We start from the raw sequence: 54,665 nt of genomic DNA, 5'->3' as shown, positions 1-54,665 counted from the left end.
ACATATTTCAAGCCTGATACAGGCATTCATGTTCAGCCACCACAAAGGGAGCGGCGGGTGAGTCTCACAGGTCTTGCGCAGCGTATGAGTAAAACAAGCTTTCAGCGACTGGTGCTTGGCCTTGTCTTGAGTTCCTTATTGGCGGCTTGTTCGAGCACGCCTTCCGGGGGCGCGAGGGTGGTTGATCGCACGAATGCCGCGCCGCAGAAGCCGACCGTGACCACGGGGCAGTATGTGGTGCGCAAGGGCGATACGCTGTTTTCGATTGCCTTCCGCTATGGCTGGGACTACAAGGCGCTCGCCGCGCGCAACAATATTCCGGTGCCCTACACGATACATCCGGGTCAGACGATTCGCTTCGATGGACGCACCGGTTCAACACCGACGTCAGTGGTGACAAACACCACATCTTCGCCCTCGTCCTCGAGCAGAACCACGATCATCACGCGGCCTGCAGGCAGCGCCGCGCCTGCGGTTGCGAGCAAACCGGCAGCCGCGCCGCTGCCGCCTGCGGGGCCTGCGCCGACCGGCTGGGGATGGCCGTCGAACGGCGTATTGATTGGAAAATTCTCTTCAAACGGTAGTTTGAATAAAGGCATTGATATCGCCGGGGATTTGGGACAGCCTGTTTTAGCTGCATCTGATGGGACAGTGGTGTACGCCGGGAGTGGTTTGCGGGGCTACGGCGAGCTGGTCATCATCAAACACAGCGATACCTACGTCAGTGCTTACGGCCACAACCGTAGGCTGTTGGTTCGGGAGGGGCAGCAGGTCAAAGTCGGACAGACAATTGCCGAAATGGGGTCAACTGGTACAGACCGGGTGAAACTGCACTTTGAGATTCGCCGCCAAGGGAAACCTGTAGATCCTCTGCAATTCCTACCCCGTCGTTGATGTGTTGCCAGCCTGTTCCCTCACGTAGAAGGAACAGGCTCCAGCGTTGCCAAGGATAAAGGCGTCGCTTGAGCTTGAGGTCGAACTCACCAAAGGACTATAACAATGGCTCTCAGTAAAGAAGCGCCGGAGTTTGACATCGACGATGAGGTTCTCCTTACGGAGACCGGCATCGCTATGGAATCGATGTCGAATGAGGGAATGGCTGTACCTTCAGTTCGCACCAAATCCAAGAACTCCACTGCGTTAAAGCAACATAAGTACATTGACTACACGCGGGCGCTCGATGCGACCCAGCTGTACCTCAATGAAATCGGCTTTTCCCCTCTGCTGACTCCCGAAGAAGAAGTCCATTTTGCGCGCTTGTCGCAAAAGGGCGATCCGGCTGGGCGCAAGCGCATGATTGAAAGCAACCTGCGCCTGGTGGTGAAAATCGCCCGACGCTACGTCAATCGTGGGCTGTCCCTGTTGGACCTGATCGAGGAGGGCAACCTGGGCTTGATCCGGGCGGTGGAGAAGTTCGACCCCGAACGCGGCTTCCGCTTCTCGACCTATGCCACCTGGTGGATTCGTCAGACCATCGAACGGGCGATCATGAATCAAACCCGCACGATCCGGTTGCCGATCCATGTGGTCAAGGAGCTCAACGTCTACCTGCGGGCGGCGCGTGAGCTGACACAAAAACTCGATCATGAACCCTCTCCCGAAGAAATCGCCAACCTGCTGGAAAAACCGGTGGGCGAGGTCAAGCGCATGCTCGGTCTTAACGAGCGCGTGTCTTCGGTCGACGTCTCGCTGGGCCCGGATTCGGACAAAACCCTGCTGGACACCCTGACGGATGATCGCCCGACAGACCCTTGCGAGCTGTTGCAGGACGATGATCTTTCCCAAAGCATTGACCAGTGGTTGTCGGAGCTTACGGACAAGCAGCGCGAGGTGGTGATTCGCCGCTTCGGCCTGCGCGGTCATGAGAGCAGCACCCTGGAGGATGTAGGCCTGGAGATCGGCTTGACCCGTGAGCGGGTGCGGCAGATCCAGGTAGAAGGGCTCAAGCGCTTGCGTGAGATCCTGGAGAAGAACGGCTTGTCGAGCGAGTCGTTGTTTCAGTAACGACGCAGTCTGAATGTGGGAGGGGGCTTGCTCCCGATGGCAGTGGATCAGTCACTGGATGTATTGACTGACCCACCGCCATCGGGAGTAAGCCCCCTCCCATATTTTTTGCGCTCATGCATGCCCAAATCCAGGCATAAAAAAACCCCGCTTTTAAGGGCGGGGTTCTTTCGACTGAGTCAGTACAAGTTAGATAACTTGAACTTCTTCAGCTTGCATGCCTTTCTGACCGCGGGTAGCGATGAAAGAAACCTGTTGGCCTTCTTTCAGGCTTTTGAAGCCGTCGGATTGGATAGCTTTGAAGTGAACGAACAGGTCGTCACCGGATTGTGGAGTGATGAAGCCGAAGCCTTTTTCATCGTTGAACCACTTAACGGTACCAGTTTGGCGATTAGACATGGTGTATCTCCTTGGACAAAGTTAACTGCGACTCAGGAAAAGCCCTGGCCGAGACTGAGTGCAAAGAGCAGGAAAAATTCTTGGAGATGGTTGGATCGAAATTCAACATATCGTGTAGAGATTCTCAGTGACACAAGCAGCACAGTGGCGCCACCTTAACCCTTTTTCCGGAACGTGCCAATGGTATTTCCGAAGGTTTCTCTAATTTCGTGACTGGCGGTGGTATTTACGTCCGTCGTGCACGCCGATTCGGGTCCCGGCCCCAATGGGCGCGGCTTGTACAAGGCGGGCATTGATCAACACATTCGTCAACAAAAGCCCCACGCCCTTTGAACCCCAACGCCTGCCCCGGTAAGATGCCCAACAGAATTTTTCCACCTCGCTATCAGGACACCCGCCATGAGCATCAAATCGGACAAGTGGATTCGCCGCATGGCGCAAGAGCACGGCATGATCGAACCGTTCGTTGAGCGCCAGATCCGTGGTGACGACGCCGATCGCGTGATTTCGTATGGTGTTTCCAGCTACGGCTACGACGTGCGTTGTGCCGATGAGTTCAAGGTGTTCACCAATATCAACTCGGCGATCGTCGATCCGAAGAACTTCGACGAAAAGAGCTTCGTCGACGTCAAGAGCGACGTGTGCATCATCCCGCCCAACTCCTTCGCCCTGGCGCGCACCGTGGAGTTCTTCCGTATTCCCCGCGACGTGCTGACCATCTGCCTGGGTAAAAGCACTTACGCGCGCTGCGGCATCATCGTCAACGTGACGCCGCTTGAGCCTGAGTGGGAAGGTCACGTCACCCTGGAATTCTCCAACACCACCACCCTGCCAGCGAAGATCTATGCCAACGAAGGCGTGGCGCAGATGCTGTTCCTGCAGTCCGATGAGGCCTGTGAAGTGTCCTATAAGGACCGTGCTGGCAAGTACCAGGGCCAGCGCGGCGTCACCTTGCCACGCGCTTGATCGAAAGCTCCTACGCGTAAAGGGAATTAGTCTGCGGAAAGTGACTCTATTGGGTGTACTGCTTCGGTGCGTGCAATGCGCGCCGAGCCACGCTTGAGGAGTACCTTATGAAGCTCGACCCGCGAATCAGCGCCGAACTCGCCCGGCTTGAACCCAACCAGATTGGCGTGATGGCGTGGTCCCTGATGGCCGACCCTGCCTATGCGGGTGGTCTCCCCGGTCAACCTGACCCGGATTCCCCTGAGCCTACCGAACCTGGCGAACCGACCCTTCCGGACGAGCCGCCACCCGCGCCGATGGCCTGATGCCTGCAGATTGGAATATGGTCAGTCCTTCCGCGGGCTGGCCATTTCTCCTGGCGGCCGATCACAAATATCTGCCGTGTTGCACTCAGTATCCCCAGCAAAGCCCCAAAACGCGGGCAGCGGGCTGCCTGCGCGCTTATCGTGGATTGCCGCGCTCAAGCGCATGGGCCGGCTGGGCGGGCTCTCAGAGCGCTTAGGCGGCGCCGGGGGCGCGTGGGAAGATCGGCGAAGGCTTACTTCAGATTGCCACTCAGGAACTGTTGCAGGCGCTCACTTTTCGGGTTGCCCAGCACATCCTCCGGCGTGCCTTGCTCTTCCACCAGGCCCTTGTGCAGGAACAGCACCTGGCTCGACACCTTGCGCGCAAAGCTCATCTCGTGGGTCACCATGATCATGGTGCGGCCTTCCTCGGCCAGGCCCTGGATCACCTTCAGCACTTCGCCCACCAGCTCCGGGTCGAGGGCCGAGGTGGGTTCGTCGAACAGCATCACTTCCGGTTCCATCGCCAGGGCGCGGGCGATGGCCACGCGTTGCTGCTGGCCGCCGGAGAGAAATGCCGGATATTGATCGGCCACGCGGGCCGGCAGTCCGACTTTGTCCAGGTAGCGACGGGCACGGTCTTCGGCGTCTTTCTTACTGCAGCCCAGCACCCGGCGCGGGGCCATGGTGATGTTTTCCAGCACGCTCATGTGGCTCCACAGGTTGAAGTGCTGGAACACCATCGCCAGGCGTGTGCGCAGGCGCTGCAGCTCGGCATCGTCGGCCACGCGCATGCCGTGGCGGTCGCTGACCATGCGGATCGGCTTGTCATCCAGGGTCATCGCGCCGTCGTTGGGGGTTTCCAGAAAGTTGATGCAGCGCAGGAAGGTGCTCTTGCCCGAGCCGCTGGCGCCGATCAGGCTGATCACGTCACCGGTCTTGGCCTTGAGCGAGACGCCTTTGAGCACTTCATTGTCGCCATAGCTTTTATGCAGGCCTTCAACGGTCAGTTTGTACATGGGGCGTGCATCCTCAAGGCGAAAGTAGGTAGCCGCTGCGGTAGGCCTCTGAACCTGCGACATGGCCGATGACCATCCCCGCAGTGGCCATGCGCCGTAGCGAACGGGCGTAAAGCAGGCCGGCGTTTTGACAATGCACAGGCGTTACGCGGTCAGTAATGGGGTCGATGATTTCGGCGATCAGTTGCCCGGCTTCGAGGTATTCGCCGGGCAAGGCGCTGAACACCAGCAGGCCGCCGACCGGCGTCGCCACCGGTTCGACTCCCGCCAGCGGGGTGGCCGGGTAGGGCAGGGCGGGCAGCGGTGCCACGTCGCCGGCAATCGCGCCGAAGTGAATCAGGTAGTCGATGATCGCCTGGCAGTCGAGGCCGGCCAGGCCGTGGTTGACGTCACCCTGGCCGCGCAGCTCGACGGTCACCGAAAAGCTGCCCACGGGGATCGGGAAGCGCTCGCCGAAGCGTTGCTGCAATTGCCACCACACCAGGCTGAAGCACTCATCGAAAGATTGCCCGCCGGAATCGGTGGCCAGCAAGTTGGCCTCCGAGCCGATATAGCGCGCCAACGGCTCCACCTGCGGCCAGGCCTCGGGCGTGGTGTACAGGTGCGCCACGGCTTCGAAATCGCAATGCAGGTCGAGCACCATGTCGGCATCGCAGGCCAGGCGTTGCAGCACCAGGCGCTGGGACTGCAACTGTGTCGCGGCGGTTTGTGCGGCCAGCGCGGTGGAGAGTGCCGTGCGGATCAATTCGACGTTGCGCTGGGGATCATCCCCGAGCGAATCCTCGACCCGATCGCCCACCTCTTCACTGAGGTCGACAAACAGGCGATTGAAGTTCTGCCCGCTTTCCAGCTCATAGCGGCCCAGCGGGATGTCCATCAACACTTGTTCGAGGCCCGCCGGGTTGGCGATCGGCACCAGCACGATCTCGCTGCGCAAGCGCCCGGCGGCGGCCAGTTGCGCCAGGCGCGCCTTGAGGTGCCAGGCCACCAGCATGCCCGGCAATTCATCGGCATGCAGTGACGACTGGATGTAGACCTTGCGTTCGGCCAGCTCCGGGCCGAAGTGGAAACTGTGAATCTGCCGTGCCGTGCCAGGCACGGGCGCGATCAGTTCATGAACCTGATGACGCATGAAGGCTCCTTAGTGGCTCGGCCCGAGGAAGGCCAGCCAGCGGCGCTCCGCCAGACGAAACAGACCGACCAGGGCAAAGGTCACGGTCAGGTAGATCAGCGCAGCGATGCCGAACGATTGAAAGGTGAGGAACGTGGCCGAGTTGGCGTCCCGGGCCACTTTGAGAATGTCCGGGATCGTCGCGGTAAACGCCACTGTCGTCGAGTGCAGCATCAAAATCACTTCGTTGCTGTAGTACGGCAATGAACGGCGCAGGGCCGACGGCATGATGACATAGGCGTACAGCTTCCAGCCGCTGAGGCCGTAGGCTTTGGCCGCTTCGACTTCGCCGTGGGCCATGCTGCGGATCGCCCCGGCGAAAATCTCCGTGGTGTAGGCGCAGGTGTTGAGGGCAAAGGCCAGGACCGTGCAGTTCATCGCATCGCGAAAGAACGCATCCAGCACCGGTTGGGCGCGCACGGCGGCGATGCTGTAGATGCCGGTGTAACAGATCAGCAATTGGATATAGAGCGGCGTGCCGCGAAACAGGTAGGTGTAGAACTGCACCGGCCAGCGCACCAAGGGATTGCGCGACACCCGGGCGATGGACAGCGGAATCGACACCAGGAAGCCGATCACCAGCGAGGCGCTGAGCAACCACATGGTCATGGCCAGGCCGGTGATGTGCTGGCCATCGCTGTAAAGGAATGGGCGCCAGTATTCCTGCAAGAGTTCGATCATCGCACGGCCTCCCGCGAGCCTGCCGAATAGCGACGTTCAAGACGGCGCAGGACAAAGTTGGACGCACTGGTGATCAGCAGGTAGATCAGTGCGGCGATCACCAGGAAGTAAAACAGCTGATAGGTGCTCTTGCCGGCATCCTGCGCGGCCTTGACCAGATCCGCGAGGCCGATGATCGACACCAGTGCGGTGGCCTTGAGCATTACCATCCAGTTGTTGCCGATGCCCGGCAGGGCAAAGCGCATCATTTGCGGGAAGGTCACGTAGCGAAACCGCTGCCCGCGCTTGAGGCCGTAAGCCGTGGCGGCTTCCAGTTGACCACGGGGCACCGCGAGGATCGCGCCGCGAAAGGTTTCGGTGAAGTACGCACCGTAAATAAAGCCCAGGGTGATCACCCCGGCGCTGAATGGGTCGATTTCGATGTAGTCCCATTCCATGAAGTCGGTAAGACCGGTCAGCCAGGTTTGCAGGCTGTAGAAAATCAGCAGCATCAGCACCAGGTCGGGCACGCCACGAATCAACGTGGTGTAGAGCTGGGCGGGAATGCGCAGGAACGGCAGGCTGGACAGTTTGGCGCTGGCGCCGAGCAGGCCCAGCAACACGCTGACGGCCAGGGACAGCACCGACAACTTGATGGTCATCCAGGTGCCTTGCAGCAACAGCGGGCCGAAACCCTTCAAACTGAACGCGCTCAGCCCGAGGGTTTGCAACAGTTCTTCGAACATAAATCAGGACCTATGGCGATAAAACAGCGCCCCTCCCGGGAAGGGGCGCCCCAGGCATTATTTGCCGCTGTACAGGTTCAGATCGCCAAAGTGCTTCTTCTGGATGCTGGCGTAGGTGCCATCATCGTGTAACGCTTTGATACCTTTATCCAAAAGGGCCTTCAGCTCAGTGTTACCTTTTTTGATACCGACCGCGGTTTTCGACGGCAGCAATGGGTCGTCAATGGCCGCGCTGACTTCGTAACCGGCACCGGCCGGCGACTTCAGGAAGCCCAGTTCGGCTTGCAGCATGTCCTGCACGGAGGCGTCGAGACGGCCGGAGGTCAGGTCAGCGTAGACCTGGTCCTGGTTGGCATAAGCCTTGGTCGTCACGCCGGCCTTGTCCAGCACGGCCTTGGCGTAGGCTTCCTGGATGGTGCCTTGCTCGTAGCCCACGGTTTTGCCCTTGAGCGACTCAGGCGTGGAGTAGCCGGCGCCCTTCTTGAATACCAGCGAAGTCGGGCCGGAGAACAGTTCGTTGGAGAAGTCGATGGCCTTCATGCGGGCTTCGGTGACGGTCATGGACGAAATCACACCGTCGAATTTGTTGGCTTTGAGGCCTGGAATCATGCCGTCGAAGTCGCTTTCGACCCACTTGCACTTGACCTTCAGTTCGGCGCAGATCGCATTGCCCAGGTCGATGTCGAAGCCCACCAGGCTGCCGTCAGCGGCTTTGGACTCGAACGGCGCGTAGGAAGGATCGACACCAAAACGCAATTCCTTGTATTCCTTGGCCAAGGCGGAACCAGCGGCCATGCACAGAGCCAGTGCAGAAAGGGTCAGCAATGCTTTTTTCATTATGTAATCCCTGGAAACCAAGATAAGCGCTTGTGGCGCGTTTAGGACTGTTACTGAACGGTGTCAGACGGATCACAAGTAGCAATTTCTGCACCATAGTTCCGAATGCAGCTCCGAATGATCGTTTTAAAAGGTGGGAAGAGGGAGCTATGAGTATAGGAGGTGCCCGAAAATGGGCATGAAAAATAGGCTGCACTATTTTGGATCGAGCGCAGATTAAAAAATGTGGGAGCAGTCTTGCCTGCTCCCACCTGTTGGTACGGTTATTTGCCGGGCGTGAGGGTCAGCCTGGCTTTCCCATACACCTTGTCAAAGTTCTGCGGCTGCATCGGGAAGCTCAGGTATTGCGCCTTGAGCGACGGATCGATGCCATTGGCATAGTTCGGGCTGACCGGGTTGCCGGACTGGCCGATACCGCCCTGGCCCGTCATCGGTTCTGCCTGGCCGAAGTCGACAATCATGCGCAGTGCCGGCACTTGGGTGGTGTCGAAACTCTGTCCCCAGTTGTACGGCGCCGGGTTCAGGGTGTTGTGGTCGCCGCCGCTGGCCAGCGGGCCGCGGATCACCTGGCCATTGCGGTTCTTCCAGGTGGTGCTGTGCAGTTTGCCCCACTGCCAGGCCTTGTGATCGGTACCCAGTTGGCTGTCGCCGGCAGTGATCGCAGCGGCCAGGCTGCGGGCGAGGATCGTCGGCTTGTCTTCTTTCTGCGCGGTGCGGACATCGTCCCAGAACGGGCTGTCTTCACGGCCCAGCAGGTGGTCGGCCTGGGCGGCGTAGGACAGGCTCGCGTTGCTGACAAAGGCTTTCCAGCTGGCGCTGTTTTGCGGGCCGAGTTCGTCGAGGAAGATCTGTTTGCTGCTTTCCTGCAGGAACAGCTCATACATCGCTGCGTCGGCGGACGTCGGCGCCAGGCGGCTGTCAAACGCCATCAGACGATTCAACGCTTCACGGGCCTTGGCCTGTTCGGCCGCGGGCAGCGCAGCGATCGCCTGTTTCAGCGGCTGCGCCATGCCCGGCGCCTGGAACATGTTCTTGAGCTTGGCGGCGAACGTGGTGGTCTGGTCGTATTGCATGGCGATCATGCTGCGGCTGTCGTGCTTGCCGGCATTGGCCAATTGCGCCAGGCGCTCGCTGCGCTCCGGAGCGTCCCAGGAGTTGGACAGTTGCATGCCATAACCGCGCGGCGCGGTACGCTGGTTGGCGGTGCCGATCCAGCCTTGGGCCGGGTCCTGGTCATAAGGGTGCAGCATCGCGTCGGCGTAACCGTCCCAGTCGAAGCGCGCATCCCAGCCCGGCGAGGGCAGCAGGCCTTCGCCTTCGCGGCGGTTGGGGAAGCGCCCGGTAACCTGCCAGCCGATGTTGCTGGCGTCGGCGAACACCATGTTCAAGGCAATGGCGCGGATTTCCCGGGTCGCATCCGAGGCCTTGGCGGCGTTTTGCGCGCGGGACAGGTCGAAGAACGCATCAAGGCTCTTGTCGTCCTTGAAGTCCGCCGTTTGCAGGGCCAGGCCCAGCCCGCTGGTCAGCGCCTGGCTGCTGTTGAGCAGGGCGCCGTGGCGGGTTTCGTACACCACCTCACGAATCGAGCGTTGGCCTTTGATGAAAAAGGTCTCGTTGCGCACAGCGGCCGGTAGCCATTTACCGTTGTTCTCGTAGTACAGCGCGCTGCCCTGGCGTTTGACCTTTTCCAGGAACAGGTCCTGGGTGTCGCCCTTGACCGTGCTCATGCTCCACGCCACTTTGCCGTTGAAGCCGGACAACAGGGTCGGCAGGCCGGCGATCGAGGCGCCGACGGCCTGGTATTTCGGTGCGCGGATCTGCACGTAGTTCCATGGCGACGGGGCTTGCGGCTGGGCCGCGAGGTCATTGGCCAGCAGGCTCTTGCCGCTGCGGCTGCGTTGCGGGCCGATGGCCCAGTTGCTCGAAGTGGTCACCGCCAGTGAGTTGAGGCTGCTCAGTTGCTGGCTGACCGTGTCCAGCCCGGCCAGGCCGGTGATCTGGCTCAGGTTCACGCCCTTGAGCTTGTCGGCTTCGGCCAGGGGGATCGGCTCATCCGGCGCGCTTGGGGTGAGCCAGGCGAGTTTGTCGACACCGACCTTTTGCGCCAGCACCAGCGACGACAATTCTTCCTGCAGGTTGGCCGACTCGCTGAAATTCAACAGGCAGAACAACAGCGCCGAATCTTCCGGCTTCCAGTACTCGGGTTTGTAGCCGGTCTGGGCCAGGTCCGGCGGCAGCTTGTCGCGGTAGCGGAACAGGTAAGCGTTGACGCCGCGGGCATACACTTCAAAGAAGCGCTTGAGGCGCGGCGACGAGGCGTTGTAGAGCTCGCCGGCGCTTTTTTTCAGGTTGACCGCGCGCATGAAACGGTCGACATCCAGCACCTCGGGGCCGGACATTTCCGCCAGACGGCCCTGGGCCAGCAGGCGCAACGTGACCATCTGCGTGATGCGGTCGCTGGCATGCACATAGCCGAGGCTGAACAGTGCGTCGTGGAAGGTATTGCTTTCAATCAGCGGCATGCCCTGGGCATTGCGGCGTATCGAAACATTCTGCGCGAGGCCCTTGATCGGCTGGACGCCGGTAACGGGTGGCAGGGTGTCCTGGGTGCTCTGGAGCTGGCAACCGGCCAGGCTTAATGCACTGGCCACTGCCGCGGCAACGCCGAACCGGGGAAGAAAATGTGAAAGGGCTGGCGAGGCCATGGCAAAGCTCCTGCGGGGGGTAGCGTCAGTAAAGGCGCTACGTTAGTGAGCGCGGTGAAACGACGCAAGCAGGAGCTAAAGCTTATTTTCAGTAGCCAGGTTTCAAGCGCCGTGGCACTTCTTGAATTTCTTCTCGCTGCCGCACGGGCATGGATCGTTGCGGCCAACGTCTTTCAGGGCGTTGCGCACCGGCTCCTGGTGAGCGTGGCCGCAGTTCGGGCCGTGGACATGGCCGTGGTCGTGGTCGTGATCATGGTGATCGTGATCGTGGTTGCAGTCAGGACCATGGACATGGGGTTGCTGAGTCATCGATGTCGCTCCGGAATAAAATCGCCGGGGATTATCTCGCCATTGTGGTCCACGCGCACGTCATTACCGATGAATAATCCGGTTTTCAGCTCGCCTTCCAACCGATAAGGCACGGGCCGGTCGGGGTTTTTCAGCATCTGCACGACGTCACGGATCTGCGGCCAGAGGTTGGTGCGTACCGAGATCTTGAAAAAGGCGTGGCCACGCGGCGGCACGGTGAGCCATTCGTTGGATTCGCCTTCGGTCAGCAGCAAGCGACCCAGGGTGACCTTGTAGATCAGGCCGCGCACCGTGAGGTCGGCGTCGTCGCGGTTATCCACGCGGAAATACAGCTTGAACTTCTGTTCGAGCAACTTGGCCCGCACCACTTCGACCTTCACCAGGGCGACGTGGGGCGGTGGGGCGTCGTCCTCGAACCATGAGGCGCAGCCACTCAAGCCAAGGGTCAACGCCAGCAACAAGCTGTAAGTGCGGAGCATGGCGCGATCCCTGTGAGGTGGTTAGAGGTAGCTGGAGCAACACTTCTTGAACTTCTGCCCACTCCCGCAGACGCATGCATCATTGCGTCCGGCCTTCACTTCCACGGTGGGGTCGATGAAGTACCAGTGTCCCTCATTCTGTACGAAAGAGGACTGTTCGCGGTGGCTGTGTTCGCCGGTGCTGTCATGCCAGCGCGCGGTAAACGTCACGAACGCATGTTCCGGCTGGCCGCCGAACACCTCGGAGCTTTCCACTTCCAGGCCGAGCCAGGTGCTCTGGGCGCTCCAGGTGGCGATGGCATCACGGTCCAGGCCGGCCTGCTGCGCAGGCAACGTGGTAGCCACCAGGTAGTCCACCAGGCCCAGTACGTAGGCGCTGTAGCGCGAGCGCATCAGCGCGGTGGCGCACGGCGCCGGGTGCCCTGCGTGATAATGGCCGCAGCACGCGTCCAGCAGGTTGCCGCTGCCGCAGGGGCAAATGGATGTACTCATCGGGTTACCACCAATACTTTCCGAAGTTTTCCGGGTTGGCCCAGAAGCGGGCGTTGAGCCAGTCCGGCACCTGTTTATAGTCAAGCAGATCATAGGTAAACAGCGTCAGTACCTGCTCATCGCGCTGGAAGCGCTCGCCGGCCTGCAGGGCCAGGGAGAAGAAGTCAGTGTCTTTCCAGTCGCAGGCGCCCAGGTCGACCAGCACCGCAATGCGGCTGGCATTGAGGTTACGGATGCCGCCCAGCAGGGTCAGGCCTTGTGGTTTTGACAGGTGCTCCAGGCAATCGACCACCAGCGCCAGGTCAAAACGCTGCGCCGCGAGGTCCGCCGGCAGCGCGCCAGGCGTCGCGACGGACACCTGGGTCTCAGGGTGCGCCTTTTGAAAGGCCTCCAGCGCCGGGAACTGGCTGGCACCCAACAGCAACAGGCGTTTGGGCTGGTGCAAATCGAGCAAGGCAGCCAGGGCTTGCTGGGGTGTACGGGAAGAAATACCAGCGGTCATCAGAGATCCTCACATCAGGACCCTAGAGACTAGCGCGGCTGAGCGTGCGGGCCTAGAGCGGGTGGTTGCGAAAAGTCCTTCAAGTACGCCCATCCTCAATGAATCCGGGGGTGTGACGTACTGGCGCAGTTGAAAGGAGCGGTCTTTACTCCACCCATCGGCCCCTGCCGATCCCCTCAGGAGAAATCAAATGAGCATCATGCGGACAGCTCTACCCTTGGTTCTGCTCACCGGAGTATTGACAGGTTGTGCAGGTTTGCAAAAAACCGATTGGCCCACCTGCGCCGCCGTGGGCGGCGTGACCGGTGCGGCGATCGGTGCGACGGAAAGCTCAGCCTATGCCGGCTACGGCGCGTTGTTGATCGGCGGCATGGCCGGCGCCTATTGCTGGGTACACGGCGATGGTGACGAAGACGGCGACGGCGTGCCGGACAGCCGCGACAAGTGCCCCGGCACGCCGAAAGGCGTACAGGTCGATGCCAATGGTTGCCCTCCTGCGCCACCCGCGGCGGTGGTTGAAGAGGTGGTTGTGGTCAAGGAAGAAACCATCGTGATTCGCGATGTCCACTTCCAGTTCGACTCGGCGAAGCTGACGGCGGCGGACAAAACCGCGCTCGACACCATCGCCACCCGCCTGAAACGCGAAGCCCCGAGCGCCCAGTTGCGGGTCAGCGGGCATACCGACAGCGTCGGCAAGGACGCCTACAACCAGACACTCTCGGAAAAACGCGCACATTCGGTGACGGACTACCTGATCGGCGCCGGTGTGCCTCGCAGTAACTTCGTGTCGGTGACCGGTGCGGGCGAAAGTCATCCGGTGGCTGACAACAAAACCGCTGAAGGCCGTGCCCTGAACCGCCGCGTAGAAATCCAGATCAACCGCTGACAGGCCTTGCCCCTGTGGGATTCCACAGGGGCATCGTTGGCGATCCTCGCTGAAACTGCCGCCTTCTCAAGTTTTTTGATCCTTCACTGGCAAATCGCCTGTAGAAGTCGTTACTGTGCGCCCAAAGAAAAATTTGAAATAACAAATTCCCCATCACTCAGGAGCCCCATGATGCGTAAGGTTTTTCTGTTGGCCCTGTTGGTCAGCCCCGTTGCCCTGGCCCAGAGCGTGAGTGTTGAAACCAACTCGTTGATGCGCTTGCCCAGCAGTACCAGCGTATTGCAGCTGGAACGCCTGGACGTCGCGGACTACGGCACGTTGCTCATCCCGGCCACGATCAGCCAGGTCTCGGTGGATGAGTTGCACCTGGGCCGCGAAGCACGCATCGCCATCGCTCCGGGGAGCACCGGGCTGCAATTGCAGGCGCGGCATGCGCAACTGGAACATGGCAGCCAGATCACCTCGCGTGGCGCTCCCGGTACCCACGAAAAACCAGCCAGGGCCGGACGTGACCTGACCTTGCGCATCAATGCCCTGACGGCGCAGGAACTGTCGGTGGATGCCCGTGGTGGCGCTGGCGCCCAAGGTTATGCCGGGCTGGACGGCGCCAACGGCGAAGACCCGGGTTGCACTTGGGGCTCCGCTGGGCGCGGCGCCAACGGTGATAACGGTGGCGACGGGTTGCCTGGCGCGGCGGGTGCGCAGGTGCGGGTCGAACTGCCGCAGGACTTCCCAAGCGACAAGATCAAGGTCTGGGTCGATGGCGGCGCGGGCGGTTTGGCGGGGACGGCGGGCAAGCCTGGGCGTGGCGGGCAATCCAAGGGTTGCCTGGTGTACCGCGCCGATGGTGGCGAGAAAGGCCGGCCAGGGGTGGAAGGGCAGCCGGGGCCGGCCGGGCCTGCGGGAACTGTGACCATTCAGCGACTTTGAGTCGTTCGATCTGACGCCATCGGGAGCACGCCCCCTCCCACATTTGGAATGCATTTCAAGTGTGTGGGAGGGGGCGTGCTCCCGATGGCGGTTTAAGGCACGTCTCAGAACATCGGCCGCGCCGAAGCAATCGCGACCAGCACCAACCCAACGAGCAGGTTAATGCCCACCAGCTTGCGGATCTGCCCCAGCACCGCCGCCCCGGCCGGCCAGTTTTCAGCCGCCACCGCTGCGCGCAATTCGGGGAACTTCAACGCCTGGATGCGGATGAACAGCGCCGTCATCACCACATACAAGCCCATCATCACCTGCACGTAACGCGGTGCGGTTTCAAACCCGCTGAAGCGCAGTTGCAACAGGCCGACACCGCTGATCGGCAAAACCAGCACCGCCACCCAAACCCACACGAAAAAACGTTGAAACACATTCGCCCACAGCTTGAGCCGGGCAGGGCCCTCGAGGGCCGCCACAGCGGCGGGGCGCAGGATCATCCAGGCGAAAAACATGCCGCCGACCCAGATCAGGGCGGCCAATACATGCAGGGTGTAAACGAGGCTGAACACGGTCATTGCGGTACTCCGTTCTGCGCGGGATTAATTAGCGGGGTATGATAGCGGCCGATCCGAACCACTGAAAATTTATCCAGCGTTTTTTGCGCCCGACTATCCATGATCAGCACTGAACTCAAAACCACGATCCAGGGCGCCTATTCGCGTTTTCTCGAAGCCAAGAGCTTGAAACCGCGCTACGGCCAACGCCTGATGATCGCCGAAGTGGCCAAGGTCCTCGGGGATATCGACACCGACGACGAAGGCCGGCGCAGCGGTGACCCCGCGGTCGTGGCCGTCGAGGCCGGCACCGGTACCGGCAAGACCGTGGCCTACAGCCTGGCGGCGATTCCCACCGCCAAGGCCGCCGGCAAGCGCCTGGTGATCGCCACCGCCACCGTCGCCCTGCAGGAGCAGATCGTCTACAAAGACCTGCCCGACCTGATGCGCAACAGCGGCCTGAACTTCACCTTCGCCCTGGCCAAGGGCCGTGGCCGCTATATGTGCCTGTCCAAGCTCGACGTGCTGCTGCAGGAAGGCCACGCGCAAACCGCCACGGCCTCCTTGTTCGAAGAAGAAGGCTTCAAGATCGAAGTCGATGAAGTCAGCCAGAAGCTGTTTACCAGCATGATCGAAAAACTGGCCGGGAATAAATGGGACGGCGACCGCGACAGCTGGCCCACCGCCCTGGAAGACGCCGATTGGGCGCGCCTGACCACCGACCACAGCCAATGCACCAACCGGCATTGCCCCAACTTCGGCCAGTGCGCCTTCTATAAAGCGCGCGAAGGCATGGGCAAGGTCGACGTGATCGTCACCAACCACGACATGGTCCTCGCCGACCTGGCCCTGGGCGGCGGCGCCGTGCTGCCGGACCCGCGCGACACGCTCTACGTATTCGACGAAGGCCACCACCTGCCCGACAAGGCCATCGGCCACTTCGCCCATTACACGCGCCTGCGCTCCACCGCCGACTGGCTCGAGGCCACCGCCAAGAACCTCACCAAACTGCTGGCCCAGCACCCGCTGCCCGGCGACCTGGGCAAGCTGATCGAACAGGTGCCGGAACTGGCGCGGGAGATCAAGACCCAGCAGCAGTTCATGTTCAGCGCCTGCGAGCAGGTTGCCGACTTCAAGCCCGGCGAAGACGTCGAGGGCCGCGAGCGCCCGCGCCATCGCTTTGTCGGCGGGCTGATCCCCGAGCACATGCGTGAAATGGGCGTCGAACTGAAGAAGGGTTTTTCGCGCCTGACCGACCTGTTCACCCGCCTGACCGACCTGCTCAAGGAAGGCATGGACGGCGAGGTCAACATCGGCATCGCCAGCAACCAGGCCGAGGAATGGTACCCACTGTTCGGCAGCCTGTTGTCCCGCGCCCAGGGCAACTGGGAGTTGTGGACGGCCTTCACCGTCGAAGACCCGGAAGACAACCCGCCCATGGCCCGTTGGCTGACCCTGTCGGAAAGCGGTGCGCTGTTCGATATCGAGGTCAACGCCAGCCCGATCCTTGCGGCGGAAATGCTGCGGCGCAACCTGTGGAACGTGGCGTATGGCTGCCTGGTCACCTCGGCCACGCTGACCGCCCTGGGCACCTTCGACCGCTTCCGCATGCGCGCCGGCCTGCCGAAAAAAGCCGTCACCGCCGTGGTGCCGAGCCCGTTCCATCACGCTAACGCCGGTGTGCTGCGCGTGCCAGACCTCAAGGCCGACCCTCGGGATGCGCCGGCCCACACCGCCGCGATCATCCGTGACTTGCCGGAGCTGGTCGAAGGTTCACGCGGCACCCTGGTGCTGTTCTCGTCGCGCAAACAGATGCAGGACGTGTTCGACGGCCTCGACCGCGACTGGCGCAAGCAGGTGTTTATCCAGGGCAACCTGTCCAAGCAGGAAACCCTGAACAAGCACAAGGCGCGGGTCGATGGCGGCGATTCCAGCGTGCTGTTCGGCCTGGCGAGCTTTGCCGAAGGCGTGGACTTGCCCGGTGCCTACTGCGAACACGTGGTGATCGCCAAGATCCCGTTCTCGGTGCCGGATGACCCGGTCGAGGCCGCGTTGGCCGAGTGGATCGAGGCCCGTGGCGGCAACCCGTTCATGGAAATCTCGGTGCCGGATGCGTCCCTGAAGCTGGTGCAGGCCTGCGGGCGCTTGCTGCGGACCGAAGAAGACCGAGGCACCATCACCTTGCTGGACCGCCGTCTGGTCACGCAGCGCTATGGCAAGGCCATCCTGAATGCCTTGCCGCCGTTCCGGCGCGAAATTTCTTAAGCCACAGTGGGCAAAATCGCCCACTTCGTGGTCTATCTCACTGCCATCGCATTATGTCATCAGGCCATTTATCGGCCGTTTGGGAGAACCTTGCTCGTATGATTCGCACGCTGCCCGCCCTTTTTGCCCTGCTGTTCGCTGCGCCACTGCTGGCCGCGCCCGCCGGGCAACAAACGTTGTTCAACTTCGTCCGACCTGCCGATGTGGTCAAAGTGGCGACCCAGGACGCCAGCCTGCCGCAATACAACGCCGAACAAACCCCTGAAGGCGAGGTGCTGCGCCGCATCACCTTCAACCCGGCCGCCGAACCGAGCCTGGTGCTCAGCCCGCAGACCGGCGCCTGGGACTGGTCGCAATCCAGCGCCATCAGCCTGCGTATCCAGAGTGCCATGGACTGGGCGCTGACCCTGTACGTCAAGGTGCAGAGCAACGACGGCAAGACCCTGGTCAGCCGCATCGACCTGCCGGCCGGTCCGGCCCAGACCCTGCTGATCCCGCTGCAAGCCAACTCGCCATTGAGCCAGGGCATGAAGGCCGGCCCGCCGATGCCGATCAGCGTCGACGGCCAGCGCGTGTTACTGGCCAGCAGCGCCGGAGACATCGACCGCAGCCAGGTGGTGTCGGTGACCCTGTCGATGATCAAACCGAATGTCGCCCAGAGTATTCTGCTGGAGCGCTTTGGCGTGCAGGACAGCGAGCCGGTGCTGAAGGCGGCCTACAGCGAACTGGTGGATGCCTATGGCCAGTCCACCCGTGCGCGCTGGCCGGAAAAGGTCAGCAGCGACGAGCAACTCAAGGCCGCCGCCACCAAGGAGCAGCAACAGCTCAAGGCTTGGCTGGCCGAGCGGGATAAATCCTCCCTGGACCAGTACGGCGGTTGGAACAAAGGCCCGGCGTTCGACGCCAGCGGCTTTTTCCGCACCGAGAAGCGCGATGGTCGTTGGTATCTGGTGACGCCGGAGGGGCATCCGTTCTATTCCCTGGGCGTCAACACCGTGGCTTCGGATAACAACCAGACCTACGTGGCGGGCCGTGAATGGATGTTCGCGGCGCTGCCCAAGGCCGGGGAACCCTTTGACAAGTACTACGGCAGCGGCGACAACCGCACCGGTAACGGCGCCGGCGAAGGGCGTAGCTTTGGCGCCGGGCGTTGGTACGATTTCTACCGCGCCAACCTGCAGCGCACGTATGACACTGACGGTTTCGACCAGAAGCGCTGGGTCAGCCACACCCTCGACCGCCTGCAGGCCTGGGGTTTCAACACCGTCGGCAACTGGAGCGCTGCACAACTGGCCAGTGCGGACCGCGTGCCGTACACCTTGCCGCTGTCGATCGTCGGCGATTACGCCAGCATCAGCACCGGCACCGACTGGTGGGGCGGCATGCCCGACCCGTTCGACCCGCGTTTCGCCATGGCCACCGAGCGCGCCGTGGCCATCGCTGCCCGCGATCATCGTGACGATCCTTGGCTGATCGGTTTTTTTGCCGATAACGAACTGGCCTGGGCCGGTCCCGGTGACGATGCAAAGTCCCGTTACGCCCTGGCCTACGGCACCCTGCGCATGACCACCGATGTACCGGCCAAGCGCGCGTTCCTCAAGCAACTGCGCGACAAATACCGCAACGAAGAAGGCCTGTCGAAAGCCTGGGGCATCCACCTGGCGGGCTGGGAACTGATGGAAGACCCGGGCTTCGAACCGCCGATGCCCAACCCTGAGCACCCGGAAATCGAAGCCGACTTCAAACACTTCCAGAAGACCTTCGCCGATACGTACTTCAAGACCATCTCCGATGCACTCAAATGGCACGCGCCCAACCAGTTGCTGCTGGGCGGGCGTTACGCGGTGAGTACTCCGGAGGCGGTGGCGTCCTGTGCGCAGTATTGCGACGTGTTGAGCTTCAACATGTACACGCTCAAACCCCAGGACGGCTATGACTTCGCCGCCTTGCGCGCGTTGGACAAGCCGGTGTTGATCACCGAATTCAACTTCGGCTCGGCGGACCGCGGCCCGTTCTGGGGCGGTGTGACCCAGTTGGCCAAGGAAGAAGATCGCGGCGCCGCGTATGCCAACTTCCTCAAGCAGGCCATGGCCGAGCCGTCGATTGTCGGCGTTCACTGGTTCCAGTACCTGGACCAGCCCGTGACCGGGCGTCTGCTGGACGGCGAAAACGGCCACTTCGGTCTGGTCGGCATTACCGATGTGCCGTTCCAGGGCTTTGTCGACAGCGTGCGTCGAAGCAACCTGGCGGCGGTCGACCAACTGGGCAAGGAAGCCGAAAAGGCCAAGGCGGCCCGCGCGGTTCGCGAGCATGAAGGCAGCAAGCCCGGGCATGACGGTAAAGGTGCGGGGCAGGGCGCCGGACACACCGGTGGGCATGCCGGAAATGGTCATTGATTGAGTGTTGACGGGTTCACAAATCCTACAAGGGCTGGAACAATGTCGGCCACTTTTTACAGCGTTTTCCGAGGGGGCTTAGGTGCAGGTTCAGGGGCATTACGAACTCCAGTTCGAAGCGGTACGTGAAGCGTTCGCCACGTTGTTCGATGACCCGCAGGAACGTGGTGCGGCGCTGTGCATCCAGATCGGCGGGGAAACCGTGGTCGACCTGTGGGCCGGCACCGCCGACAAGGACGGGGCACAGGCCTGGCACAGCGACACCATCGTCAACCTGTTCTCCTGCACCAAGACTTTCACCGCCGTTGCGGCCCTGCAATTGGTGGCCGAAGGCAAGCTGCAACTGGATGCGCCAGTGGCCAACTACTGGCCGGCATTTGCTGCGGCCGGTAAAGAAGCGATCACCTTGCGCCAGTTGCTCTGCCACCAGGCCGGGTTGCCGGCGATCCGCGAGATGCTGCCCACCGAAGCGCTGTACGACTGGTCGTTGATGGTCGACACCTTGGCCGCCGAAGCGCCGTGGTGGACGCCGGGCCAAGGCCATGGCTACGAGGCGATCACCTATGGCTGGCTGGTCGGGGAATTGCTGCGCCGTGCCGACGGGCGTGGGCCGGGCGAGTCCATCGTGGCGCGGGTTGCACGCCCGTTGGGGCTGGATTTTCATGTGGGCCTGGCGGACGAAGAATTTTATCGCGTGGCCCATGTAGCGCGTGGCAAAGGCAACATGGGCGATGAAGCCGCGCAACGTTTACTGCAAGTAATGATGCGTGAACCCACGGCCATGACGACGCGGGCATTTGCCAATCCGCCGTCTATTCTGACCAGCACTAATAAACCCGAATGGCGGCGTATGCAGCAGCCAGCGGCAAACGGTCACGGTAATGCGCGTAGCCTGGCGGGTTTTTATAGTGGTTTATTGGACGGTAGTTTGCTGGAAAGCGACATGCTCGAACAATTGACCCGTGAACACAGTATCGGGCCCGATAAAACCTTATTGACCCAAACCCGTTTCGGCCTGGGCTGCATGTTGGATCAACCGCAATTGCCGAACGCGACCTTCGGCCTTGGCCCGCGTGCATTTGGACATCCTGGTGCGGGCGGTTCGCTGGGGTTTGCCGACCCCGAACATGATGTAGCGTTCGGTTTTGTGACTAATACGCTGGGGCCCTACGTACTTATGGACCCACGTGCACAGAAGTTGGTCAGAATATTGGCCGGTTGTCTGTAAACCCCTTGCTGTTTCACGTTTTTTTGTTACAAATGCAAGTATAAGAAGACGCTGAGCAAAATATTGTAACTTTAATGTTCTGGAAGCGTCTGTTTAACGGGTCATTCAGACCCTCGGTTTTTTCTCATTTTGTGGATATCTCATGTTATCGAACAAGTCCTTGGCACTGGCGCTGTGCCTATCTATTACTGGCTGCGCACAAACACCACAAAATGATGCCGACGGCGGGCATTGGTGGTCATTTGGATCTGACAAGGCTGCTACCAAGGACGCAGTGAGCCAAACCGACGCCAAACCGGACGCCAAACCCGCCGCGGGCGCCAAACCTGCCGCACCGGTAGCGGCTGCTGCCAGCGCCAAGCCGGCTGCACCGGTAGCTGCCGCAGCTGGCGCCAAGCCTGCCGCACCGGTAGCCGCCGCTCCTGCGCCAGCCCCGGTGGCCAAAGCGGATACCGGCTCCAGCTGGTGGCCGTTCTCCTCCAAGAGCGCCGACGAAAAGGCCGCCGATGCCAAGGCTGACCTGAAGGCCGACCTCAAGGCCGCCACCCCGGCGCCAGCCGCTGCTCCTGCCGCCCCCGCCGTGGCCAAGACCGACTCCGAGACTCACTGGTGGTGGCCGTTCGAAAGCACGTCCAAGCCTAAGCCATTGGCCAAGGTCGATGTGACCAACGTGCCGATGCCCGACCCGAAAATCACCCAGGCCTGGCTGGACGACTATGAGCCGCGCCTGCGCGCCGCGATCAAGGACAGCAACCTGCAACTGGAACGTCGCGACAACGTACTGGTGGTGATTGCCCCGGTAGACGGTTCCTACAACCCGAAACGCCCGGCGATGTTGCTGCCGGTCACCCTGGGCCCGTTCACTCGCGTGGCCAAGGCTGTTGAAGCCGACCCGAAGACCGCCGTACTGGTCCTCGGTCACGTTGATGCCACCGGCGCGGCCCCGGCGAGCCAGGCGCTGACCAAAGAACGCGCGCAATCCATCGCATCGATTTTCAGCCTCAGCGGCCTCAAGCAAGACCGTCTGATGCTGCGTGGCATGGGCGACATGATGCCGCGTGCTGCCAACGACAGCACCCAAGGCCGTGCGCTGAACCGTCGCATGGAAATTATGTTTACTCAGCGTACAACTATGTTGGCCTTGCTGAGCAAGTACAACTCGGGCAAGACCCTGCCTGTGGCTGAAATGGTTGCCGTGCAGGACGTTCCCGCGCCGGCACCGGTCGCAAAAGCCCCGGCGAAAAAGGCTGGCGCGAAGAAATCCGCCGCCAAGCCAGCCGCGAAAAAGGCCCCGGCCAAGGCAGCTGCCAAGAAACCCGCAGCGGCCAAAGCCAAGGCCGCTGCACCGGCTGCGAACGACCAGGCAAAAAACTGATCCGCTGAACCAGAAGGATAAAGTCGCATGACCCAGGCATTGGCTGATATGCGCCGTGACTACACACGGGATGGTTTGAGCGAGGCCCAGGCCCCGAGCGAGCCGTTTGCCTTGTTCCATCAGTGGTTCGGCGATGCGGTGAAAACCGAGCAGCCGCCGGTGGAGGCCAATGCCATGACCCTGGCCACGGTCGACGAGGACGGTCGCCCGCACTGTCGCATCCTGCTGCTCAAGGGCCTGGATGCGCAGGGCTTTACCTTCTTCACCAACTATGAGAGTGCCAAGGGCGATCAGCTTGCGGCGCGGCCCTTCGCGGCCATGACCTTTTTCTGGCCGACCTTGGAGCGTCAGGTACGCATCGAGGGTCGGGTGGTCAAGGTCACGCCGGAAGAGTCGGATGCCTATTTCCAGGTGCGCCCCTTGGGCAGCCGCCTGGGCGCCTGGGCTTCCCCGCAGAGCAAGGTGATCCGTGACCGCGAAGAGTTGCACGACTTGCTCAAGGTCACCGAACAGCGGTTCAGCGACACTCAGCCGCACTGCCCCGAGCACTGGGGCGGCTATCGCTTGTTGCCCGAGCGCATCGAGTTCTGGCAAGGCCGCGCCAGCCGCCTGCATGACCGGCTGAACTACCGCTTGCACGGGGCCGACTGGACCCGTGAGCGCCTGGCGCCCTGATCGTCGTCTTGCGTCACCCTTTCTGACTGTTGCCCGTCACCCCGAAGCCTCTGTTCAAGAGGCCTCGGGCGTGTACTGCTGCGCCGCGTTTTTCAACCAGTCCGGCAGCTCGCGGCGGTTGATCTTCAGGGTTCGGGCTTTTTCCAGTTGTTGCAGCATGAAGGCCCGCTTGTGCAGGTCGTTGCCCGCCAGGGAGAGCGCCAGGTCGCGGTCGATCCAGCGGCGGATGCGCAGGTATAACCAGCCATGGAAATACAAGCCGGCTACGGTCGTGACTATAATGATGAAATAATCCATGAGCGTCCTGTTTACGAGATGAGAGCTACCGTTTGTCGTCTGTTTTGGTGCTGGCACTCTGTACTAGGGCTGAATGAAAGCAATTTTCTGCGGAGCTTGCCGTGACAGGCGTCAAGCGGCCGCGTCTAATGAACACCTGTCCTTTGGAGTTGATGCTATGCGTAAGTCCGTTTTACTAGTTGCCTGCTTTACTACCCTGTCGTTGTTGTTGGGTGGCTGCGCCTCGAGTCTGACCGGCGACTCATACTCCCGTGACGAAGCGCGTCGCGTGCAGACCGTTCGCATGGGGACCATTGAATCCCTGCGTCCGGTGAAAATCGAGGGTACCAAGACCCCAATCGGCGGCGCGGCCGGTGCCGTCATTGGCGGCGTGGGCGGCAGCGCCATCGGTGGCGGCCGTGGCAGTATCGTGACCGCCGTGATCGGCGCCGTCGCCGGCGGCCTGTTGGGTTCGGCCACCGAAGAAGGCCTGACCCGCACCCAGGGCGTGGAAATCACCGTTCGCGAAGACGACGGCAGCATGCGCGCCTACGTGCAGGCCGTGCAGGAAAATGAAATCTTCCGCATTGGTGATCGCGTTCGCATCATGACCGTTGATGGTACCAGCCGCGTGACTCGCTAAGCGTTAAGCCGCGAGCAAAGAAAAACCCCAGCCGGGTGACCGGCTGGGGTTTTTTGTGCGCGGTGTTTTGTGCGAGTCAGGCTTTCTTGCGACTCGCCATCGCCGTCACTGCATAACCGATACACGCCGCGAGTATCGACCCGGTCAGAATCCCCATTCGATCTTCCCCGGCAAACTCGCTGGCGCCCGGCACGAACGCCAGGGAGCCGACAAACAGACTCATGGTGAAGCCGATCCCACACAGGATCGCCACGCCGAACACCTGGCCCCAGCTGGCGCCGCTGGGCAGCGCGGCGAGGCCGGTCTTGATGGCGAGCCAGGTCAGGCCGAACACGCCGATGGTCTTGCCGATCAGCAGGCCGAGGGCGATGCCCAGCGGTACGTGGTGGGTGAAGCTCTCGAGGCTGACCCCGCTCAGGGACACGCCGGCGTTGGCGAACGCGAACAGCGGCAGGATGCCATAGGCCACCCATGGATGCAGGGCATGTTCGAGCGTCAACAGCGGCGAGGGTTCGGCGTTTTTGGTACGCATCGGGATGCAGAACGCTAGCGTCACGCCGGCCAAGGTGGCATGCACGCCGCTTTTCAGTACGCAGACCCACAGGATCAGGCCGATGATCAGGTACGGCCCGAGCTTGATCACGCCCAGGCGGTTCATGGCAATCAAGGCGATCAAGCAGGCGCCCGCGCCCGCCAGGGCGGCGCCGGACAGGTCGCTGGAATAGAACACGGCGATCACGATGATCGCGCCCAGGTCATCAATGATGGCCAGGGTCATCAGGAACAGTTTCAGCGACACCGGCACGCGCTTGCCGAGCAGCGCCAGGACGCCCAATGCGAAGGCGATATCGGTGGCCATGGGGATCGCCCAGCCGGAAAGCGCCGCCGGGTAATCCTTGTTGATTGCCCAGTAGATCAATGCCGGCACGACCATGCCGCCGATCGCCGCGGCGCCTGGCAGGACGACTTGCGAAGGCTTGGACAGGTGGCCGTCGAGCAGCTCGCGCTTGACCTCCAGGCCAATCAGCAGAAAGAACAGGGCCATCAGGCCATCGTTGATCCACAACAACGCGGGCTTGGCGATCTTCAGCGCGCCAATCTGCGCTACCACGGGCACGTCGAGGAACGCGCTGTAGAGGTGCGACAACGGTGAGTTGTTGACGATCAGCGCCAACGCGGCTGCGGCGATCAACAACAGACCGCTGGCGGCTTCCAGCTGGAAGAAACGGGTGAACGTGCTACGCAGAGCCAAGGGGTGCTCTCCAATCCAGATTCAATAGATGCGTACCCTAACCCGTACCGTTAGTTGTTAAAACAAAAGTTATATTCTTATTTGTTATAAGAAGGGGGCGCGCTCGGAGTTGGGGCGGAGCCTAGCAATTGTGTGTCCGATTGAGTCGTTACTGTATCTGTGTGTGGTGTAGGAAACATCCTAAGATTGAGACTGAAATCCTTAGAGATCCTCTCATGAGCGACCACCGTCCCTGGGCCCGCGAAGCCATTCGTATCATTGAAGCAGACTTCCAGCGCAGCGCCGACACCCACCTGATCCCTTTGGCGCTGCCCGGCTTACCGGGTATCGAGTTGTACTTCAAGGATGAGTCCAGCCACCCCACCGGCAGCCTCAAACACCGGCTGGCGCGCTCGCTGTTCCTGTATGCGCTGTGCAATGGCTGGCTGAAGCCGGGAGCGCCGGTGATCGAAGCCTCCAGCGGTTCGACGGCGATCTCCGAAGCCTACTTCGCGCGCTTGCTCGGCCTGCCGTTTATCGCCGTGATGCCGGCCACCACCTCCCAGGAAAAGATCGCCCAGATCGGCTTCTATGGCGGCAAGAGCCATCTGGTACAAGATCCGACGCAGATCTACGCCGAATCCGAACGCCTGGCGCAGGAAAGCGGTGGTCACTTCATGGACCAGTTCACCTACGCCGAACGCGCCACCGACTGGCGGGCGAACAACAATATCGCCGAGTCGATCTTCCAGCAGATGCGCTTCGAGCGTCATCCGGAGCCGAGCTGGTTGATTTCCAGCCCCGGCACGGGCGGCACCACTGCGACCCTGGGACGCTATGTGCGTTATCGCCAGCATTGCACCCGCGTGTTGTGTGCCGATGCCGAGCGCTCGGTGTTCTTTGACTACTACCTGAGCGGCGATGCCGGCTTGCGCCTGGAGTGCGGCTCGCGGATTGAAGGTATTGGCCGACCGCGGGTCGAAGCGTCGTTTTTGCCCAAGGTCATCGATGCGATGGTCAAGGTGCCGGACGCGCTGTCGCTGGCGGCCATGCATTACCTAGCCGAGCGGTTGGGTCGGCGGGTCGGCGGCTCCAGCGGGACCAACCTGATCGGTGCGCTGATGGCGGCGCAGCAGATGAAAGCGGCGGGGGAGTCGGGGTCGATCGTGGCGATCTTGTGTGACGGGGGCGAGCGGTATGCCACTACCTATTACGATCAGGCGTGGCTGGCGGGGCAGGGGTATGAACTGCAGGGCTTGATAGCCGCGGTGGCGGCCAGCGTCGAGCGCGGTGAGCCACTGCCCGACGACATCCTGCGCGCGAATATCTGACACGCTACAAAAACCAATGTGGGAGCGGCCGCGCTCCCACCTTTGGACGGCGCTGTTTTCAGGCCTCGATACCCAACATATCCCGCGCCAACGCCTCGGCAATCCGAATGCCGTCGACTCCCGCCGACAGAATCCCACCGGCATAACCCGCGCCTTCGCCGGCCGGGAACAGGCCTTTGACGTTCAGGCTCTGCATCGATTCGTTACGGGTAATCCGCAACGGCGATGAGGTGCGCGTTTCGATCCCGGTCAAGACGGCATCGTGCAACGAGTAGCCCTTGATCTGCTTCTCGAACGCCGGCAAGGCTTCACGGATCGCTTCGATGGCGAAGTCCGGCAGTGCCAGGGCCAGATCGCCCATGGACACCCCAGGTTTGTAGGACGGTTCCACGCTGCCGATGGCCGTGGACGGCTTGCCGGCGATGAAATCGCCGACCAGTTGCGCCGGGGCTTCGTAATTGCTGCCGCCGAGGATGTAGGCGTGGGATTCCAGGCGCTCCTGCAGCTCGATGCCGGCCAGCGGGCCGCCCGGGTAATCGACCTCAGGCGTGATGCCGACGACGATGCCGGAGTTGGCGTTGCGCTCGTTGCGCGAGTACTGGCTCATGCCGTTGGTCACCACGCGATGCGGCTCGGACGTCGCGGCCACCACGGTGCCGCCGGGGCACATGCAGAAGCTGTAGACCGAACGGCCATTCTTGGCGTGGTGTACCAGTTTGTAGTCGGCCGCGCCGAGTTTCGGATGCCCGGCGTATTTGCCCAGGCGCGCGGCGTCGATCAGCGACTGTGGGTGTTCGATACGGAAACCCACGGAAAACGGCTTGGCTTCCATGTACACGCCACGGCCGTGGAGCATACGGAAGGTGTCGCGGGCGCTGTGGCCGAGGGCGAGGATCACGTGCTTGGAGAGGATCTGCTCGCCGCCGTCGATGACCACGCCGTTCAGTTGACCGTCTTCGATCAATACGTCGGTCACCCGTTGCTCGAAGCGCACTTCACCGCCCAGGGCGATGATTTGCTCGCGCATGTTTTCCACCACGCCGGTCAGGCGGAACGTACCGATGTGCGGCTTGCTGACGTAGAGGATTTCTTCCGGCGCGCCGGCCTTGACGAACTCGTGCAGCACTTTGCGCCCGTGGAATTTCGGGTCTTTGATCTGGCTGTAGAGCTTGCCATCGGAAAAGGTCCCGGCGCCGCCCTCACCGAACTGCACGTTGGACTCCGGGTTGAGCACGCTTTTGCGCCACAGGCCCCAGGTGTCCTTGGTGCGCTGGCGCACTTCCTTGCCGCGCTCGAGGATGATCGGTTTGAAGCCCATCTGCGCCAGGAGCAGCCCGGCGAAAATCCCGCACGGGCCAAAACCGACGACGATCGGACGTTCAACCAGATCCGCGGGCGCCTGGCCCACCACCTTGTAGCTGACGTCCGGCGCCGGGTTGATGTTGCGGTCGTCGGCAAACTTGAGCAGCAGGGCGGCTTCACCCTTCACGTTCACGTCGACGGTGTAGATGAAGCACAGCTCCGACGATTTCTTGCGGGCGTCGTAGCTGCGCTTGAACAGGGTGAAATCGAGCAGGTCATCACTGGCGATGCCCAGGCGCTGCACGATGGCGGGCCGCAGGTCTTCTTCGGGATGGTCGATGGGCAGCTTGAGTTCGGTGATTCGTAACATGACAGGGTCCGGTGTGCGGCGTTTGGTGGGGCCGGCGGTTTTGCAAACCGGCGATTATAAGCCCCAACGGCAGGTTCCCGTCATGTTAAAACAGCGCGGGCCCGCATCAATCGTCGCGCGAACCGCCGAAAGCCGCGCAGCCACGCTGGACTTGACCGTTGACCCGCAACTCGGCGGTCATGTGTTGCAGGCTGCCGCTGGCACTGTCGACACAGCGCTGGGGGGCCACCCACAGTTCGATGTGCTGGTTATTGGCTTCGGTCATCAGGTTGAAACGACCGTCACCCAGTTGTTCCTCGACATAGGGAACCGGCAGCGGTGGCTGGCCTTCGCGCTCCAGCACCATGCCCTTGGCGGTGACGTTCAGCGCCCAGGCCGGCTTGTGGCCGTTGGCACGCAGGATCATGCGCTTGAAGTCGGGATCATCGCAGGCCGAGGTCGAGCGCTCGACGCGGTACAGCTGTTGCAGCTCCACTTCGCCCTGGGTGCCGGCAGCGACGCCGGAGAACTTGCCGCGCAGGTCGGCAAACAGTGCGCCTTGCTGGCCGGCCAGGGACGCGGCTTCCTGCAGGATGCTGGTGCCGCCGGTGTCCTTGACCACGTAGTTGCGCTGGTCGTGGCACGGTTGGAACAACAGCTTGCCGGCGACTGCCGTGAGCTCGCCCTGCATGCGGGTCAGCCCGGCAGTGGACGGTTTGGCCGGCTCGCTTTCGAACAACTGGCAGGCGGTGAACAAGGGGAGCAAGGCAAACAGCATGAGGGTACGGGCGGCACGCATTATCGGGTCTCCTGACAAGTGCCGCCACGTTACGCAGGCTGGCGGTGCATCACAAGCCCACGCGCCAGCTTCAGGCATTTCTTACAGCTTTGGCGTTCAACCTACGATAAAGGTTTGGCCGGTCTGCAAGCCCTCGACGCTTTTCGCGTAGGCCAGCGCCACATCGGCGCCCGCAGCCGGTTTGTACCCGCGAAAGTACGGTGCATAGCTGTCCATGGCTTCCAGCAGCACTGTCGGGCTTACGGAATTGACGCGCAGGCCCCGTGGCAATTCGATTGCCGCGGCTTTCACAAATGCATCCAGTGCGCCATTGACCAGTGCCGCCGAGGCGCCGGTGCGAATCGGGTCGCGGTTGAGGATGCCGCTGGTAAAGGTGAACGAGGCGCCGTCGTTGGCGTACTCGCGGCCGATCAGCAGCAGGTTGACCTGGCCCATCAGTTTGTCGCGCAGGCCCAGTTCGAAATCGGTTTCGCTCATCTCACCCAGCGCGACGAAATTCACACTGCCGGCGGCGCAGACCAAGGCATCGAACCGGCCGGTCTGCTCGAACAACCGACGGATCGAGGCGCTGTCGCTGATATCCACCTGGAAGTCGCCGCTGCTGCGACCAATGCTGATCACCTCGTGACGCTGCGCCAGTTCCGCCTTGACCGCCGAGCCCACGGTGCCGCTGGCACCAATCAATAGGATTTTCATCGTGCTGTTTCTCCAGTGGGTAAGTGAGGGGTCAGTCTAGTGTGGCTTTTCAAGTGGATAAACGCGCTAATAGGCAACCTTTGGTTTTCAAATGGAAACAATCCATGAGCGAGATGGATGACCTGGCGGCGTTTGCCGTACTGATCGAGGCCGGCAGTTTCACCGTGGCGGCTGAGCAACTGGGTTGCAGCAAAGGGCAACTGTCCAAGCGCATCAGCCAGCTGGAGGCGGGGTACTCGGTGGTGTTGCTGCATCGCACCACGCGCAAGCTCAGCCTGACCGCGGCCGGCGCTGCGTTGTTGCCCCAGGCGCAGGCGTTGGTGGCGCAGGTCGAACGGGCACGTCAGGCACTGGCCCGGCTCAAGGACGACTTGGCCGGGCCGGTGCGTATGACGGTTCCGGTGTCGTTGGGCGAAACCTTCTTCGACGGCTTGTTGCTGGAGTTTTCCGAGCACTACCCGCAGGTGCAGATCGAACTGGAGCTGAACAACAGCTACCGCGACCTGGCGCGGGATGGCTTCGACCTGGGGGTACGCTCGGGCGCCATCGAAAATCAGCGCCTGGTGGCCAAGCCGTTGTTGGCCTGGCACGAGATGACCTGTGCCAGCCCGGCCTACCTGGAGCAGCACGGCGAACCGCTGACCCCAGCCGATCTGGCGTCCCACACCTGCCTGCTGAACAGCCACTACAGCGGCCGCGAAGAGTGGCTGTACCACCAGCAGCACGAGCTGCTACGCGTGCGGGTGAGCGGGACCTTCGCCTCCAATCACTACAACCTGTTGAAAAAGGCCGCCCTGGTGGGCGCTGGTATTGCGCGGCTGCCTTCCTACGTTTTACCGGCGGAACTGGCTGACGGCCGATTGCGCTGGCTGCTGCGGGATTATCAGACGCGGAGCCTGCCGATGTACCTGGTGCATCCCTATCAGGGCGGCTTGCCGCGACGCACCCAGGTGTTGGCCGACTACCTGGTGGACTGGTTCAAGCGCAGCGGTGAAGCCCTCGACCGACTCTAGCGATAGCGGCGGGCGATCAGGTGGTCGACGGAGAGGCGACCCGGGCCTTTGGCCACTAACAGCAGTAGGACGGCCAGCCAGGTGCCGTGGGTCGGGTAGGCATCGGGGTACACGAACAGTTGAATGGTCAGGGTCATCCCGATCAACGCCAGGGCCGAGAAGCGTGTGGCCAAGCCCAGCAGGATCAGCACCGGGAAGAAGTGTTCGGCAAATGCCGCCATGTGCGCGGCCACTTCCGGCGACAGCCAGGGCAGCTTGTATTCGCTGCGAAACAGCGGCAGCGTCGAGGCGGCGAGGCGCGGCTCGCCCAGTTGGAAGGTGCCGCTGATCAAGTCGATGGCAAAGCCTTCGACTTTGGTTTGCCCGGACTTCCAGAACACCGCCGCGATGGAGAAGCGTGCGAGAAAGGCGATCAAGCTGTAGGGGATTTTTTCGAAAAGCTGGATGGCCCGGTTGATCAGGCACGTTGATCGAGGGTTCATGGCGATACCTTGTGTTCCAGAGACAGATGAGTGATGGCGGCTTGGTTGATCAGCAGCGCCAGGCATTGGTGCAGGTCGAACTCGGCTGAGGCCTCGAGTGCGTGCGCGAGCGCCTTCTCCAGCACCGCGCCCTGGTTCAGGCTGTCGATAAACGCCACCGAGCCGCTGTCGATGGCGAACACCTTGACCTCCAGGCCCCGGCGCAACACGAGGGCGCCCTGGGCATGCCAGGGATTCAACGTGGCAATCGCGCCCTCGGTCTGGTGCGCCGCCCACACCGCGACGACGGCGTAGCGCGAGTCCAGCGTGGCCACGGATGGGTGCAGTTGCAGGTGCAATGTGCCCAGCTCGGTGTGCGTTTGCAGTTGCTGCAGAACAGCCTGCGGTTCCAGCGCGAGGGCATCCGCCGCGTGATAGGCACGGACCCGCAAGCGTTCCAGGCGTGCTACATCCGCCAGGTAAGGCACGCTCGCGGCCGGTTCAAAGCCCTGGATAAAACCGGAAAATGTCGCGCCGTATTCGCTGATCAATGGGCTGCCGGGCGGGCATGCCTGTACGTAGCAGCCGGCCATGGCGCGGAAAAACTCATCGCCCACCAGTTGCAACGTCACCGGGTAAGCGGTCGCCAGCGCGTTGATCAACGAGCCGTGGACATTGTTGCGATACACCGCAAAACGGCTGGCCGGGTCGGCGCCGTTGCTGCTGAACAGGCCGGCCGGGCAGGCTTGGTCCGGCGCCAGCAGGGCGGCGGCAAAGTCTTCGAGAAGGCTCATGGGCGGCCCCGCGACAAGTGCCGTTCGGCCTGCTGTGCCTCGGCCAGCAGCACGCTGAAGGCCGGTACCTGGTTATCCCTTTCGATCAGCGTGGCCACCGGGCCGGTACGCGCGAGCACGTGTTCGTACAACTGCCAGACGGCGTTATCGATGGGCGCGCCGTGATCATCGATCAGCAGGCGCTCGCCCAGGCTGTCGGTGTCTTCGGCAAAGCCTGCCAGATGAATCTCAGCCACGGCGTGCAAGGGCAGCGCGTCGATGTAGGTCAACGGATCGCGCTGATGATTGATGCACGACACATAGACGTTATTCACGTCCAGCAGCAGGCCGCAGCCGGTGCGGCGGATGATTTCGCCGATGAAGTCCGTTTCGTCGAGGGTCGAGCGCTGGAACTGCAGGTAGGTCGACGGGTTCTCCAGCAGCATTGGCCGCTTGAGGGTGCTCTGAACCTGATCAACGTGTTCGCACACTCGATTGAGGGCGGCGACATCGTAGGCCAGGGGCAGCAAGTCGTTGAAAAACACCGGGCCGTGGGTCGACCAGGCCAGGTGCTCGGAAAAGGCCTGGGGTTGATAGCGCTCGATCAGTGTCGCCAGCCGTGCCAGGTGCTCACGGTTCAGCGGGTTTTCGCCGCCGATGGACAGGCCCACGCCGTGCAGCGACAGCGGGTACTGCGCGCGAATCAAACCCAGGTAGTGATGAAACGGGCCGCCGGCCACCATGTAGTTTTCGGCATGCACTTCAAAAAAACCGATATCGGGGTAGGTGTCGAGCACTTCGGTGAAGTGCTCGTTTTTCAGCCCCAGCCCGGCCCGCAGGGGGAGGCCGGGCACCTGAGCCGTTGAGGGCGTTTGCAGGAACGAAAGCGTCATCATCAGTACTCAGGCTGCGGGCTGCTTCAGGACTTGGCGGTAAAGGCCGCTTCCTGGCCGAAGCCAGTCGACGAGGTGGTGCTTGGGGTTTGGGTGCAGGTGCCGGCCGGGACCAGTTTCCAGGCGTTGGCCTGATCCTTGGTTTTGGACGTGCCGGCGCAGGAAGTGCCGGCGCCGGCGGCGCAATCGTTCTTGCCGGCTTCGGCGACGCCGAAGCATTTCTGCATGTCGTCGGCCGCGTGGGCGCTGGTGCTCAAGGCGGACAGGCTCAGGGCGGAACTCAGGGCGAGGACGAGGGAAGCAGCGGACAGTGAACGGTGTTTAACGGTCATGGTGTATCTCCAGCAGTGGAATGAGTCGGCGGGCATGATTGCCTGCTTGTACCACTAGAGGCTGGACGCTGGAATTCGTTACAAGCCGTTTGAAAAAAATTTCAGGGATCACCCGAAACAAATGTGGGAGGGGGCTTGCCCCCGATGACGGTATATCAGTCACATGTTCTGTGCCTGACATGGCGCCATCGGGGGCCAACCCCCTCCCACATTTAGCAACCGGGTGTTAACCGCCGAGGTACGCCTCACGCACCTTCGGATCGGTCAGCAACTGTTCACCCGTGCCCTGCATCACCACCCGGCCGTTTTCCAGCACATAGGCACGGTCGGCGATTTTCAGCGCCTGGTTGGCGTTCTGTTCGACCAGGAACACCGTCACACCGTCCTTGCGCAGCTGTTCGATGATGTCGAAGATCTGCTGGATGATGATCGGCGCCAGGCCCAGGGAAGGTTCGTCGAGCAGCAACAGCTTGGGTTTGCTCATCAGCGCGCGACCGATGGCGAGCATTTGCTGCTCGCCGCCGGACATGGTGCCGCCGCGCTGGCTGAAGCGTTCCTTGAGCCTGGGGAACAGGTGCAGCACCTTGTCCATTTGCTCCTGGTAGTCGCCCTTGTCGGTGAAGAACCCGCCCATGGCCAGGTTCTCTTCGACGGTCAGGCGCGAAAACACCCGTCGGCCTTCCGGCACCACGGCAATGCTTTTACGCATGATGTGCGACGACTGCTGGCCCACCAGCTCTTCACCCATGTAGCGGATGCTGCCGCTGTGGGCCTGCGGCGAACCGCACAAGGTCATCAGCAAGGTCGACTTGCCGGCACCGTTGGCGCCGATCAGCGTGACGATCTCACCCTGGCGCACTTCGACGTTGACGCTGTGCAGGGCCTGGATCTTTCCGTAGAAAGTGGAAACGTTTTCGAATTGCAGCATTTTACGCTTCCCCCAGATAGGCTTTGATCACTTCAGGATTGTCGCGGATCTGCTCCGGCGTACCGTCGGCCAGGGGCGTGCCCTGGTTGATCACCACGATGTGGTCGGAAATGCTCATGACCAGTTTCATGTCGTGTTCGATCAACAGCACGGTGGCGTTGTTTTCCTCACGCAACACGCCGATCAGCGCCTTGAGGTCTTCGGTTTCCTTGGGGTTCAAGCCGGCGGCCGGTTCGTCGAGCATCAGGATCCGCGGGCGGGTCATCATGCAGCGGGCGATTTCCAGGCGACGTTGCTGCCCATAGGCCAGGGTGCCGGCGGGGCGGTTGGCGAACTCGGTGAGGTTGACCTTGTCCAGCCAATACTCCGCGTATTCCATGGCCTCGCGCTCGCTCTTGCGGAACGCCGGGGTCTTGAACAAGCCAGCGAAGAAGTTGGTGTTCAAGTGACGGTGCTGAGCGATCAGCAGGTTCTCGACCGCCGTCATGTCCTTGAACAACCGCACGTTCTGGAAGGTCCGCACCACGCCTTTGCGGGCGATCTCGTGACCGGCCAGGCCCTGGATCGGCTGGCCGTCGAGCAGGATGCTGCCACCGCTGGGCTTGTAGAAACCGGTGAGGCAGTTGAACACCGTGGTCTTGCCGGCGCCGTTGGGGCCGATCAGTGCAACCACTTGTTTTTCCTTCACGGTCAGGGCCACGCCATTGACCGCCAGCAAGCCGCCGAAGCGCATGCTCAAGTTTTCGACTTTCAGGATCTCGCGGCTCATTTGCGCAGCTCCATGTGTGGACGTTGCATGGGCAGCAGGCCTTGAGGACGCCAGATCATCATCAGCACCATCATGGCGCCGAACATCAACATGCGGTATTCGCTGAACTCACGCATCATTTCCGGCAGCAGGATCATCACGATCGCCGCGAGAATCACGCCCAACTGCGAGCCCATGCCACCCAGTACCACGATGGCGAGGATGATCGCCGACTCGATAAAGGTGAACGACTCCGGCGTCACCAGGCCTTGGCGAGCGGCGAAGAAGCTGCCGGCAAAACCGGCGAACGCGGCGCCCAGGGTGAACGCGGACAGCTTGATGATGGTCGGGTTCAGGCCCAAGGCCCGGCAGGCGATTTCATCTTCGCGCAGCGCTTCCCACGCACGGCCGATCGGCATGCGCAGCAGGCGGTTGATCACGAACAGTGCGGCCAGGGCCAGCAACAGCGCCACCAGGTACAGGAACACCACTTTGCTCACCGGGTTGTAGGCAATCCCGAAGTACTCGTGGAAGGTCTGCATGCCTTCGGCCGCGGAGCGCTCGAACGACAGCCCGAAGAAGGTCGGCTTGGGAATGCTGCTGATGCCGTTGGGGCCACCGGTGATGTCGGTCAGGTTACGCAGGAACAGTCGGATGATTTCCCCGAAGCCCAGGGTCACGATGGCCAGGTAGTCGCCGCGCAGACGCAGCACCGGGAAGCCCAGCAGGAAGCCGAACGTCGCCGCCGCCATGCCGGCCAGGGGCAGGCAGATCCAGAAGCTCCAGCCCAGGTAGTGCGAGAGCAGCGCGTAGGTGTAGGCGCCCACGGCGTAGAAACCCACATAACCCAGGTCGAGCAGGCCGGCCAGACCGACCACGATGTTCAGGCCCAGGCCCAGCAACACGTAGATCAGGATCAGGGTGGCGATGTCGACCGCACCGCGCGAGCCGAAGAACGGCCAGATCAGCGCGGCCACGATCAGGCCGATGATGATGTAGCGCTGGGTGCGCGGCAGGGTCAGGAATTGGCTGACCTTGGGCGATACCAGCGGGCCACGGTTGCCCTTGAACAACGCGCCGACCTGCCGGGTGAACAGCACGCGCAGGAACATCAGCACCGAACACAGGGCAATGATGGTCAGGGTCACGGGACCGGTGCCATGCACTTCCAGGTTGATGCCGACAATGCTCAGCTTGAGGCCGAGTACCGGGAACGCCACAGCCCACACCAACAGGGCGCTGAAAAACGCCGATTTAAGATATCTGCTCATACTTTCTCAACCTCCGGACGGCCCAAAATGCCGGTCGGACGGAACAACAGCACCAGAACCAACAGGCCGAACGCCACGACGTCCTTGTACTGGTCGCCGAAGATATCGGCGCCAAAGGCTTCGGCCACCCCCAGCACCAGGCCACCGAGCATCGCGCCCGGAATGCTGCCGATGCCGCCCAATACCGCCGCGGTAAAGGCCTTCAGGCCGACCAGGAAACCGGCGTTGGGGTTGATCACGCCGTACTGCATGCTCAGCAACACGGCCGCGACGGCCGCCAGCGCGGCACCGATGACGAAGGTCAGGGCGATGATGTTGTTGGTGTTGATGCCCAGCAGGTTGGCCATCTTGATGTCTTCGGCGCAGGCCCGGCAGGCGCGCCCCAGACGGGAGCGGGAAATGAACAGGGTCAGGCCCAGCATGGCCACCAGGGTGACGACGAAGACCAGGATCTGCATGTACGAAATCAGCACTTCTTGTGCGCCGCCTGGGCCGAAGGAGAAGCTCCCCGGGATCAGGTTGGGAATGGACTTGTCCTTGGAGTCCTGGGACAGCAATACGGTGTTCTGCAGGAAAATCGACATGCCGATGGCGGAAATCAGCGGGATCAAACGGTTGCTGCCACGCAAGGGACGATAGGCAACCCGTTCGATACTGTAGCCATAGGCACTGGTTACGACGATCGACGCCAGGAACGCGGCGGTCATCAACAACGGCAGGGAGTGGATCCCCATCATGGCCAGCCCGGCAAGGGCAATGAAGGCCACGTAGGAACCAATCATGTAGACCTCGCCATGGGCGAAGTTGATCATTCCAATGATGCCGTAAACCATTGTGTAGCCAATGGCTATCAAGGCATAGGTGCTGCCAATGGTCAGGCCATTAACCAGCTGTTGGAAAAAATGATAGATCTCAGGCATTACAACGCTCCTAAAAACCCGATACGCATTTCACTGGTGGAGTCATGTTCCGGCCCTGCGCTGTGTTCTGTGAGCACATTTGCGCAAAGCGTTTGCCAGCGAACCGCTGGTGACGGTTTTAAGATTTTCAGGTGAGCCAGCGCCCGGATCGCGGGTGACAGGCCCATAAACCTCGTAAAACAAAGCCCACTGCTCTCACAGTGGGCTTGTTGACCAGTAACGCCTGGCTTACTGAGGGGAAACTTCGGTTTTCGGTTTGCCGAAGTGCCACTCGTAGACCACGAACTTGAAGTCCTTCAGGTCGCCCTTGGCGTCGAAGCTCAGATCGCCGGTAGGGGTCTTGAAGGTGCCCGCGTGGATGGCTTCGGCCACTTTGGCGGTGTCTTCGCTTTTCGCGGCTTTGATACCACCGGCGATGACTTCAATGGCCGAGTAGGCCGGGAACACGAACGGACCGGTTGGGTCCTGCTTGTTTTTGGCGAACTCTTCAACGATGGCTTTGTTGGCCGGGTCGGTGTCGAAGGATTTCGGCAGGGTCACCAGCAGGCCTTCGGAAGCGCCCTGGGCGATTTGCGAGATGGAGTCGTTGCCGACGCCTTCTGGGCCCATGAACTTGGCGTTCAGGCCTTTTTCCTTGGCTTGGCGCAGGATCAGGCCCAGCTCAGGGTGGTAGCCGCCGTAGTAGACGAAGTCGACGTTGGCTTGCTTGAGTTTCTGGATGATCGAGGAGAAGTCCTTGTCACCGGCGTTCAGGCCTTCGAAGACGGCAACCTTGGTGCCTTTCTTCTCGAGGGTCTGTTTAACGGCAGTGGCGATGCCTTCACCGTATTGCTGCTTGTCGTGCAGCACGGCAACGATCTTCGGTTTCACGTGGTCGGCGATGTAGTTGCCGGCCGCCGGGCCTTGGGCGCTGTCCAGGCCGATGGTGCGGAAAATCAGCTTGTAGCCACGGGCGGTGATTTCCGGGCTGGTGGCTGCCGGGGTAATCATGATCACGCCTTCGTCTTCATAAATGTCGGACGCGGGCTGAGTGGAGCTGGAGCACAGGTGACCGACCACGAACTTGACGCCGTCGTTGACCACTTTGTTGGCGACGGCCACGGCTTGCTTGGGATCGCAGGCGTCGTCGTATTCCTTGGCTTCGAGCATTTTGCCATCGACGCCGCCCTTGGCGTTGATGTCGGCGATCGCTTGCTTGGCACCCATGAACTGCATGTCGCCATATTGTGTGACAGGACCGGTTTTAGGCCCGGCGATGCCGATCTTGATGGTGTCGGCTGCGAACGAATGGCTGGCAACCCCGGCCAGGACCATAGCGGCAAACAGTTTGGAAATCTGCTTAGTAGCCTTATTCATAGTGCTCCACTCTTACTGTTGTCTTTTTTATAGTTCTAGCGGCCTTGTGAGCTGCAGAACCGGATCAGATATCTTGAATATCCCCCCGGCAGTGCCCTGGCAACTGTACCGGTACAGTGTAGAGCGCCGGTTGATCGCTTGAAAAGCTGGCTGCTGGGGGCAATACCCGGGCGTGTCGCTTAAATGAAAGAAAAAGACAGAATTGCGCCGGGACGCTGCCGCAGTGGCGGACAATCCGTGGCTTTCCTGACGCTTTCAATCGTTCACTCATTTGCAACTGGGTTTTTCTACGAGAGACACGACGTTATGATTGCGCCGATTTTTTCCCAAGGTGAATCCCCATGACGCAAGAACCTAGCACCCTCTATGCCAAGCTGCTCGGTGAAACCGCCGAAATCTCCTGGAAGGAGCTCGAACCGTTCTTTGCCAAGGGTGCCCTATTGTGGGTCGACGCCGGCCTGGATTTGATCGAGGCAGCCGAAGGCATGGCCGAGGATCAGCGCGATAAAGTCGCTGCCTGGCTGGCCTCGGGGAGCCTGGGCGAAGTGTCTGCGACGCGGGCATTGGACCTGCTGGAGCGTGATCCGAGCCTGTGGGCGGTGGTGGTTTCGCCGTGGATTCTGATCCAGGAAAGGGCAGTGTAAGAAAAGCCTGCGCGAAAATGGTGCGCGGTTTGCACCGCTGCAAGTGTGTAGCGGAGTAACCGCTGATGCGGTGATGGCATCTTGCCGTGGAGAAAGGTCACAGCTGAGGGTGACGTGCGCGTCACGGGAACAGTTTTGCCGACGGTGAAATGCCCGGGGAATTGTTTCTTGGTGTTAGCAGATCGCTGTGGCGAGGGAGCGTGCTCCCTCGCCACAGACAACTAGGCAGTTTTGCCGGTATGGTTGTTCAACGAAATAATCTTCGTCTTGCCGATCCGATGACGGTAAATCTCACGCAAGTACTTGATCGCCTTCTTCACGCAATCCCGTGACAGGCGAATGTCATTGATCGAGACAAACTTATCTTTGTCATTGATCAACTCACGGTACTTCTTCTCATACATCGGCTTGATCGCGTACCAGTTGGTGTCGAGGATCTTCGCCGGGTTTTCAAACTCATTGAGCAGTTCGTCGATACGCTCTTCGTCGAAATCCTCGTGGATGATGAAGTCCAGGATCGAGTTGTCCAGCGTGTCGTCGAAACGGTACGGGTTGCGCGCAAAGCAGCGTTTGATGAACGCCACGATCAGCGTCAGGAAATCATCCGACAGGCACGGGCTCTTGGCGATCAGGGTGGTCAGCGACAGGTTGGCCGACGCGCCGATCACCAGGGCGTAGCGCTTGAGCGTGGTGTTGGGGAACAGGCTGTTGAGGTGGGTCTTGAGGCGGTTCAGGTCCATGTAGGACAGTTTGTAGTCCTTGGGCAGCGACACGATCGACACCACCGACGAGCAGTTCTTGAAGAAGTGCAGGTCGTGCAGCGCCGCCGCGTCATAGCCGGAGTTCTTGTACTGCTCCAGGGAAGCCTTGTAGCGCTTGGACTCGATCGGCAGCAGGCTGATGCCTTCTATGGCCTGGGTGACTTTGTTGAAGTGCGGCAGGTCGATGGAGCGGAAGAACAGGTCGTCGATGTTCAGGCGCTGCGGCTCTTTGTCGAACACCTTGAACTTGTCACCCGACGGCGCCGGGGTTTCCGGGACCACCGATTCGGCGTAGGCAATCGCCACCGGGCCGGCCAGGCTCATGAACAGGTCGTTGGCATCCAGGCGGATGGTTTCGCCGATGTCGATACCGGCGCGACGGAAGTAGTTCTGGTCGTAGTCGGTGGTGACCGCCTGGGCGGTAAGAATGTTGAAGATCTGTTGCGAGATATACTGGTTGGCGTGCTTTTCCATGGCATTGACATCAATGTTCTGGATATTGCCGTCATCGCTCTCTTCGGCGTAACGCATGATGTCGTTGGAGATCAGCATCATCGCGTTCCACGGGCGGATACGGCCCTTGACGCTGGCTTCGCTGCTGTCTTCATTGGCGAAGTTGTACGAAAAATCCCATTCTTCCGACAGATACTTGCAGAGCAGCCGCCCGGCGTTGATGTGCAGCGCCTCGGACATTTCGCTGCGGTGGTCGGAGATGTTCGGCAGCACGCAGATGCCGCTGGTGAAGATCGGTTCGAAGACGAAGGCGTGGCCGCTTTTGCTGTCGTGCTCGTCGGCCGGCTTGGTGTCGAACGTCTTGTTCATGTACGAATGCTGTTGGGCCAGGCCGAACTCCGACGCCATGCCCGAGCCGGTGCCGCCGCCGGCGCTGAAGATCGAGAAATACAGGCGCGACTGGTTGGCCTTGATGCCGCAGGAGTCGATCAGGTACGAATGGATCATCTTCCAGTCGGGGCTGGAAAAACGCTGGGTGTCTTTATTGAGGATGATCTTGGCCAGGTACTGGCCGAGGATCGGCGCGTTACCGGCGCCACCGGCATGGACTTCCGAGAGGTCCATGATTTTCATCTTGCTGTAATCGCGCAGGAAGCCGCTTTTTTCGCCCTTGCGCGAGAATCGGATGCGCCCGGCGATGTCTTTGTCCAGGTCGCCCAGCATCACCAGCGGCTCCACCAGGAACACCGGTTTGCTGGCCTTGCCGACGCCCAGGCGCAGGTTGTTGCGAATCCATTGAGCGGGGCTGTAGCCCTTGTCTGTCGACTTGTCTTCGGTACTGAATTCGTTCAGGTAGAACTTGCGTGCGTTATAGACCAGCTCGGCCACGTCCAGCGCAATGTTCGAACCGCAGCGGCCCAGGCCGATCAGGCACACCGAGGGGAATTCCTGTTCGCTGCGCGGCTCGCCATCGACTTCCTGATGGGGCAGGCGCGGGAACACCATGTCGCGCAAGCCGTCGAGGTTGTCGAGGATGCGGTCGGTATTGGTCTCGGTGAAGTACAGGTATTGCTGGGTCGCCAGTGGACGGGGGCTGCTCAATGACTTCGAACCTGAAGGTTTTTCCGCAGGAGCTGTCGGCAACACATCGGAGACCACGGTGGCAGAGTTATTTTTAGAAGTCATTGTGCGCCATGTACCTGGGCGGATGGCTGTGAAATGTTAAAAAGCCATCACTGAGTGGGAGTTCGCGACTTTACAGTGCGTTCGGGTCCGGGGCGATAGGTTTAACCCTAGCGTTTCAAGGGGAAATCCCGGCCCGACTCTGATGAATCGGCCGTTTACCGGCATTCTTTAGATAAATGATGGCGAAATGCCAAAGATTCGGCGTCAGCGAATTGCTCTGGCAGGCAAGTGGGCGCCGCTGCGGGCAGCGGAAATCTTCATGATCGCGCTGGCGGGCAGCTCACCCGGACCGACATCACGGCCCTGTTGGCGGCTAAGCGCTGATCGGCAGGTCCAGCTCGAAAGGCGGTGGCTCCAGCGGCGCCAGACCAAATGCTGCGCGCGCGGCATCGCAATCGGTGTTTTGCACACCTTGGCTCCAAGAGGCGTCGAACTCGCGGCACACGCTGGAGCGTTGCTCATAGATCGTGCAATGAGTGCCTTTGCCCACTTCGCCCTCAAGGCTGCAGCAGCGCGCGGGTTTCTGGTCGGTCCCGATCATCGCCACGCGTGTGGGGTTGATCTGCACCACCAGGTCGTCGGGCACCGTGCCCCCCGCCGAGGCGCACTCACCCCAGAAGAAAGACACACGGAAGTGTGAACAGCAGGCACCGCAATTCAGACACGGACTGGCTTCGGACATGGGCGTCTTCGATAAGGAAAGTAAGAAGGGTTGTGACAGGAAGGCTGGCCATTCTAATCGCGCCATGGCCGTTGGGAAGAGGAGGGCACACTTATATTTTTCGTAGGGAAAGTCCCGTAGTTTCGGGTGGAATCATGCCCTATCAGCGTTACGAATCATTACAGACAAGCGTCGCCGGCCTGACTATGTTGCAGATACCTGAGCAGGATGCATCGGGCATCGCAGCTCTCATAACAATAAAAGAGACGGACCCATGCAGAACTCGACCCAAGCGGCGAATGCCTGGCGCATTCTGTTCCTGCTGTTCCTCGCCAACCTGTTCAACTTCTTCGACCGCACCATTCCGGCGATCATCATCGAGCCGATCCGCATGGAATGGCACCTGAGCGACTTTCAGCTGGGCATCATCGGCACCGCCTTCACCATCGTCTATGCCATTGCCGGCCTGCCGCTCGGGCGCCTGGCCGATACCGGTTCGCGCAGCAAACTCATGGGGTGGGGCCTGTTCGCGTGGAGCGGGTTGACGGCGATCAACGGCATGGTCGGCAGTTTCTGGACGTTCCTGTTGGTGCGTATGGGCATCGGCATCGGCGAAGCCAGCTACGCGCCGGCGGCCAACTCGCTGATTGGCGACCTGTTCCCGGCTCACCGCCGTGCGCGGGCCATGGGCATTTTCATGCTGGGCCTGCCATTGGGCCTGTTACTGGCGTTCTTTACCATTGGCGCGATGGTCAAGGCGTTCGACAGCTGGCGCGCGCCGTTCTTTATCGCGGCCGTGCCGGGGCTGATCCTCGCGGTCTTCATGTTCTTTATCAAAGAACCCAAGCGCGGCGCGGCAGAAACCGTGCAAGTCTCCCAGGAACGCGTCGACCGCCCGATCCGCCGCGTGCTGGCGGTGCCGACCTTTCTCTGGTTGGTGCTGGCCGGGCTGTGCTTCAACTTCGCAACCTATGCGTGTAACTCGTTCCTGGTGCCGATGCTGCAGCGCTATTTCCTGATGCCGTTGCAGGACGCGGCGGTTGCCACCGGGGTGATCGTCGGGTTGACCGGGCTGGTCGGCCTGACGTTGGGCGGCTGGATCGCCGACAAGATCCATCAACGGGTTGCCAATGGCCGCCTGTTGTTTGCCGCGTTCAGCCTGATCATTTCCACCGTCACCACCGCCTGGGCCTTGCACGCCGGGCGTATCGAGATCGGTGTGTTTGTCGCGCTGTTCAGCGTGGGCTGGTTGTTTGCCTACAACTTCTACACCTGTGTGTACACGGCGATCCAGGACGTGGTCGAGCCGCGCCTGCGGGCCACGGCGATGGCGCTGTTCTTTGCCGGCCTGTACTTGCTGGGTGGCGGCATGGGGCCGGTGGTGGTGGGGGGCCTGTCCGATCACTTTGCCCATTCGGCGATGTATGCCGCCGGGGCGGAGCAGATGACCGAGGCTTATAAAGCGGTGGGGTTGCATGACGCCATGTACCTGATTCCGGTGGCGCTGTTCTTGACCATGCTGTTTCTGTTTCAGGCGTCGCGCAGTTTTGTGCGGGATGCCAAGCGGATGAAAGACGGGCTGGTGGCGGTGGAGGTGGCGGTGCCGGCTGCTGCTGCGACGGCTTGAGATCGCGTTGACGCCATCGGGAGCAAGCTCCCTCCCACACTGCAACTGCATTCCAAGTGTGGGAGGGGGCTTGCTCCCGATGAGGCCATGACTGGCGAAGACCTTCTTCAGTGAATAAAAAAGGCCCGCATTGCGCGGGCCTTCTTTTTAGCTGAGCAACGCAGCAATCAACCCGCCACCAACACCCGGATCGCTTCCAGGCGCAGCGCGGCCTTGTCGAGCATGGCCAGGCCTTGCTCGCGCTGTTGGCGCAGGGCAACCAGTTCGCTGTCGCGCACGGTCGGGTTGACCGCTTGCAACGCGGTCAGGCGCGCCAGTTCTTCGTCGGTGTCGGCTGCCAGGCGACGCTTGGCCTCGGCCACGCGCTCGGCGTGGCGCGGGGTGATCTTCTCTTCGCCGGCGTTGATGCGTGGCGTCAGCTGGTCGCGCTGGGCCTGGACGAACTTGTTGGCGCTGGCCCGTGGCACGCTTTCCAGCTGGTCGTTCAAGGTTTCGAACGACACGCGGCCGGACAGGTCGTTGCCGTTGGCGTCCAGCAGGCAGCGCAGGGCGGCCGGCGGCAGGTAGCGGCCCAGTTGCAGCGAGCGCGGGGCAACCACTTCGCTGACGTAGAGCAGCTCCAGCAACACGGTGCCGGGCTTGAGCGCCTTGTTCTTGATCAGCGCGACGGCGGTGTTGCCCATGGAGCCGGACAGCACCAGGTCCATGCCGCCCTGCACCATCGGGTGTTCCCAGGTGATGAACTGCATGTCTTCACGCGACAGCGCCTGGTTACGGTCGTAGGTGATGGTCACCCCTTCGTCGTCGCCCAGGGGGAAGCTGGCGTCGAGCATTTTTTCGCTGGGCTTGAGGATCAGTGCGTTTTCCGAATGGTCTTCGCTGTCGATACCAAACGCATCGAACAGGGTTTCCATATAGATCGGCAGGGCGAACTGGTCGTCTTGCTCGAGGATGTCTTCCACCAGCGCATCGCCTTCACCCGCGCCGCCGGAGTTGAGCTCCAGCAGACGGTCGCGGCCGGTGTGCAGTTCCTGTTCCAGGCGCTCGCGCTCGGCACGGGCTTCGTCGATCAGGGCTTGCCACTCGCCGTCGTCGGCGTTTTCCAGCAGCGGCAGCAGGCGTGGGCCGAACTGATGCTGCAAGGCGTTGCCGGTCGGGCAGGTGTTGAGGAACGCATTCAGCGCTTCGTGGTACCACTGGAACAGGCGCTCTTGCGGGCTGGTTTCCAGGTACGGCACGTGCAGTTCGATCACATGTTTCTGGCCGATCCGGTCCAGACGGCCGATCCGCTGTTCCAGCAGGTCGGGGTGGGACGGCAGGTCGAACAGCACCAGGTGGTGGGAGAACTGGAAGTTGCGGCCTTCGCTGCCGATTTCCGAACAGATCAGCACCTGGGCGCCGAATTCTTCATCGGCGAAGTAGGCGGCGGCGCGGTCACGTTCGAGGATGTTCATGCCTTCGTGGAACACCGTGGCCGGGATGCCGGAGCGCACGCGCAGGGCGTCTTCGAGGTCCATCGCGGTTTCGGCGTGGGCGCAGATCACCAGGACCTTGGTGCGCTTGAGCATTTTCAGCTGGTCGATCAGCCATTCAACCCGTGGGTCGAAGCGCCACCAGCGATTGTCTTCCTCAATGTCCGGCTGCGACTGGAAGCTGACTTCCGGGTACAGCTCGGCGTGTTCGCCCAGCGGCAATTCGAGGTATTCGTCCGGGTTCGGCAGCGGGTAGGCGTGCAGCTTGCGCTCCGGGAAGCCCTGCACCGCGGCGCGGGTGTTGCGGAACAGTACGCGGCCGGTGCCGTGGCGGTCGAGCAGCTCGCGCACCAGGCGCGCGCTGGCTTCGGTGTCGCCATCGTTGACGGCGGTGAGCAGCGCTTCACCTTCGTTGCCGAGGAAACCCTGGATGGTGGTGTGCGCGGCCGGGGAGAGACGGCCCTTGTCCAGCAGTTCCTGCACCGCTTCGGCCACCGGGCGATAGTTCTCGCTTTCGGCGCGGAACGCTTGCAGGTCGTGGAAACGGTTCGGGTCCAGCAGGCGCAGGCGCGCGAAGTGGCTGTCCTGGCCCAGTTGTTCCGGGGTGGCGGTGAGCAGCAGCACGCCAGGGATGACCTCGGCCAGCTGTTCGACCAGCGAGTACTCGGCGCTGGCGTTGTCTTCATGCCAGACCAGGTGGTGGGCTTCGTCGACCACCATCAGGTCCCAGCCGGCGGCGAACAGTGCGTCCTGGGCCTTCTCGTCGTCCACCAGCCACTCCAGGGCCACCAGGGCCAGCTGGGTGTCTTCGAACGGGTTGGCGGCATCGCTTTCGATGAAGCGTTCTTCGTCGAACAGCGCCACTTGCAGGTTGAAGCGCCGGCGCATTTCCACCAGCCATTGGTGCTGCAGGTTTTCCGGAACCAGGATCAGCACGCGGTTGGCGCGCCCGGACAGCAACTGGCGATGGATCACCAGGCCGGCTTCGATGGTCTTGCCCAGGCCCACTTCGTCGGCCAGCAATACCCGTGGCGCGATACGGTCAGCGACTTCACGGGCGATGTGCAACTGGTGGGCAATCGGTTGCGCCCGCACGCCGCCCAGGCCCCACAGCGAAGATTGCAACTGGCGGCTGGTGTGTTCCAGGGTGTGATAGCGCAGCGAGAACCAGGCCAGCGGGTCGATCTGCCCGGCGAACAGACGGTCGCTGGCCAGGCGGAACTGGATGAAGTTCGACAGTTGGGTTTCCGGCAGGGTGACCTGCTCGTTCTGCCCATTGAGGCCGTGGTAGACCAGCAGGCCGTCGACGTCGTCGACTTCTTGCACGGTCATTTTCCAGCCTTCGAAATGGGTGATGCTGTCGCCCGGCGAGAACCTCACGCGGGTGAGGGGCGCATTCCGTAGCGCATACTGGCGCGTGTCGCCAGTGGCCGGATAGAGCACGGTCAGCAAGCGGCCGTCCTGTGCCAGAACGGTGCCTAAACCCAGCTCTGCTTCGCTGTCACTAATCCAGCGTTGCCCCGGTTGATACTGCTGCGCCATGCTGCCTGACTCCCGCCGTGAAAAAGCCGACTATCTTAACGGAACAAGGCCCTCATCCAAAGGACTCTGACAAAAACTACGCGGTTTGCGCCGTGCATCGAATGTTGAGTCGACAGATGGCGGGCACTTGTGAGTGTCGACTGGGTCACAGGTTGGCAAGCCTGCGCTCAAGTCCGCCCGCCGCCCGCCGACAGCCTGCTGACAGGAGAACAACTATTATGCTGCCACCTATGCTGCCCGTCAGCGTTGTGCCGGTCACGTCGCAACTCGACCCGGTGCGTCAAAAACCCGATATTCCGCCCGTGGTGCCCGTACAAGCGAGTTCCAACGAGAGCACGATCGACCTGAAAAATGGCGATGCCGAGCAGTCGACGTTTTTGCTGCGCGAGGAGCAACGTCGCCAGCAGGAGCAGCAGAAACGCCGGCGTGAAGCCGATGACGACCCGGAGGCGCACTTGGCGATCCCGGGCGACGAGCTCAACGCCGATAACACCGTGCCCGTGGCGCCGCTGATCGAAGACGCGCCACGCCAAGGGTTGTGGGTGGACGTCGAGGTTTAATCGCGCAGTTCGCGCAAGGCCGCCATCAGCCGTTCAATGTCCTGATCGGTGTTGAGCGGGCTGACGGAGATTCGCGCAATGCTGGCCAGGCCTCGTGCCTGCATATCCAGTGGGGTATATGCCACATCGTTGGCGCCGATATTGATGCGCTTGAGCTCCAGGCGACGCTTGAGCTCGAAGGCGTCCCAGCCGGCGAGGTTGAAGGCGATCAAGCCTGATTGGCTGGTGCCCAAGTCATGCAGAGAGATTCCCGGAGTCTGACGCAACGTTTCGCGGATTCGCTCGCTGGTCTGCCGGACCCGGTCCCACACCCGCTCAATCCCCAGTTGATTGAGTTCCTGCAACGCATTGCCCAAACCTGCGAATAAGGCGTAGGACGTTTCGCTGGTTTCAAAGCGTCGGGCATCGTTGCGCAGGCCGAACCCCTGGGCGCTCCACGGCGCTGAAAACACATCGCGCTGCGCAGGGTTCAACCGCGCCAGAAAGTCCGGCCGCACGTACAGCAGCGCCGTGCCCCGCGGCCCGCGCAGGTGCTTGCGGCCCGCTGACTTGAGCACGTCGCAGTGCAGCGCCTGCACATCCACCGGCACCTGGCCGACCGCCTGGCCGGCATCGATGAAGTAGGGGATGCCATGCCGCCTGGCCACTTCACCAATCGCCTGGGCGGGGTTGATCAGGCCGCCATTGGCGGGGAGCCAGGTCAGGTCGATCAGTTTCACGCTTGCGTCGATCATCGCTTCCAGGGCTACCGGGCAGACTGCACCGGTTTCATCGCAGGGGATTACCTCGATTCGCGCACCGGCCTGCACCGCCAGTTCCATGCTCGCCAGGTTGCCGCCCCATTCGTGGCGCCCCACCAGAATCCTGTCGCCCGGCTGCCACCGGCCCAGCGCCTGGAACGCCAGGCTCCAGGCGGTCGAGCCGCTGCCGGCAAAGGCAATCGACGCGGTGGGTGCATTGAGCAACTGGCCGGCGGCGCGGCGGGCTTTTTCCACCAGGATGGCGCCATGTTCGCTGGCCTCCATCGGGCCGTCGCACGCTTCGCGTTGCAGTTGCTCGATGATGGTGTCGAGGGTCGCCTGGCTCGGCAATGCAGCACCGGCCGTGTTGAAGTGTACGAGACCGGACCGACAACCCGGCGTGGCCTCGCGCAGGCGCTGGACGTCGAGCGGGCTCATGGCTGCAGCTCGAACATGGCGTCGACTTCCACCGCCACGCCCCCCGGCAGGCTGGACACGCCGACAGCGGTGCGTACATGCCGGCCTTTGTCGCCGAGGGATTCGCCCAGGCGGCCGACATAGGCCGGTTTGCCGTCCAGCAATGGGATTTGCCCGGAGATAAACAACTGATTCCGGCTGATCACATGGTTGATGTAATTGGCAATCGGCTGGCTGGGCGTCGGCAGCGTGAGGCCGAGGGCCTGCACGCGTTGGCGGATGGAATCGCGCATGTTGAATCCTCTGGGTTGAGAGGTTTCAGCATGTTGATCAAGGTGATGGACGGCAAACGCATAGATATCATCCGACGTATCGAAATAACTCACGCGTCGGCGCAGGCAGCCTTCAACCACGCGCTGAAACATTCGGCCGCCGCGCTGGCGGGGCCTTGGGGCGCGATCAGCCAGTAGCCGATTTCGCTGCGATACGGCGGCCAGTCGAAGGCTTCTACCAGGCTGCCGTCCTGGAGCCGGCGCTCGATCAAGCGGTGACGGCCCATGGCGATACCTTGGCCGGCCACGGCGGCTTCGACCACGATGTTGTAGTCATGCAGCACCACGCGCGGATGCGGGCTGAGGTCGACTTGATAATGGCCGGACCAATCCGTCCATTCGAACGGGCGGTGCGAGGTGGCCATCAGCAGAGCGCCGTTGTGCTGCCGGCTGGCCTTGAACGCCGGGCTGCACACGGGGGAGAGCACTTCCGGCATCAGCCGCGTGGCCTGCACGTCAGGCCAGTCGCCCTTGCCATAGCGGATGGCCAGGTCGACCTCGGCCGCCGCGACGTTCGCCAGTTGAATCGCTGGCACCAGCTCCACCTGGATCTGCGGGTAGCGTTGCAGAAAACCGGCCAGGCGCGGCGCCAGCCATAAGGTGGCAAAGGATGCGAGCAAGCCGATGCGCAACACCGTGACGCTGGACACCACCCGTTGGCTGCGGGTGGCGGCGGCGATCAGGTCGAGGGCAGGGCGGATTTGCTCGTAGTAGTGTTGGCCGTCTGCGGTCAGATCAATCGCGCGGGTGCGTCGGACAAATAGTGGTTTGCCCAGGTACTGTTCGAGCTTGTGTACCTGATGGCTGAGCGCACTCTGGGTCACTGACAACTCATGGGCCGCCTTGATAAAGCTCAAGTGCCGCGCCACGGCCTCGAAGGCGCGCAGGGCCAGCAACGGCGGAAGGTCCTTGTGCAGTGCCACCTGTGTGCGCCTCTTGGGTAAGGGAGAAGTGCCGATTTTGGGCGATGACCTGCATTTTGTCGCCCGCTGATTTGCTGTCGGGCAAGTGAGGCCGCATTATTAAGCGATCCCCGCCACGACGTAAGCCAAGCCATGAGTGATGACGACAAACTGATCGACCTGAACGCCGAACGCGCTAAACGGGTGCATGACCTCAACGATAAACGTCTGAATGAGGTTCGCCAGGCGTTTGAACAGGCGATGCCGCTCGGAAAAGTTAAGAAAAAACCGAAAAACAAACCGAAAAAGCGTTGAAACAGCCTGCATCTATTGATGCAGGTCAGTTATTTCCCTTCTTTACGCCCCGTCGTGGGCGACATTGATCCTCGTCAATTTCCCATCCCGCCTTCTCCTTTAACTTAGCCCTATCGCAACAAGGCAACAGCAGGAGGCCAGTCATGTTTTTCGATAATGTGGTGTTTGCCGGAGTGCTGACAGTTGGCCTCATGGTGCTGTTCTTCGTAGGGTTTGGATTTTTTATCTGGAGAGACGCGAACAAGCGTAAAAAACCATAGGTTTTTCCAGGTTACATGAGCACGCAAGGCATTTTGGGCGACTTCGGTCGCCCTTTTTTTTGCCCGCGATTTAATCAACACCGCTCTCACTTCTGAACGGCGTTCGGCTTGAGATCGACCGCATAAAAAAAGGTGCGACCCTCGCGGATCGCACCTTTGTCATGGCCAGCGGGCTATCAGCTGCCCAGCGCCTTGGACGCCATCCAGAACAACCCGGCCGACAGGCCTACGGTCGCCGGCAGGGTCAATACCCAGGCCATCAGGATGGTCTTCACCGTGCCGCCTTGCAGGCCGCTCTTGTTGGCAACCATGGTGCCGGCAACACCGGACGACAGCACGTGCGTTGTCGACACCGGCAGGCTGAAGATGTTGGCCAGAGCGATCATGCTGGCGGTGGTGATTTGCGCTGACATGCCTTGGGCATAGGTCATGCCCTGCTTGCCGATCTTCTCGCCGATGGTCAGTACCACGCGCTTCCAGCCGACCATGGTGCCCAGGCCCAGGGCGAGTGCGACCGCGATAATCACCCAGAACGGTGCGTATTCGGTGGTGGCCGTCAGGTCTTTGCGCAGCTTGTCGAGGTCGGATTTCTCACGGGCGTCCAGGCCTGGCAGCTTGCCGACTTTCTTCGCGGTGTCGTCCAGGCACAGCAGGTAGCGGCGTACCTCAATGCGCTGGTCGGACGTCAACGAATGGTAGTCGGAAACACCTTTCAAGGTGTCGAGCAGCGCGTTGATGGTCGGTTCAGTCTGCTGTGGGTTGCAGCGGAACTTGCCCGGCAGGTCGTCCTTCACGCTTTTGCCCAGAGCCAGGAATTCGCCCAGGGTTACTTGATTGCGCTGGTAGAACTGGTTCAGGTGCAGGGTGGCGTCGCGGGTACGCTCGATCTGGTAAGTGGTGCTGCCCAGGTCGAGAACGAACTGCGCCGGCACGATACCGATCAGCACCAGCATGATCAGGCCGATACCTTTTTGCCCATCGTTGGAGCCGTGGACGAAACTCACGGCCATGGCGGAAATCACCAGAACCAAGCGGTTCCAGAACGGCGGGCGCTTCTTCTCGTCGACCTTGCGGCGCTCGTCCGGAGTTTTATGCATCTTGGACAGCGGACGCCACCACTTCAGGCTGATCAGCAACAGGGCTGCGACCAGAAAGCCGGCCATGGGCGAGAACACCAGGGACGCACCGATATCGATCGCCTTCTGCCAGTTCACCCCGTCAGCCAGGGGAATGTCGTTGATCAGCGCATTCGCGAGGCCGACACCCAGGATCGAGCCGATCAGGGTGTGCGAGCTGGAGGCGGGAATACCGAAGTACCAAGTGCCCAGGTTCCAGGTGATCGCCGCGGCCAATAACGAGAAGACCATCGCCAGACCATGGCCGGTATTCACATTGATCAGCAATTCCACCGGCAACAAATGCACGATGGCGTAGGCGACACCGACACCGCCGAGCAATACGCCGAGGAAGTTGAACAACCCGGAGAAGAACACGGCCAGATGCGGCGGCATGGCTTTGGTATAGATGACTGTGGCCACCGCGTTAGCGGTGTCATGAAAGCCATTGATGAACTCGAAGGCGAGGACAAAGGCCAGGGCGAGCAGCAGGCTCACGAGAACCCAAGCATCCAGTCCGCTGAATAAATCGATCATGAAGGTTTTCTGACCCGGTCGTAAGGGGGCGCGATTATGCCAGAAAACCTCGGTAATCGATGCACTAGCTGCTCATCGGTAACAATCTTCATTGAAAAAAAGCCGGGCAGCAGCGCGCATCCCAGGGTTTTCGGGGGCTCGGCAAGTCTTTGATTTACAAAGCGCGGCGTCGTAGAGGTGGGGTTTTGTCACCTAAACGTCATCTCTGAAACATTTGTACGAAATTTCGTTGGTCGCAGCAGGACGCTGAATAATTGACCCACGAGCGAGGTGCCCTCCGCCGGCGGTGAGCCGGCGGAGACAGCAGAACCCGTTGGACTCAAACCTCGATGCTTATGGCTCTTCGGCTTTGAGTTCCTGTTCAATCTTTTGGATCTCCTGGGCAAAGGCCTGATCGAGCAGACTCGCTCGTTTGCGCCATGGCTTGCGCTCTGGTTCAGGCTGAGCGGCGTAGGTGGTGACTTCCCCGCCGTATACGTCCTTGTAACGTTGCTCCTGGCGCTCAAGTTCCGCGCGCAGTTCATCTTTCGTCACAGTGTTACCTAATTTGAGTTGAGTTTAATTAACGTGCAGTGCTACACCCGAACATTGCCCTCGGCATGTTTTAAGTTGAGCAGGTGAACCTTTCAACTTTAGACGAATTGCCAGCGGTGACTTCCTTGAACCGGTATTTATAAACGGCAGCATAATCAACATACGATGCCGGGCGAGCTCCCATCCCGATATGGATATCGGGCTGACCTCTGCACAGGTTGCATTATAGCGGCGCATTTTAATAACACTATCATCATAAAGTTAAAAAGCGTCAACGTTGTGTGAGGCTTTTGTTACATGCACGCGTCAGTCTTGGTTGGGAAGTGGCCGACATAAATGCCGGCGTAAGCCCAATGCTGCCATGCGATCCGGTTTTTATGATCGCGCCGGCAAAATTGCGATAATCGCATGATCGTCCGATAATCGCCCAACGTTGCTGACCCAACCTTGTGCATCCCGGTTGGGGCGGCTTTCAATAGCGAGCAACCTTCGCGGTTGCCGATAAGCGCCAGCGGTTGAAAATAATAAAGAGGACCTTGAAATGAACGATCAATTGCGCAACTCCTTTGCGTCAGCGGCGCCGCCGATCGTGGCTTCACCGGCCAAACGCATCCAGGCATTCACCGGTGATCCGGACTTCATGACCTCCCTGGCCCGTGGCCTGGCCGTGGTGCAGGCGTTCCAGGAACGCAAGCGTCACTTGACCATCGCCCAAATCAGCCACCGTACCGAAATCCCCCGCGCCGCCGTGCGCCGTTGCCTGCACACCTTGATCAAGCTCGGCTACGCCACCACTGACGGGCGCACCTATTCGCTGTTGCCCAAGGTGCTGACCCTCGGGCATGCCTATCTGTCCTCGACGCCACTGGCGGTCTCCGCTCAACCGTACCTGGACCGCATGAGCGAGCAGCTTCACGAAGCCTGCAACATGGCCACCCTGGAAGGCGACGACATCCTCTATATCGCCCGGTCGGCCACCACGCAGCGCCTGATTTCCGTGGACCTCTCGGTAGGCGGGCGTTTGCCGGCGTACTGCACTTCCATGGGCCGCATCCTGCTGGCGGCGCTGGACGATGCGTCGCTGCAGGACTACCTCGACCACGCCGACCTGCAAACCAAGACCAGCCGCACCCTTACCACGCCCGAAGCCTTGTTCGAGTGTCTGCAACACGTGCGCCAGCAGGGCTGGTGCATCGTCGATCAGGAGTTGGAACAAGGCCTGCGCTCCATCGCAGTGCCGGTGTATGACGCGTCCGGCCAGGTGCTGGCGGCGCTCAACGTGAGTACCCATGCCGGTCGTGTCAGCCGCAGCGAACTGGAGCAGCGCTTCCTGCCGAGCATGCTCAGCGCCAGCCGTGAGTTGAGTGCGCAACTGTTTGCCTAAGCTGTTCGGTGACCGCACAGATCCCGGTTCGATCAATTGACGTTGTTTCCCCTGGGTTATTACTGTGCGGCAGCGCTCTGAGCGCCGCCCAATAATAATGACGACCCCAGGTCGTTGGCCCGCCATCGGTGTGGAATAACAATAATGAATCAACCTTCTGTCGCTACCACCCTGGACGTGCAGTCCTTCATCAACGCCCAGCCACTGTCACGCTATCAGTGGCGTGTGGTGATCCTGTGTTTCCTGATTGTCTTTCTCGATGGCCTCGACACCGCCGCCATGGGCTTCATCGCGCCCGCGCTGTCCCAGGACTGGGGCATTGACCGCGCCAGCCTCGGCCCGGTGATGAGCGCCGCGCTGATCGGCATGGTATTCGGCGCCCTGGGTTCCGGCCCGCTGGCGGACCGTTTCGGGCGCAAAGTGGTATTGGTGAGTGCGGTGCTGGTGTTTGGCGCCTTCAGCCTGGCCTCGGCCTACAGCAGCAACGTCGATCAGTTGCTGGTGTTGCGCTTCCTCACCGGGCTGGGGTTGGGCGCCGGTATGCCGAATGCCACCACGCTGCTGTCCGAATACACTCCCGAACGCCATAAATCGCTGCTGGTGACCAGCATGTTCTGCGGTTTCAACCTGGGCATGGCCGGTGGCGGGTTTATCTCGGCCAAATTGATCCCGGCATTCGGCTGGCACAGCTTGCTGCTCATCGGCGGTATTTTGCCGTTGATCCTCGCGGTGGTGTTGTGGGGATGGCTGCCGGAATCGGCGCGCTACCTGGTGGTGCGCAACCGCGGCACCGACAAGGTGCGCAAAGCCTTGTCACCCATCGAGCCCGGCATCGTCGCCCAAGCCAGCGGTTTCAGCGTGCCCGAGCAAAAAACCGTGAAGGCGCGCAACGTATTCGCGGTGATCTTCTCCGGCACCTACAGCGCCGGCACCTTGTTGCTCTGGCTCACCTACTTCATGGGCCTGGTGATTGTGTACCTGCTGACCAGTTGGCTGCCCACGCTGATGCGCGACAGTGGCGCGAGC

The 54,665-nt window shown here is 61.3% G+C and carries 55 protein-coding genes (1 of these 55 only partly in view); 21 read left to right on the top strand and 34 right to left on the bottom strand.

All coding sequences use genetic code 11. The features are described from left to right. The first annotated feature begins 57 nt into the window (after positions 1 to 57). Together ACVWZP_RS13770 and rpoS are read left to right on the top strand one after the other, a co-directional pair. Positions 58 to 894, top strand: coding sequence for a peptidoglycan DD-metalloendopeptidase family protein (locus tag ACVWZP_RS13770; protein WP_079442991.1), 837 nt, complete (start codon positions 58 to 60; stop codon positions 892 to 894). 105 nt (positions 895 to 999) lie between these two features. Further along, positions 1,000 to 2,004, top strand: a complete 1,005-nt coding sequence (gene rpoS / locus ACVWZP_RS13765; RefSeq protein ID WP_017844767.1) for an RNA polymerase sigma factor RpoS — start codon at positions 1,000 to 1,002, stop codon at positions 2,002 to 2,004. 189 nt (positions 2,005 to 2,193) lie between these two features. On the opposite strand, the gene ACVWZP_RS13760 is transcribed toward rpoS, so the two are convergent. After that, complete coding sequence (locus ACVWZP_RS13760) at positions 2,194 to 2,403, bottom strand: cold-shock protein (RefSeq protein ID WP_002554837.1); 210 nt, start codon at positions 2,401 to 2,403, stop codon at positions 2,194 to 2,196. Between the two features lie 399 nt (positions 2,404 to 2,802). On the opposite strand from ACVWZP_RS13760, the gene dcd reads away from it, so the two are divergent. Continuing rightward, complete coding sequence (dcd, locus tag ACVWZP_RS13755; RefSeq protein ID WP_017844768.1) at positions 2,803 to 3,369, top strand: dCTP deaminase; 567 nt, start codon at positions 2,803 to 2,805, stop codon at positions 3,367 to 3,369. A 107-nt stretch (positions 3,370 to 3,476) separates the two neighbouring features. Next, positions 3,477 to 3,674, top strand: coding sequence for a hypothetical protein (locus ACVWZP_RS13750; RefSeq protein ID WP_046490227.1), 198 nt, complete (start codon positions 3,477 to 3,479; stop codon positions 3,672 to 3,674). Positions 3,675 to 3,907: 233 nt separating this feature from the next. Here ACVWZP_RS13750 and ACVWZP_RS13745 read toward each other — a convergent pair whose 3' ends face one another. The 10 genes from ACVWZP_RS13745 to ACVWZP_RS13700 all read right to left on the bottom strand — a co-directional run bounded on the left by ACVWZP_RS13745 (position 3,908) and on the right by ACVWZP_RS13700 (position 12,573). Further along, the gene (locus ACVWZP_RS13745; protein WP_010563548.1) at positions 3,908 to 4,672 is read right to left on the bottom strand and encodes an ABC transporter ATP-binding protein; all 765 of its coding nucleotides are present in this window, start codon (positions 4,670 to 4,672) and stop codon (positions 3,908 to 3,910) included. 13 nt (positions 4,673 to 4,685) lie between these two features. After that, positions 4,686 to 5,804 (bottom strand): succinylglutamate desuccinylase/aspartoacylase family protein, encoded by a 1,119-nt coding sequence (locus tag ACVWZP_RS13740; RefSeq protein ID WP_457369856.1) that lies wholly within the window; start codon positions 5,802 to 5,804, stop codon positions 4,686 to 4,688. 9 nt (positions 5,805 to 5,813) lie between these two features. After that, a complete protein-coding gene (locus ACVWZP_RS13735) occupies positions 5,814 to 6,524 on the bottom strand; it encodes an ABC transporter permease (RefSeq protein ID WP_017844772.1) in 711 nt (236 codons plus the stop codon). Further along, the gene (locus ACVWZP_RS13730; RefSeq protein WP_457369855.1) at positions 6,521 to 7,249 is read right to left on the bottom strand and encodes an ABC transporter permease; all 729 of its coding nucleotides are present in this window, start codon (positions 7,247 to 7,249) and stop codon (positions 6,521 to 6,523) included. The genes ACVWZP_RS13735 and ACVWZP_RS13730 overlap by 4 nt, the downstream gene beginning before the upstream one ends. Positions 7,250 to 7,306: 57 nt before the next feature. Next, positions 7,307 to 8,086 (bottom strand): transporter substrate-binding domain-containing protein, encoded by a 780-nt coding sequence (locus tag ACVWZP_RS13725; protein ID WP_046384451.1) that lies wholly within the window; start codon positions 8,084 to 8,086, stop codon positions 7,307 to 7,309. Between the two features lie 263 nt (positions 8,087 to 8,349). Beyond that, a complete protein-coding gene (locus tag ACVWZP_RS13720; protein ID WP_457369854.1) occupies positions 8,350 to 10,791 on the bottom strand; it encodes a penicillin acylase family protein in 2,442 nt (813 codons plus the stop codon). A 102-nt stretch (positions 10,792 to 10,893) separates the two neighbouring features. Further along, on the bottom strand, positions 10,894 to 11,100 hold the full coding sequence (locus ACVWZP_RS13715; protein WP_057975615.1) for an SEC-C metal-binding domain-containing protein: 207 nt from the start codon (positions 11,098 to 11,100) through the stop codon (positions 10,894 to 10,896). Next, positions 11,097 to 11,579 (bottom strand): LEA type 2 family protein, encoded by a 483-nt coding sequence (locus ACVWZP_RS13710; RefSeq protein ID WP_046384449.1) that lies wholly within the window; start codon positions 11,577 to 11,579, stop codon positions 11,097 to 11,099. The genes ACVWZP_RS13715 and ACVWZP_RS13710 overlap by 4 nt, the downstream gene beginning before the upstream one ends. 21 nt (positions 11,580 to 11,600) lie before the next feature. After that, on the bottom strand, positions 11,601 to 12,071 hold the full coding sequence (locus ACVWZP_RS13705; RefSeq protein ID WP_017844777.1) for a YchJ family protein: 471 nt from the start codon (positions 12,069 to 12,071) through the stop codon (positions 11,601 to 11,603). A gap of 4 nt (positions 12,072 to 12,075) precedes the next feature. Beyond that, positions 12,076 to 12,573: a DUF6231 family protein gene (locus ACVWZP_RS13700; RefSeq protein WP_017844778.1), complete on the bottom strand. Its 498-nt coding sequence runs from the start codon at positions 12,571 to 12,573 to the stop codon at positions 12,076 to 12,078. 190 nt (positions 12,574 to 12,763) lie between these two features. Between ACVWZP_RS13700 and ACVWZP_RS13695 the strand changes: the two genes are divergently transcribed. Together ACVWZP_RS13695 and ACVWZP_RS13690 are read left to right on the top strand one after the other, a co-directional pair. Further along, positions 12,764 to 13,459, top strand: a complete 696-nt coding sequence (locus ACVWZP_RS13695) for an OmpA family protein (protein ID WP_026139770.1) — start codon at positions 12,764 to 12,766, stop codon at positions 13,457 to 13,459. A 171-nt stretch (positions 13,460 to 13,630) separates the two neighbouring features. Next, complete coding sequence (locus ACVWZP_RS13690) at positions 13,631 to 14,389, top strand: hypothetical protein (protein WP_046384447.1); 759 nt, start codon at positions 13,631 to 13,633, stop codon at positions 14,387 to 14,389. A gap of 104 nt (positions 14,390 to 14,493) precedes the next feature. Here the strand turns inward: ACVWZP_RS13690 and ACVWZP_RS13685 are convergent, their stop codons facing one another. Beyond that, positions 14,494 to 14,958, bottom strand: coding sequence for a CopD family protein (locus ACVWZP_RS13685; protein WP_079442997.1), 465 nt, complete (start codon positions 14,956 to 14,958; stop codon positions 14,494 to 14,496). Positions 14,959 to 15,057: 99 nt separating this feature from the next. Between ACVWZP_RS13685 and dinG the strand changes: the two genes are divergently transcribed. The 5 genes from dinG (at position 15,058) to pdxH (ending at position 22,876) form a co-directional block, all read left to right on the top strand. Then, on the top strand, positions 15,058 to 17,202 hold the full coding sequence (gene dinG / locus ACVWZP_RS13680) for an ATP-dependent DNA helicase DinG (RefSeq protein ID WP_017844782.1): 2,145 nt from the start codon (positions 15,058 to 15,060) through the stop codon (positions 17,200 to 17,202). 98 nt (positions 17,203 to 17,300) lie between these two features. Further along, positions 17,301 to 19,598 carry a beta-galactosidase gene (locus ACVWZP_RS13675; protein WP_108525972.1) on the top strand — a complete coding sequence of 766 codons (2,298 nt, stop codon included), beginning with the start codon at positions 17,301 to 17,303 and terminating at the stop codon, positions 19,596 to 19,598. A gap of 82 nt (positions 19,599 to 19,680) precedes the next feature. Then, positions 19,681 to 20,826: an EstA family serine hydrolase gene (locus ACVWZP_RS13670; protein WP_017844784.1), complete on the top strand. Its 1,146-nt coding sequence runs from the start codon at positions 19,681 to 19,683 to the stop codon at positions 20,824 to 20,826. 142 nt (positions 20,827 to 20,968) lie between these two features. Continuing rightward, complete coding sequence (locus ACVWZP_RS13665; protein WP_457369853.1) at positions 20,969 to 22,201, top strand: OmpA family protein; 1,233 nt, start codon at positions 20,969 to 20,971, stop codon at positions 22,199 to 22,201. Between the two features lie 27 nt (positions 22,202 to 22,228). Beyond that, on the top strand, positions 22,229 to 22,876 hold the full coding sequence (gene pdxH / locus ACVWZP_RS13660; RefSeq protein WP_046384443.1) for a pyridoxamine 5'-phosphate oxidase: 648 nt from the start codon (positions 22,229 to 22,231) through the stop codon (positions 22,874 to 22,876). A 54-nt stretch (positions 22,877 to 22,930) separates the two neighbouring features. Here pdxH and ACVWZP_RS13655 read toward each other — a convergent pair whose 3' ends face one another. After that, on the bottom strand, positions 22,931 to 23,173 hold the full coding sequence (locus ACVWZP_RS13655; RefSeq protein WP_017844787.1) for a hypothetical protein: 243 nt from the start codon (positions 23,171 to 23,173) through the stop codon (positions 22,931 to 22,933). A 157-nt stretch (positions 23,174 to 23,330) separates the two neighbouring features. Here ACVWZP_RS13655 and ACVWZP_RS13650 point away from each other — a divergent pair, with 157 nt between their 5' ends. Further along, a complete protein-coding gene (locus tag ACVWZP_RS13650) occupies positions 23,331 to 23,795 on the top strand; it encodes an outer membrane lipoprotein (protein ID WP_003189251.1) in 465 nt (154 codons plus the stop codon). A 76-nt stretch (positions 23,796 to 23,871) separates the two neighbouring features. Here the strand turns inward: ACVWZP_RS13650 and nhaA are convergent, their stop codons facing one another. Continuing rightward, positions 23,872 to 25,047, bottom strand: coding sequence for a Na+/H+ antiporter NhaA (gene nhaA / locus ACVWZP_RS13645; protein WP_057004729.1), 1,176 nt, complete (start codon positions 25,045 to 25,047; stop codon positions 23,872 to 23,874). 215 nt (positions 25,048 to 25,262) lie between these two features. Between nhaA and ACVWZP_RS13640 the strand changes: the two genes are divergently transcribed. Next, entirely contained in the window at positions 25,263 to 26,357 is a 1,095-nt protein-coding gene (locus ACVWZP_RS13640; RefSeq protein WP_057004730.1) for a PLP-dependent cysteine synthase family protein, read from the top strand. 58 nt (positions 26,358 to 26,415) lie between these two features. Here the strand turns inward: ACVWZP_RS13640 and ACVWZP_RS13635 are convergent, their stop codons facing one another. From ACVWZP_RS13635 to ACVWZP_RS13625, 3 genes are all read right to left on the bottom strand, one after another. Beyond that, the gene (locus ACVWZP_RS13635) at positions 26,416 to 28,029 is read right to left on the bottom strand and encodes an NAD(P)/FAD-dependent oxidoreductase (RefSeq protein WP_046384441.1); all 1,614 of its coding nucleotides are present in this window, start codon (positions 28,027 to 28,029) and stop codon (positions 26,416 to 26,418) included. Between the two features lie 106 nt (positions 28,030 to 28,135). Beyond that, positions 28,136 to 28,807, bottom strand: a complete 672-nt coding sequence (locus ACVWZP_RS13630; protein ID WP_017844791.1) for a COG3650 family protein — start codon at positions 28,805 to 28,807, stop codon at positions 28,136 to 28,138. Between the two features lie 96 nt (positions 28,808 to 28,903). Continuing rightward, entirely contained in the window at positions 28,904 to 29,503 is a 600-nt protein-coding gene (locus tag ACVWZP_RS13625; RefSeq protein WP_256823043.1) for a short chain dehydrogenase, read from the bottom strand. A 104-nt stretch (positions 29,504 to 29,607) separates the two neighbouring features. Between ACVWZP_RS13625 and ACVWZP_RS13620 the strand changes: the two genes are divergently transcribed. Beyond that, the gene (locus tag ACVWZP_RS13620; protein WP_017844793.1) at positions 29,608 to 30,516 is read left to right on the top strand and encodes a LysR family transcriptional regulator; all 909 of its coding nucleotides are present in this window, start codon (positions 29,608 to 29,610) and stop codon (positions 30,514 to 30,516) included. Here the strand turns inward: ACVWZP_RS13620 and ACVWZP_RS13615 are convergent. The 9 genes from ACVWZP_RS13615 to ACVWZP_RS13575 all read right to left on the bottom strand — a co-directional run bounded on the left by ACVWZP_RS13615 (position 30,513) and on the right by ACVWZP_RS13575 (position 38,198). Continuing rightward, complete coding sequence (locus ACVWZP_RS13615) at positions 30,513 to 30,998, bottom strand: DoxX family protein (RefSeq protein ID WP_046384439.1); 486 nt, start codon at positions 30,996 to 30,998, stop codon at positions 30,513 to 30,515. The two genes, ACVWZP_RS13620 and ACVWZP_RS13615, sit on opposite strands and share 4 nt — an antisense overlap. After that, positions 30,995 to 31,771: an HvfC/BufC N-terminal domain-containing protein gene (locus tag ACVWZP_RS13610; RefSeq protein ID WP_256823044.1), complete on the bottom strand. Its 777-nt coding sequence runs from the start codon at positions 31,769 to 31,771 to the stop codon at positions 30,995 to 30,997. The genes ACVWZP_RS13615 and ACVWZP_RS13610 overlap by 4 nt, the downstream gene beginning before the upstream one ends. After that, positions 31,768 to 32,646: an MNIO family bufferin maturase gene (gene bufB, locus ACVWZP_RS13605; RefSeq protein ID WP_457369852.1), complete on the bottom strand. Its 879-nt coding sequence runs from the start codon at positions 32,644 to 32,646 to the stop codon at positions 31,768 to 31,770. Before bufB ends, ACVWZP_RS13610 begins: the two co-directional genes overlap by 4 nt. 23 nt (positions 32,647 to 32,669) lie before the next feature. After that, complete coding sequence (bufA1, locus tag ACVWZP_RS13600) at positions 32,670 to 32,975, bottom strand: BufA1 family periplasmic bufferin-type metallophore (protein WP_017844797.1); 306 nt, start codon at positions 32,973 to 32,975, stop codon at positions 32,670 to 32,672. A gap of 226 nt (positions 32,976 to 33,201) precedes the next feature. Next, positions 33,202 to 33,903, bottom strand: coding sequence for an ABC transporter ATP-binding protein (locus ACVWZP_RS13595; RefSeq protein ID WP_017844798.1), 702 nt, complete (start codon positions 33,901 to 33,903; stop codon positions 33,202 to 33,204). A gap of 1 nt (position 33,904) precedes the next feature. Beyond that, positions 33,905 to 34,672, bottom strand: a complete 768-nt coding sequence (gene livG / locus ACVWZP_RS13590; RefSeq protein WP_012722652.1) for a high-affinity branched-chain amino acid ABC transporter ATP-binding protein LivG — start codon at positions 34,670 to 34,672, stop codon at positions 33,905 to 33,907. Beyond that, positions 34,669 to 35,922, bottom strand: coding sequence for a high-affinity branched-chain amino acid ABC transporter permease LivM (locus ACVWZP_RS13585; RefSeq protein ID WP_017844800.1), 1,254 nt, complete (start codon positions 35,920 to 35,922; stop codon positions 34,669 to 34,671). The genes livG and ACVWZP_RS13585 overlap by 4 nt, the downstream gene beginning before the upstream one ends. Next, complete coding sequence (gene livH, locus ACVWZP_RS13580; protein WP_003231100.1) at positions 35,919 to 36,842, bottom strand: high-affinity branched-chain amino acid ABC transporter permease LivH; 924 nt, start codon at positions 36,840 to 36,842, stop codon at positions 35,919 to 35,921. The genes ACVWZP_RS13585 and livH overlap by 4 nt, the downstream gene beginning before the upstream one ends. Before the next feature lie 228 nt (positions 36,843 to 37,070). Beyond that, positions 37,071 to 38,198 carry a branched-chain amino acid ABC transporter substrate-binding protein gene (locus tag ACVWZP_RS13575; protein ID WP_017844801.1) on the bottom strand — a complete coding sequence of 376 codons (1,128 nt, stop codon included), beginning with the start codon at positions 38,196 to 38,198 and terminating at the stop codon, positions 37,071 to 37,073. Between the two features lie 341 nt (positions 38,199 to 38,539). Here ACVWZP_RS13575 and ACVWZP_RS13570 point away from each other — a divergent pair, with 341 nt between their 5' ends. Then, the gene (locus ACVWZP_RS13570; RefSeq protein ID WP_046384436.1) at positions 38,540 to 38,842 is read left to right on the top strand and encodes a DUF2288 domain-containing protein; all 303 of its coding nucleotides are present in this window, start codon (positions 38,540 to 38,542) and stop codon (positions 38,840 to 38,842) included. Between the two features lie 221 nt (positions 38,843 to 39,063). On the opposite strand, the gene ACVWZP_RS13565 is transcribed toward ACVWZP_RS13570, so the two are convergent. Beyond that, positions 39,064 to 41,241, bottom strand: coding sequence for a hypothetical protein (locus ACVWZP_RS13565; RefSeq protein WP_026139772.1), 2,178 nt, complete (start codon positions 41,239 to 41,241; stop codon positions 39,064 to 39,066). A gap of 313 nt (positions 41,242 to 41,554) precedes the next feature. Continuing rightward, positions 41,555 to 41,923, bottom strand: coding sequence for a YkgJ family cysteine cluster protein (locus ACVWZP_RS13560; protein ID WP_372812522.1), 369 nt, complete (start codon positions 41,921 to 41,923; stop codon positions 41,555 to 41,557). Positions 41,924 to 42,176: 253 nt separating this feature from the next. Here ACVWZP_RS13560 and ACVWZP_RS13555 point away from each other — a divergent pair, with 253 nt between their 5' ends. Continuing rightward, positions 42,177 to 43,529, top strand: coding sequence for a spinster family MFS transporter (locus ACVWZP_RS13555; protein ID WP_057004736.1), 1,353 nt, complete (start codon positions 42,177 to 42,179; stop codon positions 43,527 to 43,529). A 167-nt stretch (positions 43,530 to 43,696) separates the two neighbouring features. On the opposite strand, the gene rapA is transcribed toward ACVWZP_RS13555, so the two are convergent. Further along, positions 43,697 to 46,543: an RNA polymerase-associated protein RapA gene (gene rapA, locus ACVWZP_RS13550; RefSeq protein WP_057004737.1), complete on the bottom strand. Its 2,847-nt coding sequence runs from the start codon at positions 46,541 to 46,543 to the stop codon at positions 43,697 to 43,699. 218 nt (positions 46,544 to 46,761) lie between these two features. On the opposite strand from rapA, the gene ACVWZP_RS13545 reads away from it, so the two are divergent. After that, positions 46,762 to 47,103 (top strand): hypothetical protein, encoded by a 342-nt coding sequence (locus ACVWZP_RS13545; RefSeq protein ID WP_046384432.1) that lies wholly within the window; start codon positions 46,762 to 46,764, stop codon positions 47,101 to 47,103. On the opposite strand, the gene ACVWZP_RS13540 is transcribed toward ACVWZP_RS13545, so the two are convergent. The 3 genes from ACVWZP_RS13540 to ACVWZP_RS13530 all read right to left on the bottom strand — a co-directional run bounded on the left by ACVWZP_RS13540 (position 47,100) and on the right by ACVWZP_RS13530 (position 49,515). Beyond that, positions 47,100 to 48,281 (bottom strand): aminotransferase class V-fold PLP-dependent enzyme, encoded by a 1,182-nt coding sequence (locus ACVWZP_RS13540; RefSeq protein WP_102617389.1) that lies wholly within the window; start codon positions 48,279 to 48,281, stop codon positions 47,100 to 47,102. The two genes, ACVWZP_RS13545 and ACVWZP_RS13540, sit on opposite strands and share 4 nt — an antisense overlap. Further along, complete coding sequence (locus ACVWZP_RS13535; protein WP_108525990.1) at positions 48,278 to 48,553, bottom strand: RidA family protein; 276 nt, start codon at positions 48,551 to 48,553, stop codon at positions 48,278 to 48,280. Before ACVWZP_RS13535 ends, ACVWZP_RS13540 begins: the two co-directional genes overlap by 4 nt. Positions 48,554 to 48,642: 89 nt before the next feature. After that, a complete protein-coding gene (locus tag ACVWZP_RS13530) occupies positions 48,643 to 49,515 on the bottom strand; it encodes a LysR substrate-binding domain-containing protein (RefSeq protein WP_046384429.1) in 873 nt (290 codons plus the stop codon). Positions 49,516 to 49,647: 132 nt separating this feature from the next. Here ACVWZP_RS13530 and ACVWZP_RS13525 point away from each other — a divergent pair, with 132 nt between their 5' ends. Then, positions 49,648 to 49,809 carry a hypothetical protein gene (locus ACVWZP_RS13525; RefSeq protein ID WP_017844811.1) on the top strand — a complete coding sequence of 54 codons (162 nt, stop codon included), beginning with the start codon at positions 49,648 to 49,650 and terminating at the stop codon, positions 49,807 to 49,809. 143 nt (positions 49,810 to 49,952) lie between these two features. After that, complete coding sequence (ccoM, locus tag ACVWZP_RS13520) at positions 49,953 to 50,069, top strand: cytochrome c oxidase subunit CcoM (protein WP_017844812.1); 117 nt, start codon at positions 49,953 to 49,955, stop codon at positions 50,067 to 50,069. A 176-nt stretch (positions 50,070 to 50,245) separates the two neighbouring features. On the opposite strand, the gene ACVWZP_RS13515 is transcribed toward ccoM, so the two are convergent. Together ACVWZP_RS13515 and ACVWZP_RS13510 are read right to left on the bottom strand one after the other, a co-directional pair. Then, positions 50,246 to 51,721 carry an inorganic phosphate transporter gene (locus ACVWZP_RS13515; RefSeq protein ID WP_017844813.1) on the bottom strand — a complete coding sequence of 492 codons (1,476 nt, stop codon included), beginning with the start codon at positions 51,719 to 51,721 and terminating at the stop codon, positions 50,246 to 50,248. 333 nt (positions 51,722 to 52,054) lie between these two features. Then, positions 52,055 to 52,255 carry a hypothetical protein gene (locus ACVWZP_RS13510; RefSeq protein ID WP_003172389.1) on the bottom strand — a complete coding sequence of 67 codons (201 nt, stop codon included), beginning with the start codon at positions 52,253 to 52,255 and terminating at the stop codon, positions 52,055 to 52,057. 541 nt (positions 52,256 to 52,796) lie between these two features. Here ACVWZP_RS13510 and pcaR point away from each other — a divergent pair. Both pcaR and ACVWZP_RS13500 read left to right on the top strand, forming a co-directional pair. Beyond that, a complete protein-coding gene (gene pcaR, locus ACVWZP_RS13505; protein ID WP_017844814.1) occupies positions 52,797 to 53,639 on the top strand; it encodes a pca regulon transcriptional regulator PcaR in 843 nt (280 codons plus the stop codon). Positions 53,640 to 53,783: 144 nt separating this feature from the next. Further along, a protein-coding gene (locus ACVWZP_RS13500; protein ID WP_046384428.1) for an MFS transporter crosses the window boundary here: on the top strand, positions 53,784 to 54,665 show its 5' portion. 459 nt of this gene lie beyond the right edge of the window; the window shows 882 of its 1,341 coding nt (coding positions 1-882); it begins with the start codon at positions 53,784 to 53,786; its stop codon lies beyond the right edge, outside the window.

It is taken from the genome of Pseudomonas sp. TE36184, assembly GCF_054060055.1.
Note: the sequence above shows the minus strand (reverse complement) of the source record. Positions and strands in the feature narration are given on the sequence as shown.

Excerpts from the sequence above, each read along its gene's own strand:
- rpoS (WP_017844767.1), top strand. The coding sequence starts at position 1,000 with ATGGCTCTCAGTAAAGAAGCGCCGGAGTTTGACATCGACGATGAGGTT.
- ACVWZP_RS13760 (WP_002554837.1), bottom strand. The coding sequence starts at position 2,403 with ATGTCTAATCGCCAAACTGGTACCGTTAAGTGGTTCAACGATGAAAAA.
- dcd (WP_017844768.1), top strand. The coding sequence starts at position 2,803 with ATGAGCATCAAATCGGACAAGTGGATTCGCCGCATGGCGCAAGAGCAC.
- ACVWZP_RS13750 (WP_046490227.1), top strand. The coding sequence starts at position 3,477 with ATGAAGCTCGACCCGCGAATCAGCGCCGAACTCGCCCGGCTTGAACCC.
- ACVWZP_RS13745 (WP_010563548.1), bottom strand. The coding sequence starts at position 4,672 with ATGTACAAACTGACCGTTGAAGGCCTGCATAAAAGCTATGGCGACAAT.
- ACVWZP_RS13740 (WP_457369856.1), bottom strand. The coding sequence starts at position 5,804 with ATGCGTCATCAGGTTCATGAACTGATCGCGCCCGTGCCTGGCACGGCA.
- ACVWZP_RS13735 (WP_017844772.1), bottom strand. The coding sequence starts at position 6,524 with ATGATCGAACTCTTGCAGGAATACTGGCGCCCATTCCTTTACAGCGAT.
- ACVWZP_RS13730 (WP_457369855.1), bottom strand. The coding sequence starts at position 7,249 with ATGTTCGAAGAACTGTTGCAAACCCTCGGGCTGAGCGCGTTCAGTTTG.
- ACVWZP_RS13725 (WP_046384451.1), bottom strand. The coding sequence starts at position 8,086 with ATGAAAAAAGCATTGCTGACCCTTTCTGCACTGGCTCTGTGCATGGCC.
- ACVWZP_RS13720 (WP_457369854.1), bottom strand. The coding sequence starts at position 10,791 with ATGGCCTCGCCAGCCCTTTCACATTTTCTTCCCCGGTTCGGCGTTGCC.
- ACVWZP_RS13715 (WP_057975615.1), bottom strand. The coding sequence starts at position 11,100 with ATGACTCAGCAACCCCATGTCCATGGTCCTGACTGCAACCACGATCAC.
- ACVWZP_RS13710 (WP_046384449.1), bottom strand. The coding sequence starts at position 11,579 with ATGCTCCGCACTTACAGCTTGTTGCTGGCGTTGACCCTTGGCTTGAGT.
- ACVWZP_RS13705 (WP_017844777.1), bottom strand. The coding sequence starts at position 12,071 with ATGAGTACATCCATTTGCCCCTGCGGCAGCGGCAACCTGCTGGACGCG.
- ACVWZP_RS13700 (WP_017844778.1), bottom strand. The coding sequence starts at position 12,573 with ATGACCGCTGGTATTTCTTCCCGTACACCCCAGCAAGCCCTGGCTGCC.
- ACVWZP_RS13695 (WP_026139770.1), top strand. The coding sequence starts at position 12,764 with ATGAGCATCATGCGGACAGCTCTACCCTTGGTTCTGCTCACCGGAGTA.
- ACVWZP_RS13690 (WP_046384447.1), top strand. The coding sequence starts at position 13,631 with ATGCGTAAGGTTTTTCTGTTGGCCCTGTTGGTCAGCCCCGTTGCCCTG.
- ACVWZP_RS13685 (WP_079442997.1), bottom strand. The coding sequence starts at position 14,958 with ATGACCGTGTTCAGCCTCGTTTACACCCTGCATGTATTGGCCGCCCTG.
- dinG (WP_017844782.1), top strand. The coding sequence starts at position 15,058 with ATGATCAGCACTGAACTCAAAACCACGATCCAGGGCGCCTATTCGCGT.
- ACVWZP_RS13675 (WP_108525972.1), top strand. The coding sequence starts at position 17,301 with ATGATTCGCACGCTGCCCGCCCTTTTTGCCCTGCTGTTCGCTGCGCCA.
- ACVWZP_RS13665 (WP_457369853.1), top strand. The coding sequence starts at position 20,969 with ATGTTATCGAACAAGTCCTTGGCACTGGCGCTGTGCCTATCTATTACT.
- pdxH (WP_046384443.1), top strand. The coding sequence starts at position 22,229 with ATGACCCAGGCATTGGCTGATATGCGCCGTGACTACACACGGGATGGT.
- ACVWZP_RS13655 (WP_017844787.1), bottom strand. The coding sequence starts at position 23,173 with ATGGATTATTTCATCATTATAGTCACGACCGTAGCCGGCTTGTATTTC.
- ACVWZP_RS13650 (WP_003189251.1), top strand. The coding sequence starts at position 23,331 with ATGCGTAAGTCCGTTTTACTAGTTGCCTGCTTTACTACCCTGTCGTTG.
- ACVWZP_RS13640 (WP_057004730.1), top strand. The coding sequence starts at position 25,263 with ATGAGCGACCACCGTCCCTGGGCCCGCGAAGCCATTCGTATCATTGAA.
- ACVWZP_RS13635 (WP_046384441.1), bottom strand. The coding sequence starts at position 28,029 with ATGTTACGAATCACCGAACTCAAGCTGCCCATCGACCATCCCGAAGAA.
- ACVWZP_RS13630 (WP_017844791.1), bottom strand. The coding sequence starts at position 28,807 with ATGCGTGCCGCCCGTACCCTCATGCTGTTTGCCTTGCTCCCCTTGTTC.
- ACVWZP_RS13625 (WP_256823043.1), bottom strand. The coding sequence starts at position 29,503 with ATGAAAATCCTATTGATTGGTGCCAGCGGCACCGTGGGCTCGGCGGTC.
- ACVWZP_RS13620 (WP_017844793.1), top strand. The coding sequence starts at position 29,608 with ATGAGCGAGATGGATGACCTGGCGGCGTTTGCCGTACTGATCGAGGCC.
- ACVWZP_RS13615 (WP_046384439.1), bottom strand. The coding sequence starts at position 30,998 with ATGAACCCTCGATCAACGTGCCTGATCAACCGGGCCATCCAGCTTTTC.
- ACVWZP_RS13610 (WP_256823044.1), bottom strand. The coding sequence starts at position 31,771 with ATGAGCCTTCTCGAAGACTTTGCCGCCGCCCTGCTGGCGCCGGACCAA.
- bufB (WP_457369852.1), bottom strand. The coding sequence starts at position 32,646 with ATGATGACGCTTTCGTTCCTGCAAACGCCCTCAACGGCTCAGGTGCCC.
- bufA1 (WP_017844797.1), bottom strand. The coding sequence starts at position 32,975 with ATGACCGTTAAACACCGTTCACTGTCCGCTGCTTCCCTCGTCCTCGCC.
- ACVWZP_RS13595 (WP_017844798.1), bottom strand. The coding sequence starts at position 33,903 with ATGCTGCAATTCGAAAACGTTTCCACTTTCTACGGAAAGATCCAGGCC.
- livG (WP_012722652.1), bottom strand. The coding sequence starts at position 34,672 with ATGAGCCGCGAGATCCTGAAAGTCGAAAACTTGAGCATGCGCTTCGGC.
- ACVWZP_RS13585 (WP_017844800.1), bottom strand. The coding sequence starts at position 35,922 with ATGAGCAGATATCTTAAATCGGCGTTTTTCAGCGCCCTGTTGGTGTGG.
- livH (WP_003231100.1), bottom strand. The coding sequence starts at position 36,842 with ATGCCTGAGATCTATCATTTTTTCCAACAGCTGGTTAATGGCCTGACC.
- ACVWZP_RS13575 (WP_017844801.1), bottom strand. The coding sequence starts at position 38,198 with ATGAATAAGGCTACTAAGCAGATTTCCAAACTGTTTGCCGCTATGGTC.
- ACVWZP_RS13570 (WP_046384436.1), top strand. The coding sequence starts at position 38,540 with ATGACGCAAGAACCTAGCACCCTCTATGCCAAGCTGCTCGGTGAAACC.
- ACVWZP_RS13565 (WP_026139772.1), bottom strand. The coding sequence starts at position 41,241 with ATGACTTCTAAAAATAACTCTGCCACCGTGGTCTCCGATGTGTTGCCG.
- ACVWZP_RS13560 (WP_372812522.1), bottom strand. The coding sequence starts at position 41,923 with ATGTCCGAAGCCAGTCCGTGTCTGAATTGCGGTGCCTGCTGTTCACAC.
- ACVWZP_RS13555 (WP_057004736.1), top strand. The coding sequence starts at position 42,177 with ATGCAGAACTCGACCCAAGCGGCGAATGCCTGGCGCATTCTGTTCCTG.
- rapA (WP_057004737.1), bottom strand. The coding sequence starts at position 46,543 with ATGGCGCAGCAGTATCAACCGGGGCAACGCTGGATTAGTGACAGCGAA.
- ACVWZP_RS13545 (WP_046384432.1), top strand. The coding sequence starts at position 46,762 with ATGCTGCCACCTATGCTGCCCGTCAGCGTTGTGCCGGTCACGTCGCAA.
- ACVWZP_RS13540 (WP_102617389.1), bottom strand. The coding sequence starts at position 48,281 with ATGAGCCCGCTCGACGTCCAGCGCCTGCGCGAGGCCACGCCGGGTTGT.
- ACVWZP_RS13535 (WP_108525990.1), bottom strand. The coding sequence starts at position 48,553 with ATGCGCGATTCCATCCGCCAACGCGTGCAGGCCCTCGGCCTCACGCTG.
- ACVWZP_RS13525 (WP_017844811.1), top strand. The coding sequence starts at position 49,648 with ATGAGTGATGACGACAAACTGATCGACCTGAACGCCGAACGCGCTAAA.
- ccoM (WP_017844812.1), top strand. The coding sequence starts at position 49,953 with ATGTTTTTCGATAATGTGGTGTTTGCCGGAGTGCTGACAGTTGGCCTC.
- ACVWZP_RS13515 (WP_017844813.1), bottom strand. The coding sequence starts at position 51,721 with ATGATCGATTTATTCAGCGGACTGGATGCTTGGGTTCTCGTGAGCCTG.
- pcaR (WP_017844814.1), top strand. The coding sequence starts at position 52,797 with ATGAACGATCAATTGCGCAACTCCTTTGCGTCAGCGGCGCCGCCGATC.